The organism is Rhizobium sp. 21-4511-3d (genome assembly GCF_053522545.1).
On record NZ_JBNWCF010000017.1, the window covers coordinates 1 to 55,124 of the forward strand.

General features: G+C 63.1%; 59 protein-coding genes and 1 riboswitch (1 of these 60 running past the window's edge). Of the genes, 28 read left to right on the forward strand and 31 right to left on the reverse strand.

Annotation, left to right across the window (positions count from 1 at the left end; genetic code table 11):
• Positions 1-384 precede the first annotated feature (384 nt).
• From ACQZ5H_RS27820 to ACQZ5H_RS27855, 8 genes are all read right to left on the reverse strand, one after another.
• A complete protein-coding gene (locus tag ACQZ5H_RS27820; protein ID WP_449099601.1) occupies positions 385-594 on the reverse strand; it encodes a hypothetical protein in 210 nt (69 codons plus the stop codon).
• Positions 595-663: 69 nt separating this feature from the next.
• Positions 664-1,155 (reverse strand): sugar phosphate isomerase/epimerase family protein, encoded by a 492-nt coding sequence (locus ACQZ5H_RS27825; protein ID WP_449099602.1) that lies wholly within the window; start codon positions 1,153-1,155, stop codon positions 664-666.
• Positions 1,156-1,275: 120 nt separating this feature from the next.
• Positions 1,276-1,635, reverse strand: a complete 360-nt coding sequence (locus tag ACQZ5H_RS27830; RefSeq protein WP_449099603.1) for a bleomycin resistance protein — start codon at positions 1,633-1,635, stop codon at positions 1,276-1,278.
• A gap of 3 nt (positions 1,636-1,638) precedes the next feature.
• Complete coding sequence (locus tag ACQZ5H_RS27835; protein WP_449099604.1) at positions 1,639-1,953, reverse strand: antibiotic biosynthesis monooxygenase family protein; 315 nt, start codon at positions 1,951-1,953, stop codon at positions 1,639-1,641.
• 9 nt (positions 1,954-1,962) lie between these two features.
• Positions 1,963-2,229 (reverse strand): hypothetical protein, encoded by a 267-nt coding sequence (locus ACQZ5H_RS27840; protein ID WP_449099605.1) that lies wholly within the window; start codon positions 2,227-2,229, stop codon positions 1,963-1,965.
• Positions 2,226-2,633, reverse strand: a complete 408-nt coding sequence (locus ACQZ5H_RS27845; protein ID WP_449099606.1) for a DUF2325 domain-containing protein — start codon at positions 2,631-2,633, stop codon at positions 2,226-2,228. Before ACQZ5H_RS27845 ends, ACQZ5H_RS27840 begins: the two co-directional genes overlap by 4 nt.
• 112 nt (positions 2,634-2,745) lie before the next feature.
• Positions 2,746-4,014, reverse strand: coding sequence for a TonB family protein (locus ACQZ5H_RS27850; RefSeq protein ID WP_449099607.1), 1,269 nt, complete (start codon positions 4,012-4,014; stop codon positions 2,746-2,748).
• Between the two features lie 60 nt (positions 4,015-4,074).
• Complete coding sequence (locus tag ACQZ5H_RS27855; protein ID WP_449099608.1) at positions 4,075-4,533, reverse strand: hypothetical protein; 459 nt, start codon at positions 4,531-4,533, stop codon at positions 4,075-4,077.
• 141 nt (positions 4,534-4,674) lie between these two features.
• On the opposite strand from ACQZ5H_RS27855, the gene hemP reads away from it, so the two are divergent.
• The 7 genes from hemP to ACQZ5H_RS27890 all read left to right on the forward strand — a co-directional run bounded on the left by hemP (position 4,675) and on the right by ACQZ5H_RS27890 (position 9,676).
• On the forward strand, positions 4,675-4,854 hold the full coding sequence (hemP, locus tag ACQZ5H_RS27860; RefSeq protein ID WP_112711378.1) for a hemin uptake protein HemP: 180 nt from the start codon (positions 4,675-4,677) through the stop codon (positions 4,852-4,854).
• 9 nt (positions 4,855-4,863) lie between these two features.
• Entirely contained in the window at positions 4,864-5,913 is a 1,050-nt protein-coding gene (locus tag ACQZ5H_RS27865; RefSeq protein WP_449099609.1) for a hemin-degrading factor, read from the forward strand.
• Positions 5,914-5,924: 11 nt separating this feature from the next.
• Positions 5,925-6,857 carry a heme/hemin ABC transporter substrate-binding protein gene (locus ACQZ5H_RS27870; RefSeq protein WP_449099610.1) on the forward strand — a complete coding sequence of 311 codons (933 nt, stop codon included), beginning with the start codon at positions 5,925-5,927 and terminating at the stop codon, positions 6,855-6,857.
• Between the two features lie 7 nt (positions 6,858-6,864).
• Complete coding sequence (locus tag ACQZ5H_RS27875) at positions 6,865-7,974, forward strand: FecCD family ABC transporter permease (protein ID WP_449099679.1); 1,110 nt, start codon at positions 6,865-6,867, stop codon at positions 7,972-7,974.
• Between the two features lie 10 nt (positions 7,975-7,984).
• The gene (locus ACQZ5H_RS27880) at positions 7,985-8,770 is read left to right on the forward strand and encodes a heme ABC transporter ATP-binding protein (RefSeq protein ID WP_449099611.1); all 786 of its coding nucleotides are present in this window, start codon (positions 7,985-7,987) and stop codon (positions 8,768-8,770) included.
• A 148-nt stretch (positions 8,771-8,918) separates the two neighbouring features.
• The gene (locus ACQZ5H_RS27885) at positions 8,919-9,269 is read left to right on the forward strand and encodes a DUF883 family protein (protein WP_112711383.1); all 351 of its coding nucleotides are present in this window, start codon (positions 8,919-8,921) and stop codon (positions 9,267-9,269) included.
• Between the two features lie 8 nt (positions 9,270-9,277).
• A complete protein-coding gene (locus ACQZ5H_RS27890) occupies positions 9,278-9,676 on the forward strand; it encodes a hypothetical protein (RefSeq protein ID WP_199627598.1) in 399 nt (132 codons plus the stop codon).
• Positions 9,677-9,920: 244 nt separating this feature from the next.
• Here the strand turns inward: ACQZ5H_RS27890 and ACQZ5H_RS27895 are convergent, their stop codons facing one another.
• Positions 9,921-10,475: an RNA polymerase sigma factor gene (locus tag ACQZ5H_RS27895; protein WP_112711385.1), complete on the reverse strand. Its 555-nt coding sequence runs from the start codon at positions 10,473-10,475 to the stop codon at positions 9,921-9,923.
• A gap of 9 nt (positions 10,476-10,484) precedes the next feature.
• Positions 10,485-10,691, reverse strand: a complete 207-nt coding sequence (locus ACQZ5H_RS27900; RefSeq protein WP_112711386.1) for a NepR family anti-sigma factor — start codon at positions 10,689-10,691, stop codon at positions 10,485-10,487.
• 263 nt (positions 10,692-10,954) lie between these two features.
• Here ACQZ5H_RS27900 and ACQZ5H_RS27905 point away from each other — a divergent pair, with 263 nt between their 5' ends.
• From ACQZ5H_RS27905 to ACQZ5H_RS27930, 6 genes are all read left to right on the forward strand, one after another.
• Positions 10,955-11,749, forward strand: coding sequence for a response regulator (locus ACQZ5H_RS27905; RefSeq protein WP_130283921.1), 795 nt, complete (start codon positions 10,955-10,957; stop codon positions 11,747-11,749).
• 185 nt (positions 11,750-11,934) lie between these two features.
• On the forward strand, positions 11,935-12,939 hold the full coding sequence (locus ACQZ5H_RS27910) for a sensor histidine kinase (protein ID WP_165402761.1): 1,005 nt from the start codon (positions 11,935-11,937) through the stop codon (positions 12,937-12,939).
• Between the two features lie 416 nt (positions 12,940-13,355).
• Positions 13,356-14,717, forward strand: a complete 1,362-nt coding sequence (locus ACQZ5H_RS27915) for an NAD(P)-dependent oxidoreductase (protein ID WP_449099612.1) — start codon at positions 13,356-13,358, stop codon at positions 14,715-14,717.
• 15 nt (positions 14,718-14,732) lie between these two features.
• On the forward strand, positions 14,733-16,046 hold the full coding sequence (gene preA, locus ACQZ5H_RS27920) for an NAD-dependent dihydropyrimidine dehydrogenase subunit PreA (protein WP_112711389.1): 1,314 nt from the start codon (positions 14,733-14,735) through the stop codon (positions 16,044-16,046).
• A gap of 231 nt (positions 16,047-16,277) precedes the next feature.
• Positions 16,278-16,364 (forward strand): SEC-C metal-binding domain-containing protein, encoded by an 87-nt coding sequence (locus ACQZ5H_RS27925; protein ID WP_245441737.1) that lies wholly within the window; start codon positions 16,278-16,280, stop codon positions 16,362-16,364.
• A gap of 129 nt (positions 16,365-16,493) precedes the next feature.
• Positions 16,494-16,802 carry a HigA family addiction module antitoxin gene (locus tag ACQZ5H_RS27930; RefSeq protein ID WP_449099613.1) on the forward strand — a complete coding sequence of 103 codons (309 nt, stop codon included), beginning with the start codon at positions 16,494-16,496 and terminating at the stop codon, positions 16,800-16,802.
• Here ACQZ5H_RS27930 and ftrA read toward each other — a convergent pair.
• Positions 16,799-17,791, reverse strand: a complete 993-nt coding sequence (gene ftrA / locus ACQZ5H_RS27935; RefSeq protein WP_449099614.1) for a transcriptional regulator FtrA — start codon at positions 17,789-17,791, stop codon at positions 16,799-16,801. The genes ACQZ5H_RS27930 and ftrA overlap by 4 nt on opposite strands.
• 68 nt (positions 17,792-17,859) lie before the next feature.
• On the opposite strand from ftrA, the gene ACQZ5H_RS27940 reads away from it, so the two are divergent.
• Positions 17,860-18,267 (forward strand): rhodanese-like domain-containing protein, encoded by a 408-nt coding sequence (locus ACQZ5H_RS27940; RefSeq protein WP_449099615.1) that lies wholly within the window; start codon positions 17,860-17,862, stop codon positions 18,265-18,267.
• A 105-nt stretch (positions 18,268-18,372) separates the two neighbouring features.
• On the opposite strand, the gene ACQZ5H_RS27945 is transcribed toward ACQZ5H_RS27940, so the two are convergent.
• Together ACQZ5H_RS27945 and ACQZ5H_RS27950 are read right to left on the reverse strand one after the other, a co-directional pair.
• Positions 18,373-18,954: a hypothetical protein gene (locus ACQZ5H_RS27945; protein WP_112711394.1), complete on the reverse strand. Its 582-nt coding sequence runs from the start codon at positions 18,952-18,954 to the stop codon at positions 18,373-18,375.
• Between the two features lie 221 nt (positions 18,955-19,175).
• A complete protein-coding gene (locus ACQZ5H_RS27950; RefSeq protein WP_449099616.1) occupies positions 19,176-20,189 on the reverse strand; it encodes a zinc-dependent alcohol dehydrogenase family protein in 1,014 nt (337 codons plus the stop codon).
• A gap of 107 nt (positions 20,190-20,296) precedes the next feature.
• Here ACQZ5H_RS27950 and ACQZ5H_RS27955 point away from each other — a divergent pair, with 107 nt between their 5' ends.
• From ACQZ5H_RS27955 to ACQZ5H_RS27965, 3 genes are all read left to right on the forward strand, one after another.
• Positions 20,297-21,196 (forward strand): LysR family transcriptional regulator, encoded by a 900-nt coding sequence (locus ACQZ5H_RS27955; protein WP_449099617.1) that lies wholly within the window; start codon positions 20,297-20,299, stop codon positions 21,194-21,196.
• A 145-nt stretch (positions 21,197-21,341) separates the two neighbouring features.
• Complete coding sequence (locus ACQZ5H_RS27960; protein WP_449099618.1) at positions 21,342-21,878, forward strand: biliverdin-producing heme oxygenase; 537 nt, start codon at positions 21,342-21,344, stop codon at positions 21,876-21,878.
• A complete protein-coding gene (locus ACQZ5H_RS27965; RefSeq protein WP_449099619.1) occupies positions 21,875-24,442 on the forward strand; it encodes an HWE histidine kinase domain-containing protein in 2,568 nt (855 codons plus the stop codon). The genes ACQZ5H_RS27960 and ACQZ5H_RS27965 overlap by 4 nt, the downstream gene beginning before the upstream one ends.
• 4 nt (positions 24,443-24,446) lie before the next feature.
• Here the strand turns inward: ACQZ5H_RS27965 and ACQZ5H_RS27970 are convergent, their stop codons facing one another.
• Positions 24,447-25,091: a TetR/AcrR family transcriptional regulator gene (locus ACQZ5H_RS27970; protein WP_130283934.1), complete on the reverse strand. Its 645-nt coding sequence runs from the start codon at positions 25,089-25,091 to the stop codon at positions 24,447-24,449.
• 282 nt (positions 25,092-25,373) lie between these two features.
• Between ACQZ5H_RS27970 and ACQZ5H_RS27975 the strand changes: the two genes are divergently transcribed.
• Genes ACQZ5H_RS27975 through ACQZ5H_RS27990 form a run of 4 tightly spaced genes read left to right on the forward strand, consistent with a single transcriptional unit; the run spans position 25,374 to position 29,045 of the window.
• On the forward strand, positions 25,374-26,627 hold the full coding sequence (locus ACQZ5H_RS27975; RefSeq protein WP_449099620.1) for a Zn-dependent hydrolase: 1,254 nt from the start codon (positions 25,374-25,376) through the stop codon (positions 26,625-26,627).
• Complete coding sequence (locus ACQZ5H_RS27980) at positions 26,624-27,211, forward strand: endonuclease domain-containing protein (RefSeq protein ID WP_449099621.1); 588 nt, start codon at positions 26,624-26,626, stop codon at positions 27,209-27,211. Before ACQZ5H_RS27975 ends, ACQZ5H_RS27980 begins: the two co-directional genes overlap by 4 nt.
• The gene (hydA, locus tag ACQZ5H_RS27985) at positions 27,208-28,662 is read left to right on the forward strand and encodes a dihydropyrimidinase (protein WP_449099622.1); all 1,455 of its coding nucleotides are present in this window, start codon (positions 27,208-27,210) and stop codon (positions 28,660-28,662) included. The genes ACQZ5H_RS27980 and hydA overlap by 4 nt, the downstream gene beginning before the upstream one ends.
• 5 nt (positions 28,663-28,667) lie before the next feature.
• On the forward strand, positions 28,668-29,045 hold the full coding sequence (locus ACQZ5H_RS27990; protein ID WP_449099623.1) for a hypothetical protein: 378 nt from the start codon (positions 28,668-28,670) through the stop codon (positions 29,043-29,045).
• Between the two features lie 2 nt (positions 29,046-29,047).
• On the opposite strand, the gene ACQZ5H_RS27995 is transcribed toward ACQZ5H_RS27990, so the two are convergent.
• Entirely contained in the window at positions 29,048-29,461 is a 414-nt protein-coding gene (locus ACQZ5H_RS27995) for a cupin domain-containing protein (protein WP_449099624.1), read from the reverse strand.
• Between the two features lie 99 nt (positions 29,462-29,560).
• Here ACQZ5H_RS27995 and ACQZ5H_RS28000 point away from each other — a divergent pair, with 99 nt between their 5' ends.
• From ACQZ5H_RS28000 to ACQZ5H_RS28025, 6 genes are all read left to right on the forward strand, one after another.
• Positions 29,561-30,343, forward strand: coding sequence for an ABC transporter ATP-binding protein (locus tag ACQZ5H_RS28000; RefSeq protein WP_130283941.1), 783 nt, complete (start codon positions 29,561-29,563; stop codon positions 30,341-30,343).
• 174 nt (positions 30,344-30,517) lie between these two features.
• On the forward strand, positions 30,518-31,402 hold the full coding sequence (locus tag ACQZ5H_RS28005) for an ABC transporter permease (RefSeq protein WP_449099625.1): 885 nt from the start codon (positions 30,518-30,520) through the stop codon (positions 31,400-31,402).
• Positions 31,399-32,526: an ABC transporter permease gene (locus ACQZ5H_RS28010; RefSeq protein WP_449099626.1), complete on the forward strand. Its 1,128-nt coding sequence runs from the start codon at positions 31,399-31,401 to the stop codon at positions 32,524-32,526. Before ACQZ5H_RS28005 ends, ACQZ5H_RS28010 begins: the two co-directional genes overlap by 4 nt.
• 57 nt (positions 32,527-32,583) lie before the next feature.
• Positions 32,584-33,555 carry an ABC transporter substrate-binding protein gene (locus ACQZ5H_RS28015; RefSeq protein ID WP_112711408.1) on the forward strand — a complete coding sequence of 324 codons (972 nt, stop codon included), beginning with the start codon at positions 32,584-32,586 and terminating at the stop codon, positions 33,553-33,555.
• A gap of 415 nt (positions 33,556-33,970) precedes the next feature.
• A complete protein-coding gene (locus ACQZ5H_RS28020) occupies positions 33,971-35,164 on the forward strand; it encodes an efflux RND transporter periplasmic adaptor subunit (RefSeq protein ID WP_449099627.1) in 1,194 nt (397 codons plus the stop codon).
• A gap of 13 nt (positions 35,165-35,177) precedes the next feature.
• Positions 35,178-38,483, forward strand: a complete 3,306-nt coding sequence (locus ACQZ5H_RS28025) for an efflux RND transporter permease subunit (protein WP_449099628.1) — start codon at positions 35,178-35,180, stop codon at positions 38,481-38,483.
• A 111-nt stretch (positions 38,484-38,594) separates the two neighbouring features.
• On the opposite strand, the gene crcB is transcribed toward ACQZ5H_RS28025, so the two are convergent.
• From crcB to urtA, 16 genes are all read right to left on the reverse strand, one after another.
• The gene (gene crcB / locus ACQZ5H_RS28030; RefSeq protein WP_449099629.1) at positions 38,595-39,023 is read right to left on the reverse strand and encodes a fluoride efflux transporter CrcB; all 429 of its coding nucleotides are present in this window, start codon (positions 39,021-39,023) and stop codon (positions 38,595-38,597) included.
• A 51-nt stretch (positions 39,024-39,074) separates the two neighbouring features.
• A riboswitch (Fluoride riboswitch) is annotated at positions 39,075-39,136 on the reverse strand.
• Positions 39,137-39,209: 73 nt separating this feature from the next.
• Entirely contained in the window at positions 39,210-39,821 is a 612-nt protein-coding gene (gene ureG, locus ACQZ5H_RS28035; RefSeq protein WP_112711412.1) for an urease accessory protein UreG, read from the reverse strand.
• Positions 39,822-39,897: 76 nt separating this feature from the next.
• Positions 39,898-40,569, reverse strand: coding sequence for an urease accessory protein UreF (locus tag ACQZ5H_RS28040; RefSeq protein ID WP_449099630.1), 672 nt, complete (start codon positions 40,567-40,569; stop codon positions 39,898-39,900).
• Between the two features lie 6 nt (positions 40,570-40,575).
• Positions 40,576-41,142: an urease accessory protein UreE gene (gene ureE / locus ACQZ5H_RS28045; protein WP_449099631.1), complete on the reverse strand. Its 567-nt coding sequence runs from the start codon at positions 41,140-41,142 to the stop codon at positions 40,576-40,578.
• 81 nt (positions 41,143-41,223) lie between these two features.
• Positions 41,224-42,090, reverse strand: a complete 867-nt coding sequence (locus ACQZ5H_RS28050) for a GGDEF domain-containing protein (RefSeq protein ID WP_112711414.1) — start codon at positions 42,088-42,090, stop codon at positions 41,224-41,226.
• Positions 42,091-42,403: 313 nt separating this feature from the next.
• The gene (gene ureC, locus ACQZ5H_RS28055) at positions 42,404-44,116 is read right to left on the reverse strand and encodes an urease subunit alpha (RefSeq protein WP_449099632.1); all 1,713 of its coding nucleotides are present in this window, start codon (positions 44,114-44,116) and stop codon (positions 42,404-42,406) included.
• A gap of 3 nt (positions 44,117-44,119) precedes the next feature.
• Complete coding sequence (locus tag ACQZ5H_RS28060) at positions 44,120-44,743, reverse strand: Urease operon accessory protein (RefSeq protein WP_449099680.1); 624 nt, start codon at positions 44,741-44,743, stop codon at positions 44,120-44,122.
• Positions 44,744-44,759: 16 nt separating this feature from the next.
• Positions 44,760-45,176 carry a lysozyme inhibitor LprI family protein gene (locus tag ACQZ5H_RS28065; protein WP_112711469.1) on the reverse strand — a complete coding sequence of 139 codons (417 nt, stop codon included), beginning with the start codon at positions 45,174-45,176 and terminating at the stop codon, positions 44,760-44,762.
• Positions 45,177-45,210: 34 nt separating this feature from the next.
• A complete protein-coding gene (locus ACQZ5H_RS28070; RefSeq protein WP_130283959.1) occupies positions 45,211-45,516 on the reverse strand; it encodes an urease subunit beta in 306 nt (101 codons plus the stop codon).
• Positions 45,517-45,535: 19 nt separating this feature from the next.
• On the reverse strand, positions 45,536-45,838 hold the full coding sequence (locus ACQZ5H_RS28075; protein ID WP_112711417.1) for an urease subunit gamma: 303 nt from the start codon (positions 45,836-45,838) through the stop codon (positions 45,536-45,538).
• A 21-nt stretch (positions 45,839-45,859) separates the two neighbouring features.
• Positions 45,860-46,681, reverse strand: a complete 822-nt coding sequence (locus ACQZ5H_RS28080; RefSeq protein WP_449099633.1) for an urease accessory protein UreD — start codon at positions 46,679-46,681, stop codon at positions 45,860-45,862.
• Between the two features lie 156 nt (positions 46,682-46,837).
• Positions 46,838-47,533, reverse strand: a complete 696-nt coding sequence (urtE, locus tag ACQZ5H_RS28085) for an urea ABC transporter ATP-binding subunit UrtE (protein ID WP_413710084.1) — start codon at positions 47,531-47,533, stop codon at positions 46,838-46,840.
• Positions 47,534-47,748: 215 nt separating this feature from the next.
• Complete coding sequence (gene urtD / locus ACQZ5H_RS28090) at positions 47,749-48,504, reverse strand: urea ABC transporter ATP-binding protein UrtD (protein ID WP_130283965.1); 756 nt, start codon at positions 48,502-48,504, stop codon at positions 47,749-47,751.
• A gap of 6 nt (positions 48,505-48,510) precedes the next feature.
• The gene (gene urtC, locus ACQZ5H_RS28095) at positions 48,511-49,671 is read right to left on the reverse strand and encodes an urea ABC transporter permease subunit UrtC (RefSeq protein ID WP_449099634.1); all 1,161 of its coding nucleotides are present in this window, start codon (positions 49,669-49,671) and stop codon (positions 48,511-48,513) included.
• Entirely contained in the window at positions 49,668-51,287 is a 1,620-nt protein-coding gene (urtB, locus tag ACQZ5H_RS28100) for an urea ABC transporter permease subunit UrtB (RefSeq protein WP_449099635.1), read from the reverse strand. Before urtB ends, urtC begins: the two co-directional genes overlap by 4 nt.
• A gap of 116 nt (positions 51,288-51,403) precedes the next feature.
• On the reverse strand, positions 51,404-52,696 hold the full coding sequence (gene urtA, locus ACQZ5H_RS28105) for an urea ABC transporter substrate-binding protein (RefSeq protein WP_112711422.1): 1,293 nt from the start codon (positions 52,694-52,696) through the stop codon (positions 51,404-51,406).
• A gap of 217 nt (positions 52,697-52,913) precedes the next feature.
• Here urtA and ACQZ5H_RS28110 point away from each other — a divergent pair, with 217 nt between their 5' ends.
• Positions 52,914-55,124: the 5' portion of a hybrid sensor histidine kinase/response regulator gene (locus ACQZ5H_RS28110; RefSeq protein WP_449099636.1), read on the forward strand. 1,176 nt of this gene lie beyond the right edge of the window; 2,211 of the gene's 3,387 nt are visible here — the first part of the coding sequence; the start codon lies at positions 52,914-52,916; its stop codon lies off the right edge, out of view.

The window sequence follows — 55,124 nt, forward strand, 5'->3', positions numbered from 1 at the left end:
TCCCGCGGGCTTGGTGTCCCAGAGGGGCCTCGGTCTCTCGCTCGCCACCGCGATAGGCATTACAGCCTCGATAGCGGATAAAGGGAAGTTACAAGGGGACGGTCGCGATTGTGACCGCAGTATTGGATCTCTCGCTTGCATCCGGCCGGCACTCATAGCCACGTAGCGAGTTGGGACGGGTCGAAACGAGCGGCCGCCAAACGTCCCTTCTCCCCTCGGGGAGAAGGTGGCGGCAGCCGGATGAGGGGGCTGTTGGCTCTGAAGGCAGAGAGCCCCAAACCCACCCACCTTAGCAGTTTGAACGAAGACCGCCCCACCTCTCCTCCATCATCCCTGTGCTCGTCACAGGGATGATGGAGTTCTGGGCCGCGCCCCACCACCCCCTCACGAATGCGCCATAAACCGGCTGAGATAGGCAAAACTCGTCTGCGCAAATTCAAACGGCCGCTTCGGGCTGTCGTGCTCGACCACCAGCGTCCGCGCCCCGTTCGCCAGCGCCAGCCGCCAGAGTGACGGCCACATCAGCGTGCCGGCGCCGACATCGGCCCAGCCGTCCTCGTCGGCATTGGCGCCTTCGGGCGCGCGATCCTTCACATGGGCGGAGACCAGAACCTTGGCGTAGCGGTGCAGCCAGTCGGCCGGGTTGACGCCGGCGCGCGAGATCTAGGCGATATCGGCCTGCCAGACGAGCGGTGTGCCGCGCGCCGCCTCGAACATCACCTCGAAGCCGTAGCGCGCCGTCGGCAACAGCGCAAAGCCCGCCATCTTGTTGTGATAACCGACCGAAATGCCGTCGGCCGCATAGCGCTCCGCGAGACGGCCGAGTTCGGCGCCGAGGCGCTGCCAGCCGCCCGTCGTCTCCGGCGGCAGGAAAGTGGCCGATTGCGGCACGAAGAGTTCCCTGATGCCGCAGGCGCGGCAGGCATCGGCAACCCGGCCCGGCTCGCTCTGCAGAAATTCGAGGCCGATATGGGCGGTGGGAGAGGTCAGGCCGTGGCGCGCCAGCGCTTCGCTCAGCGCCGCTGCATCCTGCAACTGATGGCCGAGCGGCTCGACGGACTGGAAGCCGGCCTTCGCGGCAGCGGAAAGCTGGGCGTCGAGCGATCCGAGTTCGCGCAGCGAGAAGAGTTGCAGGGATAGAACAGGCTTCGTCATATCATGACGATAGCACGGGCGACGGGCCAAACCATAGCGCGTCCTCGCCGCCGGCAATTGCGGCCAGGGGTCGCAGAAGGACCCCGGGGGTCTCAGTGGGACCCCAGTCTTCGGCAGAACTCAGCGGCCGGGAATGCGCGCGAAGCGCAGCAGGTTGCCGTGCGGATCGTGGATGAAGAACTCTTCCATGTTCCAGGGGCGCAATTCGAGCGCGCTGAGGCGCGGTACCCCCTTGCCGGAATATTCCTGATGCAGCGCGCCGATCCGCCCACCGCGGATATAGACGGAGCTGCGTTCGCAAAGCGAGCGGTCGTCCGTCAGCCGGAAATGCAGCTCCATCTCCTGGCGGCGGACGATCAGATAATCCGCCGTCTCGTAGGTCACGGCAAAGCCCAGCTCATCGCGGTAGAAGGCAAGCGTCTCCGCTATATCGAGAGACGGCAGGATCGGGATGACTTCGACGCGCTGCGGATCTTCCATCGCTCAGATGCCCTCGACCACATTGAAACCCTCGAAGACCGGCGGCCCCTTGTACATCGCCTTGCGGTCGCCCGCATTGCGATGGGCAGCGCGAAAACTCTCGGACTTCGTCCAGTTGAGGAAATCCTCCTCGCTCGCCCACAGCGTATGCGAGGAAAACAGCGTATAGCCCTCTTCCGCATTCGCCTTGCCGCGCAGCAGCCGGAACTCGACGAAACCGGGCACCTGCGAGAGGCTGGAATCGCGGTTGCGCCAGACGTCCTCAAATTCGGCTTCCGAGCCGGTGGAAACCTTGAAGCGGTTCATTGCGATATACATGAGGCGTCCTCAGCGCTTCCGGCTTTTGCGCACCGGCGCGGCGAAGGCAACGATGTTGTTGCCGTTTGCCGCCTCGCGGCCGAGCGGCTTTTCCGGCTCGACACCCGGCATCCTCGTCTCCCAATAGGGAAATTCGGTGACGTTATCCGCCTCTGCCCGGCGCTCGGCATTCCTCATCAGCAGATCGTAGAGTTCGGGCACGAGGCCGTCGCCATTCTGTGCGGCGAGCTTGTGCAGGCCGATCATCATGAAGCCCTCGGGGCGCTGGTCTTTCATCGGGAATTGTCTCGTTCGTTCATCGTGTTCAAGGCCCGCTCGAGGCTGGACTTGCTGCCGCTGCGCAGCGGAATGAAGGCCTTGCCGAATTTCTTGCAGCCGGTCTTCACGCGCACGCAGGCGTCATGGCTGATACAGTCGATCGGGCAGAACACGCAGTCGACGGAGGGAAGAACGGTATCGATGCGGGAGACCGCTTCGCGCAGCCCGCCGTCATGATGGATGAGCTCGGCGCCGAAGCTGCTGGCGATCTCGCGAAGATGTGCCACCTGGCAATCCCGGCCGCCGACATAGAGAAAACTGCGGCCATCCAATTTGGACCGTCCCGACGGCTGCGCCTCGGGTGCCGCATCCGCGCTGACGCGGATTTCCCGGTTGGATCCCTTCTTCGCCTTCCGAGCCATTTACCACCCGTTCGCTCGTTGATCGTCACACGATTCCAGTGTGCAAGCGGGACCTTATTAAACTTGATTTTTAGAGTAAAGTATAAAGTTGACTCTTTTGATCATATTTATTTCAGCGCGAGGAAATCTGCACTTCCTGGGTGAATCCCCAGGTCGACTTCGTATAGTCCGATGGCAGCGGCGGCACGCTGCAGCCGCGCACCAGCGCGAGAACCGCCTGATTGACGGCCGGATTTCCGGAACCGCTCGCCAGCGATGCCGCAGCGACGTCGCCGCCGCGATTGATGCTCAATTGAAGGCGCAGCGAAACCACTTCCGTCTTATATTGACGCGGAAGTCGCTGGACGCAACGGTTGATGCGCGACCGCACCTTACCGGGATAGCTGGCGATCGCCGCGCTATCGGCGCCGGAGCCGCCAGTTGTTCGCGAATTCTGGTTCGACTGCGCATTCTCCTGGCCGTCGGCGGAACCGCGTCTTGCTTCCTGCTTGTTCTCGCCCTGGGAGCCGGCGGCTTTCTTCGCCACCTTCCTGGGCGGTTCCTTCTTTTCAACTGGCGGCTTCTCAGCCGGCTGCACCGCCTTCGGCTTGGGCATCGGCGTCGGGGCATCTTCGGGCTGCACCGGTTCAGGCAAGGCTTCGGCGGTTTCCACCGGCTCGGTGGGCGCTACCTCTTCGGGTTGCTGCGCCGCCATCGGCTGCACCACGGAAGTCTCAGCCGGACTATTGGAGGTCAGCACCTCAGGCTCTGCCGCCGTCACTGTCTCCGGCGAGACGCGCGTCACCTCCTGGGTTGGCTGGACGGGTTGTGCTTCGACCGGCTCAGCCGGTGTTTCAACCGGCTCGGCCTCGGTCGGCTGGATTGTGTCGGGCTTTACGTTCTCTGCCACGACCTCTTCCGGCTGCGGCTCAACCTGTAGGTCGGGATCGCCTGTCGATGCCTGGTCGGCCTCCGAATCGCCGAGAACGACAACACTGATCGCCTCGCCCGCCTCGTCCTCCGCCTCGTGCGGAGCAACGACGAAACCGACGGCAAGCGCGGTGAAGACGATCGCATGAAATGCAAATGAGGTCAGGCAGGCTGCAACGACATTGCGCTTGACGGGCTTGGCCGCCGCATCCTGCTTCTCGATGGCAGACGTATCCATTGCCGGCGCATCGGCGGCATCGGCTTTCGGTCCCTTGGCATGCTCGGGGAAGGAGCCGATCTGGGCGAAGCGGGCATAGTGGACGACGGCCTCGGCGGCGGGCTGGCGCGGCGCGTTGCGCAGCTCCGGCATTTCATGGCCGGGATGCAGGCCGGGCAGGTTGTCGTTCGACCCGCCCTCTTCCTGATCGGCAAAGAACACCTGCCGTGACTGGGATTTCGCTGAAACTACCATGTGCCTGCCCCGGCCAGTTGGAAACTGAAGCCTCGCCGGGGTTCATCCCCGGCGCATTCATTACCCTTCGAAGGGAACCGAAATCTGCGACCGGGTCACCAGACCCTTCATGCATTCGCCGGCAGCCGGTCCATCGCAGACCGGCGTGTCGTTGATCAGGATGCGGGTCACCGCCTCGCACTTGACGTTCGGCATGTCGAACTGGCGCACGCGCTTCTTGCCCTGCGGCAGGTCGCGGAAGTCGAGAACGGTGATCTTGTCGACGGCATTCTTGTCGTTGAAGAAGGCAAGCTCGAAGGAGATCTTGTTGACCGGGGCCGCCAGCTTGTTCAGCGCCACGAAAGTCATCATGCAGCCCTTCTGCGAGGGCGCCAGCGCATTCAGCTCGACCTCAAGAGCATTGGCGGGAGCGGCCGGAGCAGCTGCGGCAGCGGCGTCCTGCGCATAAGCAGGAAAAACGCTTCCCGCCGCGATCAATCCGCCTGCCACAAGCGCTGCAAAACTGCGTGCCGCCATCATCACTTCTCCATGCGATTTCGAAAACTTGAGTTGATAACTCTTCTATTGCGTCTTTAAAAAATGCTGACTATGAAAGTCAAGATAAATGTATCGGAGCCGCGGGAAAACAAGCCGCGGCACAAGCGGAAATTGCCAACCGAAATGATGGTTGAAAAGCCTGACACCTTTAAGCATGCGCCGTTCGTCAAGGACGCGGCGGAAGTGCGCACGATCGAAAGCGGAGACATCTTCCGCGGCGCGAACGAGATCATGATCCGGCATGAGGGCGTGGTCTATCGCATGAAAATTACCCGTCAGGGCAAGCTCATTCTCAATAAGTAAGGGTAGAACATGACCGAGAACACCAGACCGGCACCGGCCGAAATTCGTGCGTTTCGCGCCGAGAATCCGAAGATGCGCGAGCGCGATATCGCTGCTCAGCTGAAGATCTCCGAGGCTGCCCTCGTCGCCGCCGAAGTCGGCATTTCCGCCACCCGCATCGATGCCAGCGCCAACAAGCTTCTGGAGCGCGTCGCCAGCCTCGGCGAAGTCATGGCGCTGTCGCGCAACGAAAGCGCCGTTCACGAAAAGATCGGCGTCTACGAGAACATCACCACCGGCCAGCACAACGCCATCGTTCTCGGCGAGAATATCGACCTGCGCGTCTTCCCGAGCCGCTGGGCGCATGCCTTCGCGGTCACCAAGAAGGACGGCGATACCGAGCGCCTCAGCCTTCAGTATTTCGACAAGACCGGCAATGCGGTCCACAAGGTCCACCTGCGCCCATCGTCCAATGTCGAGGCCTATCATGCGATCGTCGCCGAACTGAAGCTCGAGGACCAGTCGCAGGAATTCGTCGAGCAGGAAGCAAGCTTCGGCGCAGATGAAACCGGCGATGTCAGCCGCGACGAACTGCGCGACAACTGGAGCAAGCTCACCGACACCCACGAATTCTTTGGCATGCTGCGCAAGCTGAAGATCGGCCGCCAGGCGGCCGTGCGCACCGTCGGCGACGATTACGCCTGGAAGCTCGACCCCTCGGCGACGGCGGAGCTGCTGCACGCCTCGGTCAAGTCAGGCCTGCCGATCATGTGCTTCGTCGCCAATAACGGCATCGTCCAGATACATTCCGGCCCGATCTTCAACGTCCAGCCGATGGGTCCCTGGATCAATGTCATGGACCCGACCTTCCACCTGCATCTGCGCCAGGACCACATTGCCGAGGCCTGGGCCGTGCGCAAGCCGACCAAGGACGGCCATGTCACCTCGCTCGAAGCCTACGATGCCAAGGGCGAGATGATCATCCAGTTCTTCGGCAAGCGGAAGGAAGGCACCGACGAGCGCAGCGACTGGCGCGAGATCGTCGAGAACCTGCCGCGCGCCGCAAGCGTCGCCGCATAAGGAGCATGGTGATGAAAATGCCCTCCAGCCTGCGCCGCATCCGCCTCTGGGAACTGGCGCTGACGGCGGCCGTCATGGCCCTGCCGCTGATCCCCTCGCCGGTTGCCACGCCCGGTTACTCCTTCGTCCGGGCGGGCCATGCCGCCGAACCGAAGAAAATCGACACCTCGCGCATCGTCTCCGTCGGCGGCGACGTCACCGAGATCATCTATGCGCTTGGCGAGGAGGACCGCATCATCGCCCGCGACTCGACCAGCATGTATCCCGAAGCGGCGACGAAGCTGCCTGATGTCGGCTATATGCGGGCGCTCTCGCCGGAAGGCATTCTCGCCGTCAACCCGTCGGCGATCATCGCCGTCGAGGGCGCCGGCCCGCCGGAAGCGCTGACCGTTCTGAAAAACGCCAGCGTTCCCTTCGAGACCGTGCCGAACACCTATGACCGCGACGGCATCCTGAAGAAGATCGATCGCGTCGGCACCCTGCTCGGCGTCGAGGACAAGGCGAAGGCCCTGGAAGCCAAGGTTGGTGCCGATCTCGATGCGGCGATCGCCGATGCCGAGAAGCGTCCGGAAGGCGAGCGCAAGCGCGTGCTCTTCATCCTCAGCGCCCAAGGCGGAAAGATCATGGCCTCGGGCACCGGCACGGCCGCCGACGGGATCATCGCGCTCGCAGGCGGCGTCAATGCCGTCGGCACCTTCCCGGGCTACAAGGCGCTGACCGACGAGGCGATCATCGAGGCGAAGCCCGACGTCATCCTGATGATGGACCGCGAAGGCGGCCATGCGGCAGCCAACGACGATCTCTTCAAGCAGCCGGCGATCGCGCTGACGCCCGCCGCCCAGAACAAGGCGGTCATCCGCATGGACGGCCTGCACCTTCTCGGCTTCGGCCCGCGCACGGCAAGCGCGGTGCGCGAACTGAACGCCGCGATCTACGGCGGCTAACATGGCAATGCAGGATGCGATGGCGCGTGAAAGACGCTCCCTCTTCTCGATCACGGCGCTGCGCGAGCGGCAGCAGGCGGGCGATCGCGCCCGCCTCGCGGTCCTGGTCATCGCCCTGCTCGTCGTCGGCTCAGTCTTCTCGCTGCTGTTTTCCGTCACCACCGGCGCATCGGACGCATCGATGTTCGATGTCATCGCCAATCTCGGCGGCCAGGCCGATGCGCTCACCATGCGCGACCGGATCATCATCTTCGATATCCGCATGCCGCGCGCCATTCTCGGCTTCCTGGTCGGCGGCTCGCTCGCCGTCTCTGGCGCGGTGATGCAGGGCCTGTTCCGCAATCCGCTGGCCGATCCGGGCCTAGTCGGCGTCTCCTCCGGCGCGGGCTTCGGCGCCGTCGTCATGATCGTGCTCGGCGGCGGCATCGCCATGCCGCTCTTCAATCTGCTCGGCATCTATGCCCTGCCGCTTGCGGCCTTCGGCGGCGGTCTTGCCACCACGCTGCTGCTCTATAGGGTCGCCACCAGCAACGGCCAGACCTCGATCGGCACCATGCTGCTCGCAGGCATCGCGCTCGGCGCTCTCACAGGCGCCCTGACCGGCCTTCTGACCTACATGGCGAACGATCAGCAGCTGCGCGACCTCACCTTCTGGGGCATGGGCTCGCTCTCCGGCGCCACCTGGATGAAGATCGCGGCAGCAGCGCCGATCATCCTGCTCTCCTTCGTCGTCCTCCCATTCATGGCCCGCGGCCTCAACGCCATCACGCTTGGCGAGGCCGCCGCCTTCCACATGGGCGTTCCCGTTCAGCGGCTGAAGAATATCGCCATCGTCACCGTCGCGGCCGCCACCGGCGCCTCGGTCGCCGTCAGCGGCGGCATCGGTTTCGTCGGGATCGTCGTGCCGCATGTGCTGCGCATGGTGATCGGCCCTGACCATCGCTATCTGCTACCCGCTTCCGCCCTGCTCGGCGGTTCGCTGCTGATCTTTGCCGACGTCTTGGCGCGCACCATCGTCGCCCCGGCCGAACTGCCGATCGGCATCATCACCGCGGCTGTCGGCGGTCCCTTCTTCCTGTGGATCCTGCTGCGCCAGCGCTCCCGGCTTGCTCTCTGAGACCATTTCCATGATCGAGCTTTCCAATGTTTCCGTCGATCTGTCGGGCAAGACCATCGTCCACGGCGTCAGCTTCACGGCGCGTGCCGGCGAGCTGACGGCAATCGCCGGTCCCAACGGCTCCGGCAAGACGACGACGATGAAAGCCGTCTCCGGCGAGCTTGCCGCCAGGGGGTCGGTCAAGATCAACGGCGCCGAAGTGCGCGACATGGCGCCCTGGAAGCTAGCCGCCATCCGCGGCGTCCTCCCGCAGGCAAGCGCCATCTCCTTCCCCTTCACCGTCCGCGAAATCGTCCGCATGGGCCTGACCACGGGCGTCAATCTACATCCGGAAAAAGCCGAAGAGACCGCAACCCGCGCCCTCGGCGCCGTCGACCTGCACGGCTTCGAAGGCCGCTACTATCAGGAACTCTCCGGCGGCGAGCAGCAGCGCGTCCAGCTCGCCCGCGTCCTCTGCCAGATCGCCGAGCCCATCGCCCACGGCAAGCCCTGCTGGTTGCTGCTCGACGAACCGGTCTCCAGCCTCGACATCAGCCATCAGCTGACGATCATGCGGCTGGCCCGGCAGTTCTGTGAAGCCGGCGGCGGCGTCGTCGCCGTCATGCACGACCTCAACCTGACGGCCCTCTTTGCCGACCAGATCGTGCTGATGAAATCCGGGCGGCTGGCAGCGGCCGGCAGCGTCCGAGACGTGCTGACGGACGAGAACATGCACTCCGTGTTCGGCTGCGCGCTGCGCATCAACCAGGTGCCATCAGACGGCACGCCCTTCGTGCTCGCCCACAGCGCGATCTGAGGCTTTTCCGGGAACCTTTCCGGGCCTTTCGCGTTCTCCGTGTCGATGATTTGGGTCATGGCCGGGGCACTCTTCCCAACAGCAATGGTCTTGACCTGCGTTTTAAACAGGCGGCGCATCTGCCCGCCCAAAAGCATGGAGAAAAATCATGGCTTCATCCATCCTCCAGTCCGTTCGCGGCTCCCGCAAGGGCAACGGCACGCTCCACAGCATCGAGAGCACGATCGAAGACCAGATCGAGCATCTGCGCGATGAAATCGAGGCGCTGACCAAGATCGCCGCCAAGAATTCCCGCCGCCAGTCCGACAAGATCCGCTATCAGGCCTCTGCCGGTTACGACGAGCTGGTCGGCCGCAGCGAAGATCTGCTGCGTGACCTGCAGGATGGTTATCTGCGCGGCGCCAGCGAAGTCCGCGACACCGTGCGCAAGCATCCGGTCGCCACGATCGGCGCGGCCGCCGCCTTCGGCCTCGTGCTCGCCCTCCTCGCCCGCCGCTAGGAGGCTCGATGCTCTTCCCGATCCTCAGCATGCTGGTGGGAAACAGCGTTCACCGTACCGTTGCGCGGACCAAGCGCAACGGCATTTTCATTGCGATCGCCGCGCTTTTCCTGCTGACCGCCTATGCGCTGGCGGTGACCGCGGGTGCCATCTGGCTTGCGGGCATCTACGGCCCGGTCGGCGCCGCCCTCTTCCTCGCCGCCTGCGCAGTGCTCATTGCCGTCATCGCCCTCGTGGTCATGGCAATCCTCAATGCGCAGGAGAAGCGCCGCGTTGAAGAGCGCCGCCTGGCGCTTGAATCCGCAGCAGCGGCCGGCATCGGCCTTCTTCGCTCGCAGCCGCTGTTGACCGCGGGCGTACTGGCTGCACTGGTTGCCTCCACCCTGGTTGGCTCCAAGCGGGACTAATATAGCTGACCGTCAGCGCCCGGAGCCCCCTCATCCGGCCCTACCGGGTCACCCTTCTCCCCGCGGAGGAGAAGGGATCGAGGCGGCGCGGCATTGCCCCTTCTCCCCCTCGGGAGAAGGTGGCGGCAGCCGGATGAGGGGGCCCCGCCCACCGCCCCAGGCATCATCCCAAAACTCCCCGACAAACAAAAAAGCCGACGCCCACAAGGGGCAGCCGGCTTTTTCCTCCCAAGTATCCCTTGGTTTAGAAGGCGAAGGCCTTCGATGTCAGCGGGGCGGACGTCGCGTCGGGTCCGAAGTCGGCCTCGCCGGAGATCTGCAGCAGTTCCTGCAGGCGCTGGCGGGCGCGGTTGACGCGGCTCTTGATCGTGCCGACGGCGCATTCGCAGATTTCGGCAGCCTCTTCATAGGAGAAGCCCGAAGCACCGACCAGAATGATCGCTTCACGCTGGTCCGGCGGCAGCTGCTCGAGCGCCTTCTTGAAATCCTGCAGGTCGAGTGCGCCGTATTGCGACGGGTGCATCGCCATGGATTCCGTGAACAGGCCATCGCTGTCCTGGATCTCGCGGCCGCTCTTGCGCATCTGGCTGTAAAGCTCGTTGCGCAGGATCGTGAAGAGCCACGCCTTCATGTTGGTGCCCATCTCGAAGTGGTCCTGCTTGGCCCATGCCTTCATGATGGTGTCTTGTACGAGATCGTCCGCGCGGTCGTGGCGGCCGATCAGCGAGATTGCGAATGCGCGAAGGCTCGGCAGAGCTGCCAGGAGTTCGCGCTTGAAGCTTGGTTGCGCTTGTTCCATAGGCTCACCTTATTCCGCCATCTTGGCCGAAGCCATCATCTCGGCCTGGTCGAGCTTTTCGAGCAGATCGAGAAAACGGTCCGGGATCGCTTCGTCCTGGACGGCAGCGTAAAGCGACCGCAATTTGACGCCGATCTGGTTGTTGGGATCGAGTATGTCGCCCGCCCGCACATCCAGCCGTTGTTGATCTCTCTCTTCGTTCTGCTGTGTTGTCATTAACTCGTCACTTCTCGTCTGTTGTCTCTCTGTTGTGAGGGGCCGCCCGAGGTCTTGGTGCAGACACGGAAAGCACCGACCGTCCCGGGGACAGTTGATGCCGCAACGCTGCAGATGACATTCTTCAAACCGGCATGCCCTTATTCGTCGGCAAGGATAATGCGGGTGCCTGAAAAAAGTTCCGCACTGTCCGGAACTTTTTTAATAGTCTCACGTTTCTGACCCATTAGAGCCAGTTACCGGCCTATAGACGGGAGTTATTAATGACACTTTCAACTCGAATTGCGCCGCACCTTCCTTATCTGCGTCGCTATTCCCGCGCTCTCACCGGCACTCAGACATCTGGCGATGCATATGTTGCCGCGGTGCTTGAAGCGATCATCGCCGACATATCCATTTTCCCGGATACCGCTAACGACCGCGTCGCACTCTACAAACTGTTCACCGAACTTTTTGGTTCCACCGCAGTCCAGATTCCCGAGCCGGCCTCGCCTTATGCATGGGAACAGCGCGCGACAGTGAACCTCGCCAAGGTTTCGCCGGCGGCACGCCAGGCCTTCATCCTCGCATCGGTCGAGAACTTCCGCGTCGGCGAGATCGCCCTGATCCTCGACGTCGAGGAAAAGGAAGTCATGAGCCTGCTCGACACCGCCTCGCAGGAAATCTCCCGCCAAGTCGCGACCGACATCATGATCATCGAAGACGAACCGCTGATCGCCATGGATATCGAGCAGATGGTCGAAAGCCTTGGCCACAAGGTCACCGGCATCGCCCGCACCCACACGGAAGCCGTCGCGCTCTACAACAAGACCAAGCCGAGCATGGTTCTTGCCGACATCCAGCTTGCCGATGGCAGCTCGGGCATCGATGCGGTCAACGACATTCTGAAGACCTCAAGCGTACCGGTGATCTTCATCACCGCCTTCCCCGAACGTCTGCTGACCGGCGAACGTCCGGAACCGACGTTCCTTGTTACGAAGCCCTTCAATCCCGACATGGTCAAGGCATTGATCAGCCAGGCGCTGTTCTTCAATGAATCGACCAAGGTTGCCGCCTGAAAAGGGTTTTCCGGATAACGGAACAAAGCAAAAGCCGAAGCGTTCCAGCCTGACTGGCGCGCTTCGGGAGCTTTAACTGTTTCTGCAACGCTTGGTCATAAACTGACCGGCGGACGGACCGGCTGAATTGGCAACCTCTTTCCAGCTGCACCAGACGGATAAGGAAAAGCGGCTTGGTGACTACGATGAAACCATTAATCGGCAATGCCTCCCATATGGATGGCAAAGCCGTGATGATGGAACGGGCGCTTCGCAGTGCCGGAATTTCGATTCTCTTTCAGGACTCCCAGCTCGCAATCGCTTACGCCGAGAACCTGCCCGCTCATTTCCAGCATCTCTTCCGACCTGGCGCGACCGATGCCGACCTCTTCGGCCTGGCTTACGGCGAATATCTCCACGCCCTGAAGCTTAAGGTTCTCGAAGGCGGCGCGCCGACGACGGCCGAGGTCGAGGTCAATGTCGACGGCGAGATGCGCAGCTACGAGCTCAAGGTCCAGCGCGTCGCCGAAGGCGGCACTTACGGCATTCTCTCGGTCCTCTCCGAGGTCACCGAGACCCGTCACCGCGAAAAGGTGCTGAAGTCGCTGCTTCGCGAGCTCTCGCACCGCTCGAAAAACCTGCTCGCCATCATCCAGGGCATCGCCACGCAGACGGCGCGCAACACGCTGTCGCTCGATGGTTTCCTGGTGAAATTCCGCGGCCGCCTGCAGTCGCTCTCCAATTCGCAGGACCTGATCACCGATTCCAGCTGGCGCGGCGCCTACCTCTTCGAGCTCGCCGAAAAGCAGTTCGCCCCCTACTGGCCGGAGACCGCCGGCACCATGCCGATCTTCGGCATCAACGCCCATATGACACCCAATGCCGCCGTCCATCTCGGGCTGGCGCTGCACGAACTGATCGTCAACTCCGCCTCCTTCGGCGCCATTGCCGGCGGTGCGGCCTCGATCACGCTCAACTGCCGCGAAGCTGAACTCAACGGCAGGAAGGCGATCGAAGTGACCTGGGCGGAGGCCCTACCGAACAGGACGGAAGTTCACGAATTCAGCGAAAACAGCTTCGGCAAGACCGTGCTCGAGCGCGTCGTGCCCTCATCGATGAACGGCAAGGCAGTGCTCAAGCTGACACCCGGCCGCATCGAATATGCATTGCTGATTCCCGAGACCGAATTCGAAATCCTGAAGCGCGCCTGACCGGGAGCTCTACTCCCCAAGACGGCACTGGTGTGGACAAAATAAAACAGCCAGTGCGAGGGCGGCGCACTGGCTGTTTTCACTCACCGGGAGGGGACCGTGAGTAGATCCGGATGATGGGTTGGGGGCGCGCATGTTGGGTCGATGCGATCATCATCAGGATACCCCAATAACGGGCGCGTTAACCTTTGGTTCCACCCGTCCGGAAAAAAAGTGGACTTTTGTGAATCTTTTTTGTCGAGCCGGTGAAACCCCCGCGAAATCCCTGATGCCGCAGCCGAAATCCTGATGAGAATAGGTATGTAAAATCAGTGGCATAACCTCTATAAGCACTCAAAATTTTACCGTTTGATAAATTTTTGGACCTGAGTTACGCTTTCCCTCACTAGCCGTTTACCAATAATGAGGGAACTTCAATGGAACGACTGGAAACTGGGATTCATGCTGGCCGGCTTTCGCCCGCCGAGTATGACGACAACTTTTCCGATCTGCATCCGCGCCTCGACAAGCATGAGGCGCTGGTCGCTTCCGACCGCTGTTATTTCTGCTACGACGCGCCGTGCATGACGGCCTGTCCCACCTCCATCGACATTCCGCTGTTCATCCGCCAGATCTCGACCGGCAATCCGATCGGTTCGGCCAAGACGATCTTCGACCAGAATATCCTGGGCGGCATGTGCGCCCGCGTCTGTCCCACCGAAGAGCTCTGCGAACAGGCCTGCGTGCGCAACACGGCAGAGGAAAAGCCCGTGGAGATCGGCCGCCTGCAGCGCTATGCGACCGATGCCGCGATGAACGCAGGCAAGCAGTTCTATAGCCGCGCCGCTTCGACGGGCAAGAAGATCGCCGTCATCGGCGCCGGTCCTGCCGGGCTCGCCGCCGCCCACCGCCTGGCGGTCAAGGGCCATGACGTCGTCATCTACGACGCCAAGCCGAAATCCGGCGGCCTCAACGAATATGGCATCGCCACCTACAAGTCGGTCGATGACTTCGCCCAGAAGGAAGTCGATTACGTCCTGTCGATCGGCGGCATCGAGGTGAAGAACGGCCAGCTGCTCGGCCGCGATTTCTCGCTGTCGGACCTGCAGGCGCAATATGACGCGGTCTTCCTGGGCATCGGTCTTGCTGGTGTCAACGCCCTGAAGGTCGATGGCGAAAGCCTGCCCGGCGTCGAGGACGCCGTCGATTTCATCGCCAAACTGCGCCAGTCCGGCGACAAGGGTACGGTCGCGATCGGCCGCCGCGTCGTCGTTCTCGGCGGCGGCATGACGGCGATCGACGCTGCCGTCCAGGCCAAGCTGCTCGGCGCCGAAGAGGTGACGATCTGCTACCGCCGCGGCAAAGAGTATATGAACGCCTCCGAGTTCGAACAGGATCTCGCCGCTTCCAAGGGCGTCATCATCCGCCACTGGCTGGCGCCGAAATCGATCGTCGCCAAGAATGGCGCGGTCGCCGGCATCGAGGTCGAATATACCGCGCTCGCCGAAGGACGGCTGGTTACGACGGGAGAGACCGGCGTGATCGCCGCCGACCAGATCTTCAAGGCGATCGGCCAGACCTTCGAGGCCTCAGGCCTCGGCGCGCTGCGCACCGAAGCCGGCCGCATCGCCATCGATGGCGAAGGCCGCACCTCGATCGAGGGCGTCTGGGCGGGCGGAGACTGCGTGCTCGGCGGTGACGACCTCACCGTTTCGGCCGTCGCGCAAGGCCGCGACGCCGCCGAATCCATCAACCGCGTGCTTGCTGCAGGTTTGCAGCCGGCCGTTGCCGTCGCCTGAAGGGGAGCATGAACAATGGCTGATCTCCGCAATAATTTCGTCGGCATCAAATCCCCGAACCCGTTCTGGCTCGCCTCCGCGCCGCCGACCGACAAGGCCTATAACGTCGAGCGCGCCTTCAAGGCGGGCTGGGGCGGCGTGGTCTGGAAGACGCTCGGCGAGGAAGGCCCGCCCGTCGTCAACGTCAACGGCCCGCGCTACGGCGCGATCTGGGGCGCCGACCGCCGCCTGCTCGGTCTTAACAACATCGAGCTGATCACCGACCGCGACCTGCAGACCAACCTGCGGGAAATGAAGCAGGTGAAGATGAACTGGCCGGACCGCGCCCTGATCGCCTCGATCATGGTGCCCTGCGAGGAGGAGAGCTGGAAGGCGATCCTGCCGCTGGTGGAAGAAACCGGCGCCGACGGCATCGAACTGAACTTCGGCTGTCCGCACGGCATGTCCGAGCGCGGCATGGGTGCCGCGGTCGGTCAGGTGCCGGAATATATCGAGATGGTCGTGCGCTGGTGCAAGCAGTACACGCGCATGCCCGTCATCACCAAGCTGACGCCTAATATCACCGACATCCGCCGCCCTGCCCGCGCCGCCAAGCAAGGCGGCACGGACGCGGTGTCGCTGATCAACACGATCAACTCGATCACCTCGGTCAATCTCGACACCTTCTCGCCGGAGCCCTCGATTGACGGGCGCGGCAGCCACGGCGGCTATTGCGGCCCGGCCGTCAAGCCGATCGCCCTCAACATGGTGGCCGAGATCGCCCGCGACCCTGAGACGTCGGGCCTGCCAATCTCCGGCATCGGCGGCGTCACGACATGGCGCGATGCGGCCGAGTTCCTGGTGCTTGGCGCCGGCAACGTGCAGGTCTGCACCGCGGCGATGACCTACGGCTTCAAGATCGTCGACGAGATGATCTCCGGTCTCGCGGCCTGGATGGACGAAAAGGGCCACCGCACCCTCGACGACATCACCGGCCGCGCCGTGCCGAATGTCTCCGACTGGCAGTATCTGAACCTCAACTATATCGCCAAGGCCAAGATCGACCAGGACGCCTGCATCAAGTGCGGCCGCTGTCATATCGCCTGCGAGGACACCTCGCACCAGGCGATCACCAACTTCGTCGACGGCGTCCGCCATTTCGAAGTCATGGAAGACGAGTGCGTCGGCTGCAACCTCTGCGTCAACGTCTGCCCGGTCGAGAACTGCATCACCATGGAAGGCCTGCCGGCAGGCGCGCTGGACGAACGCACCGGCAAGGTCGTCGAAAGCACCTACGCCAACTGGACGACCCATCCGAACAACCCGATGGCGCGACAGGCCGCGGAGTAATAGCTTAGCAAAGCCGCGGCGGATTTCCCGCCACGGCTTTGCCTACCGGCATATCGGTGCTAAGGATGTGCCGCTGCACTATCGCAGCGTCCCACCAAGAGGAGGCAGCCATGGCTCGCAAACACCTCACCGGCCTCAGCTTTTGAGGTCACGTCCAAGCGACGTAAATCCTACCCCTCCGAAACCTGCGTCAAAACTGGGCGTCAGTTCATCCACGGCGATATCGAACTGATCGAGAAGCTCGGCCGCAACGACCCCTGCCCCTGTGGTTCGCGGAGGCGGTTTCAAGAACTGTTGCCTGCAATCTGGCCACTATGACGGCATCCACCGCGACCACTACTTTTAGGGAGCGGGAGTGACGTGGCGAACTTATTTCGCTCTTCCAAGCCGTCTCGCGTTGAGCAACACCTTACGCGGGACGGATCAGACTATCACTAGGAGAGGCCAATGACGGAAGCACTTGGCATTCGCATGAAGAGCCCCGCGCATCCCGGGGACTTTCTCAAACACGAAGTTCTGGAGGAACTGGACCTCTCGGTGACCGATGCGGCGCGCGCCCTTGGCGTCACCCGGCCTGCCCTGTCCACCCTGCTCAATGAACGCGCGTCGCTCTCCCCCGAGATGGCGTTGCGGTTCGAGAAGGCATTCGGCATCTCGATGGATACGCTGATGCGGATGCAGAACAGCTTCGATATCGCCCAAGCACGGCGCCGCGAGCAGGATATCGACGTCCTGCCCTACCGTACCAGGGCCTAAGCCACTCCCGCAAACGTCTTCCGATACGCCCCCGGGCTCGTCCCCAGCCGCTTGCGGAAATGGTGCCGCATCGTCGCGACCGTCCCGAATCCGCTCGCCGCAGCAATATCATCCAGCGATGCCGCGCCCTGCTTTTCCAGCAGTTCCCGCGCATGGCGCAGCCGCTCCTTCAACAGCCATTCGCCGACGCTGAGGCCGGTCGTCTTCTCGAAACGCCGCTGGAAGGTGCGCTGGCTCATGCCGGCTTTATCAGCGAGGAGACCGATCGGCTGCTCCTCGTCGAGGCGCTCGCGCATCCAGTCTATCAGCGGTCCGAGACGGATGCCTTCGCGCGCTTGGGGCACCGGTGCGTGGATGAACTGCGCCTGGCCGCCCTCGCGATGCGGCGGCAGGACAAGGCGGCGGGCAACGCTGTTGGCGGCGTCAGCGCCGAAATCGCCGCGCACCACATGCAGGCAGAGATCGATACCGGCGGCACTGCCCGCCGCCGTGAGGATGCTGCCCTCATCCATGTAGAGAACCCCGGCGTCGAAGGCGATGTCGGGATAGCGTGCGGCAATCGCGCCGACATAGCGCCAGTGCGTCGTCGCCCGGCGGCCGGAAAGCAGGCCCGAAGCGGCGAGCACGGCGACGCCCGAGCAGAGCGACATGATGCGTGCGCCCCGCCGATGGGCGGCGCGAAGGGCAGCGGTGAGATCATCAGGCACCGGCGCATCGATCGACCGCCAGCCGGGCACGACGATCAGGTCGGCCCTCTCCAGCACCTCGAGCCCGTGATCGGCCGCAACCGTCAGCCCGCCCGCCGCGCGCAGCGGCCCGGGCTCGATGCCGCAGACCGAATAGCGGTACCAGCCCTCGCCCATCTCGGGGCGGGGCAAGCCGAAGACTTCGTAGGCGATGCCGAATTCGAAGGTGCAGAGCCCGTCATAGGCAAGCACCGCCACTTCCGGTCCGGCAGGATTTGGCATGATCTTTACGCTCATCGTCATTCTGGCCAATTTCGCCAAGCCATAGCATCGGCGATAACGGGCCGCAACCCGAACGAAAGGAACCGCCCATGCCAAGCTTCGTCAGCGAAACCCCGGCCGCCGCTCCGGAAGCCACCGCCGCCTTTTACGCCCGCAAGCTCGCCTTCGAGACCGACTGCTGGGACGTCAACGCATCGCTTGCCGCGGGCAAGGCCGATTTCGTGCTGCTCGACGTCCGCTCGCCCGCGATGTTCGCGGCCTCCCACATCCCCGGCGCCATCAACCTGCCGCACGGCAAGATGACCGCCCATCGCATGGCCGAATGGCCCGAAGACACGCTCTTCGTCGTCTATTGCGCCGGGCCGCATTGCAACGGCACCGACAAGGCAGCCCTTCGCCTCGCCCGCCTCGGCAAGCAGGTGAAGGTGATGATCGGCGGCATGACCGGCTGGGCCGACGAAGGCTTCAGCTTCCAGAGTGAAGCCGCTGCGGCATGATGGCGGGCCGCTCCCGTATCTGCATGCGGGACGGCAAGGACGAATGAGAAAGGCCCGCGGGACTACCCACGGGCCTAATGCTATGCAGATGTTGAGCCGACAGCGTCAGTTCTGCGGGGCAGCGTCGGTGGGCGCGTAGGTGCCGTCTTCGTCCTGCTTCAAGAGCACGGCCTTGTCGGCATCTTCTTCCTTCTCGTCGACCATGCCGGCCTGCTTCTTCAGCGCTTCGGTGACCTTGTCGTCCTGTTCGGGATCGCGCGCGCTGTTGATCACGTCTTCCAGGGAGACGCCGAGCTTATCGAGGCCGAGATCCTTTTCGATCTTGGCGACAACCTGTTCCCAGCCCTTATGCGCCTTGATGTTGGTGACGACCTTCTTCATCGCCGCGACGAAATCGTCGGTCGAGGCGTAGTCGTCCTTCTTGACGCCGAGTTCCTCGCCGGTGCGCTCGATCAGATCGAGCTTCATCTGCGTGATGGAGCGATTGTTGACGCTGAACAGGGCGTCGGAAATCTTCGATTCTGCCTGCGTCGGCTGGGTGCTGACGCCGACCGTCTGCTTTGAAGGCTGGCCATTGGCTGTCGCCACGAGGTCCGGAGCGGCAGCCGTGGTCTTGTCTGTTGCGGCCGACGACTGGGCCTGAAGAATGAGAAGAGCGGAATTAGGACTGGAAGAAATTGATGTCATTAGTGACCCCCAAGCACACTGTTTCACCGTTCATGGCGGCAGTGGCGTAAGCTGATCGGGCAATCATGCCGTGATAAAAATCAATTGAGACACGTTCTGGATAGACGCGATTTATTGATAGAACATTTATGTGTGATTGCAACATCATGGTCGCTTGCCTGCAGGAGTAGCAAGCCCGCAAGGTAGTGAAAGGCTCCCGCTGATCCGCGGGAGCCGATGTTTCAGAAGGTGACCACGATCTTGCCGAAGGGGCCGCGGTCGAGATGCGCCAGCGCTTCCGGCAGGTCCTCGAAGGCATAGGCCTTGTCGATCACCGGCTTGATGCCCGATATATCGACCGCCCGCACCAGATCCTCCAGCGCCCGGCGATGGCCGACGCTGATGCCCTGTACGGTCGGCGACTTCAAAAGCAGCGGCGCAACCGGCCCGGAGATCTCGAAGCCCTCGAGCACGCCGATGACATGGATATGCCCGCCGACCGCCACGGCCTTCAGCGCCTCGCCGAAATTCGCCCCGCCGGCGATTTCGAGAATCTGGTCGGCGCCGTAGTCGCCGGTCAGGCCATAGAGCGTCTCCACCCAGTTTTCCCGGCCGAGGCCGTGATCGGCGCCGATGGCGCGGGCGCGCTCCAGCTTGTCCGTGCTGCCCGAGGTGACGAAGACCTCGGCGCCATGCGCCTTTGCGATCTGCACGCCGAACAGCGCCACACCGCCCGTCCCCTGGATCAGCACCTTCTGCCCGGCCTTCAGCTTGCCGCGCTCGACCAGCGCGAACCAGGCCGTCAGACCGGCGCAGGGCAAGGTGCTGGCTTCGGCCGCATCGAGCGTATCCGGCGCCTTGGCGAACCAGTCCTCTGAGAACGTGAGATAATCCGAGAGCACGCCGGGATAGATGCCGCCGAGCGTGCGGTAGGGCGGATTGCGCGCATCGCCAAGGTTCTTGCCGTCGATCCAGCCGGGAGAGAAGGTCGAGATCACCCGGTCGCCCGGCTTGAAGCGCGTCACACCGGGGCCGACCGCCTCGACGATACCGGCCATGTCGGAGGCCGGAACGAAGGGAAACTGCAGCGGCAGGCCCATGCCGGTTTCCAGCACCAGCTTGTCGCGATAGTTCAGCGATACCGCTTCCGTGCGTACCAGAACCTGATTGTGCCCAGGGTCCTCCGTCCGCGCCTCCGATATCTTCAGGTTCTTCGGGCCGATCCCGTCGATCGTCCACTGCCTTGCCTTGGTCATCGCATATGCTCCTTTGCCTGTTCAGCGAATGGAGCCATGCTATCGTTGAAATTGGCGCCGCAGTTGCGATATAAATTCCCAAGATCGGTTCCACAGAGGATACAATCATGGAGAAGCTCGGCGGCATCTCCGTCTTCGTCGAAGTCGTGGAAGCCGGCGGCTTCTCGGCCGCGGCAAGCGGGCTCAACCTGACGCGCTCGGCCGTCGGCAAGACCATCGCCCGGCTGGAGGAACGCCTCGGCGTGCGCCTCTTCCACCGCACCACCCGGGCGCAAAGCCTGACCGACGAGGGCCAGTTCTTCTACGAACGCTGCCTGAAGGCGCTGGAGGAAATCCGGATCGGCGAAGCCTTGCTCGAGGCCGGCAAGCGCACGGTGCGCGGCAAGCTGCGCGTCTCCATGCCGGTGATCTTCGGACGCCAATGCATCGCCCCGATTCTCGTCTCGCTGCTCGACGAACATCCGGAGCTGGAGCTCGACCTCTCCTTCAACGACCGCATCGTCGATCTGCTCGACGACGGCTACGATCTGGCGATCCGCAACGGACCGCTGAAGGACGACGAGAACATGATGGCGCGGCTGATCGCCCACCAGCGGCTGACGGTCTGCGCCTCCCCCTCCTATCTCGAAAAACACGGCACGCCGAAAACGCTGGATGATCTCGCCCGCCACACCGGCATCATCTACGGCAAGCAGGACAGCCACCGCACCTGGGTCTTCCCGACCGATGACGATCCCTGGCGGCGGGTACAGCCGCAGTCCCGGCTCCGCATGGATGATCTCGCCACCATCTGCGATCTCGCCGTCGAAGGCGCCGGCCTCGTCTGGCTGCCCTGTTGGATGGTGCGCGAGCATGTGGCAGCCGGCCGCCTGGTCCGCGTCCTCACCGATGTCCGCCCGGTCGTCTTCCAGTCCCATGCCGTCTGGCCGCGCTCGCCGGTCATGCTGCCGAAGGTACGCCTGGCGATCGACACGCTGGTCGAGCGCCTGCCGCGGCTGATGGAGTGAAACCGCGAAATTTACCAAGCCACCGAAGTCCCTGAATTTTTTATCCTATTCACTGGAAATCATGAAAGCCTGCCGTATATCGCTTGAAAGCCGGGCTGCAATGATGCGGCATGCCGGATTATGATCGAACGGAACAGCAGTCATCATGTCACTTCGAAACGCGCTGCGCGTGGGCACCAGCGATTGCCACGCTGACGTCGATGCTCTCTTTGGCCGGTTCGATCTTGGGCGCGAAGCCGATTACCGGGCTTTCCTGTCGGCCCATGCGCGCGCCGTTCCCGCCGTCGAAATCGCCCTTGAGAATTCCGGCATCGAACGGCTGATCCCCGACTGGAAGGAGCGCCGCCGCCGCGATCTGCTGGTGGACGATCTCGCCGCCATGAACGCACCGCTTCCCCCCTCGCTCGCGGCACCCGATACGCCAGATGACGCAGCTCTTCTCGGTGCCGTCTATGTGCTCGAAGGCTCCAAGCTCGGCGGCGCCATGCTGGCCAAAGCCGTCGGCGACGGCCTGCCCGCCGCCTATCTCAGCCCCTTCGGCCCGAAGGGCGGCATGAAGGTCTTCATGGATATGCTGGATGCGTCAGGCGCCGATGAGGCAACGGCCGTCGAAGCCGCCCGCGCCATCTTCGCCCTGTTCCACAAGGCGGCCGCGATGGAACTGGAGATGGCCGCCTCGTGAGCGAAACCTTCGACCGCGTCGACCTCACCAATTGCGACAGAGAACCGATCCACCGCCTCGGCGCCATCCAGCCGTTCGGTTTCCTGCTTGTCTCCTCGCCCGACTGGCTGATTTCCCGCGCCTCCGAAAATCTCGAGCAGTTCCTCGGCGTCAGCCACAGGGATGTGCTGGGTCACCCGCTGTCCCAGGTGATCATGTCGCAGACGCTGCACACGCTGCGCAACCGCCTCGCGGTCATCCGCGGACCAGATATCGTCGAGCGCCTGTTCGGCATCCAGTTTTCCGAAAGCGGCCCGCTCTTCGACGTGGCGCTGCATATCAGCGACGGCCAGGTGGTGATCGAGGCCGAGCCCTCGCAGGATGGCAGCCAGGGCGGCACGACATTGTCGATCCGCAGCATGATGGCCCGTCTCGACCAGGCCGAGACGATGGAGGCCTTCTTCCGCGAAGGCGCCCGCCAGGCCCGGGCGCTCACCGGCTTCGACCGCGTCATGGTGTATCGCTTCGACGAGAAGGGCTCCGGCGAGGTTGTCGCGGAAGCCGCGCGGCCCGGCATCGGCTCTTTCCTCGGCCTGCATTACCCGGCCTCGGATATTCCGGTTCAGGCCCGTGCGCTTTATGTGCGCAATCTCTTCCGTATCATCGCCGATATCGATGCCACGCCGGTTCCGATCCATCCTGACGTCGACGAACACGGCCGCCCGCTCGATCTTTCCATGTCGATCCTGCGTTCGGTCTCGCCGATCCATATCGAATACCTGAAGAACATGGGCGTCGGCGCCTCGCTGTCGATCTCGATCATTGTCGATGGCAAGCTCTGGGGCCTCTTTGCCTGCCACCATTATTCCGCCCGCCTGCCCTCCTTCGAGCGCCGCTCGACATCGGAACTCTTCGGCCAGATGTTCGCCTCGCGTCTCGAAAGCCGCGAGCGGCGCCTGGCGCTGGAATTCGAGACCAAGGCCCGGCGCATCGCCGACCGGTTGCTGACCTCTGTTGCCGACAATGCCAGCCTGCTCGACGATCCGACCTGGCTGATCGATGCGCTCTCCGACGCCATCCCCGCCGACGGCATCGGTGTGTGGATCAACGGCCGCTCGGCGCTGACGGGCCTTGCGCCCTCGCAGGAGCAGTTTGCGGGGCTGGTCAGGGTCCTGAACCGCACCTCTTCCGGCCGCGTCTTCACCACTGATCATCTCGAGGAATTCTTCCCGGATTCCGGCATCGACGGCACCGTCGCCGGGCTGATGGCGATCCCGATCTCGCGCTCGCCGCGCGATTACGTCATCCTGTTCCGCCAGGAGATTGTCCGCACCGTCCGCTGGGCCGGCGATCCGCACAAGCCGGTCGAATATGGCCCGAACGGCCCACGGCTGACACCGCGCAAGAGCTTCGAGAGCTGGTCGGAGCTCGTTCGCGGCCGCTCGCAACCGTTCACGGCAGCCGAAAAGCGGGTGGCCGATACGATCCGCGTGACGCTGATCGAGGTGATCCTGCGTTTGGCCGATGAGGCGAGCGCCGTGCGCCAGCAGGCAAACGAGCGCCAGGAAATCCTGATCGCCGAGCTCAACCACCGCGTCCGCAACATCCTCAGCCTGATCAGCGGCCTGATCCGCCAGTCGCGCACCGGCGATGGCGATATCGGCGAGTTCGTCGGCCAGCTGGAAGGCCGCGTCCAGGCACTGTCGCGCGCCCATGACCAGATCACCCGGGATCATTGGGCACCGGCATCGCTGCGTTCGCTGCTGCAGGCGGAAGCCGCCGCCTATCTCGGCAAGAATGCCGCCCGCGTCATCATGCGCGGCGACGAAGTGTTGCTCGGGCCGCAAGCCTTCTCGACCGCCGCCCTCGTCTTCCACGAACTGGTCACCAACAGCGCCAAATATGGCAGCCTCTGCGACAGCGGCACCGTTGCCGTCTCCTGGAAGAAGGATGCCAAGGGCAATCTGCTGATCGAATGGCGCGAGGCCGACGGCCCCGCCGTCAAGGCGCCGAAACGCCAGGGCTTCGGCACGACCATCATCCGCCACTCGATCCCCTACGATCTCGGCGGCAAGGCGGAAGTCCGATACGCGCCGTCCGGCCTGGAGGCCGATTTCACCATTCCGGCGAAATACGTGACCTTCGCCCAGGGGCCGGTCTCGATCCTGCCGGAGACCCGCGAGGAACCGGTTGCGCGTGCCGCAACGGCGATCTCCGAAAAGCCGCTGCAGGGCTGCAGCATCCTGCTCGTCGAGGACAACCTGATCATCGCCATGGACGGCGAGGACATCTTCCTGCAGCTCGGGGCAAAGGACGTGGCGCTGGCGCCAAGCGTTGCCCAGGCGCTCGATATCGTCGCCACCAGGCATTTCGACCTGGCAGTTCTCGACGTCAATCTTGGGGAAGAGACCAGTTTCCCGGTTGCCGAGAAGCTGGTGAAGGCAGGAACGCCGCTCGTCTTTGCAACGGGTTACGGCGAGGCCGTGACTCGAAACTTCAATGGCGCCAATATCCTGCAGAAGCCCTATACGATCGAAAGCGTCGCAGCCGCCCTCGACAAGATGATGCCGCTGAAGAAGGCCTGAACCGTCAGGCGGGCTGCACCATCAGCCCGCCGACGAAGAGCTGTTCGAGAAAGCGGGCGGCATCTTCGAAACGTCCCGTGCCGGAATGCTCCTGGCCGAGAACGGCCCTGACCTGCACATCGAAGTCGGCATAATGCTGGGTGGTCGACCAGATCGAGAAGATCAGATGATAGGGATCGCATTTGGCGATCTTGCCAGCCTTGGCCCAGGTGCGGATCACCTCGGCCTTCTCGTCGACTAGGCTCTTCAGCGGCCCCTTCAGCTCGTCCTCGATATGCGGCGCGCCCTGCAGCACCTCGTTGGCGAAGAGGCGGCTCTCGCGCGGAAAATCGCGCGCCATCTCGAGCTTGCGGCGAATATAGCTGCGGATCTCCGATTCCGGATTACCTTCGGCATTGAAGGCGCGCAACGGCTCCAGCCAGGTGTAGAGCACCCGGTCGATCAGCGCCCGGTGCATCGCTTCCTTGGTACGGAAATAATAGAGGAGATTGGGCTTCGACATGCCGGCAGCGGCAGCGATCTGGTCGATCGTGGAACCACGGAAGCCGCTGACCGAAAACACGTCGAGCGCCGCTTCGAGAATCTGCTCTTCCTTCTCTTCCTGGATGCGCGTCCGGCGCTGCGTCCTGGCTGCTCTCGGAATGGCCATATGGCTGTCGTTTCCCTCACAAATTCAACTGCTTCAATCAAGTTTTCGGAAGCAGTTCCCCGCCTGCAATTTTGTCGGCATTTTTGCTGTTTTACGTCTTGAGCCCGGCGACGGAAGCTGTAATGTTTACCAATCGGTCAAATTATCCGTCAGATGCAAAATAAAGGCAACGGCGGATTTTCCAGCGCAAAGAAAACAAATAATCGCGCCGGGAATTGACCAAGGGAACAGACCGGACATGCTGATGGCATGACTGATGAAAACAGGCGAGGACTTTCAGATATGGTGGCAGCACCAGGCGAAAACATGCGCGTCAACGGGGACCGTCTGTGGGACAGTCTCATGGACATGGCGAAGATCGGCCCCGGCATTGCGGGCGGCAACAACCGCCAGACGCTGACCGACGCCGATGGCGAGGGCCGCAGCCTCTTCAAGACATGGTGCGATGCCGCGGGCATGACCATGGGCGTCGACAAGATGGGCACGATGTTCGCGACCCGCCCCGGCACCGATCCCGATGCCCTGCCGGTCTATGTCGGCAGCCACCTCGACACCCAGCCGACCGGCGGCAAGTATGACGGCGTGCTCGGCGTGCTCGCCGCCCTCGAGGTCGTGCGCACGATGAACGACCTCGGCATCAAGACCAAGCACCCCATCGTCGTCACCAACTGGGCCAATGAGGAAGGCGCGCGCTTCGCGCCCGCCATGCTGGCATCGGGCGTTTTCGCCGGCGTTCACAGCATGGATTATGCTTATGGCCGCAAGGACCCCGAGGGCAAGACTTACGGCGATGAGCTGAAGCGCATCGGCTGGCTCGGGGACGAGGAAGTCGGCGCCCGCAAGATGCACGCCTATTTCGAATATCACATCGAACAGGGCCCGATCCTCGAAGCCGAAAACAAGCAGATCGGCGTCGTGACGCACTGTCAGGGCCTGTGGTGGCTGGAATTCACCCTTACCGGCCGCGAAGCCCATACCGGCTCGACGCCGATGGCGATGCGCGTCAATGCCGGTCTTGCGATGTCGCGCATCCTGGAAATGGTCCAGGGTGTCGCCATGAGCGAACAGCCCGGCGCCGTCGGCGGTGTCGGCCAGGTGTTCTTCTCGCCGAACTCCCGCAACGTCCTGCCCGGCAAGGTCGTCTTCACCGTCGACATCCGCACGCCCTCCCAGGAAAAGCTCGACCGCATGCGCGCCAGGATCGAGGCCGAAGCGGCAAAGATCTGCGAAGCGCTCCGCGTCGGCTGCTCCGTCGAGGCCGTCGGCCATTTCGACCCCGTCACCTTCGACCCGGTCCTCGTCGGCCGCGTCCGCGACGCCGCCGAAAAGCTCGGCTACTCCCACATGAACATCATTTCCGGCGCCGGCCACGACGCCTGCTGGGCCGCCAAGGTGGCGCCCTCCACCATGGTCATGTGCCCCTGCGTCGGCGGCCTCAGCCACAACGAGGCCGAAGAGATTTCCAAGGAGTGGGCAACCGCGGGCGCGGACGTGCTGTTCCATGCGGTGGTGGAGACGGCGGAGATTGTGGTGTGATGACTGTGGTGCCCGGAGCCCCCTCATCCGACCCTTCGGGCCACCTTCTCCCCGCTGGGGAGAAGGGACGTGCGGATGATGCGTCAACTTCCCCCTTCTCCCCTCGGGGAGAAGGTGCCCGAAGGGCGGATGAGGGGGCTCCGGGCACCACAGTCATCAAGCCGGACATCCGCAAGCATCGCCCCGGCAAAACCACCCAAGCCCGCAACCTCCGCCACAACGAAACCGAAGAGGAATACCACCTCTGGAGCGACCTGCGCTCGCGCCGCCTCAATGGCTACAAGTTCGCCCGCCAGGTCCCCCTCGGCCCCTACATCGTCGACTTCCTCTGTCGCGAACATCGCCTGATCGTCGAAGTCGATGGTTTCCAGCACGCCGACAGCGCCTACGACAGCAAGCGCACCGACTGGCTGAATACCCAGGGCTACGCCGTCCTGCGCTTCTGGAACCAGGATATTTCACGCGAGCGCCGCTCCGTCCTCGAAACGATCCTCGCCGCGCTAAGCCGCCGGCTCGAAGCCGATCCTCAGTCAAACTTCTACTCGCCTGCCAAATCAGCAGAAAAGAATAGGGAACGATCATGAGCACAGTCATCAAGGGTGGAACCATCGTCACGGCTGACCTGACCTATAAGGCGGACGTTAAGATCGAGGGTGGCAAGATCGTCGAGATCGGGCCGAACCTGTCTGGCAACGAAGTGCTGGACGCCTCCGGCTGCTACGTCATGCCCGGCGGTATCGATCCGCATGTGCATCTCGAAATGCCCTTCATGGGCACCTATTCCTCCGATGACTTCGAAAGCGGCACGCGCGCCGCTCTCGCCGGCGGCACGACCATGGTCGTCGATTTCTGCCTGCCCGATCCCGGCCAGTCGCTGCTCGATGCGCTGAAGCGCTGGGACAACAAGTCGACCCGCGCCAATTGCGACTACTCCTTCCACATGTCCGTCACCTGGTGGGGCGAGCAGGTCTTCAACGACATGAAAACCATCGTGCAGGAAAAGGGTATCAACACCTTCAAGCATTTCATGGCCTACAAGGGCGCGCTGATGGTGAACGACGACGAGATGTTCGCCTCGTTCCAACGCTGCGCCGAACTCGGCGCGCTCCCCCTCGTCCATGCCGAAAACGGCGATGTCGTCGCCGCCATGCAGCAGAAGCTGATGGATGAAGGCAATGATGGACCCGAGGGACATGCCTATTCCCGCCCCGCCTCCGTCGAAGGCGAAGCGACCAACCGCGCCATCATCATCGCCGACATGGCGGGCGTGCCGCTCTATGTCGTCCACACCTCATGCGAACAGGCCCATGAAGCGATCCGCCGCGCCCGCCAGAACGGCATGCGTGTCTATGGCGAGCCGCTGATCCAGCACCTGACGCTCGACGAGACCGAATATTTCAACCGCGACTGGGACCACTCCGCCCGCCGCGTCATGTCTCCGCCCTTCCGCAACAAGCAGCATCAGGACTCACTCTGGGCTGGCCTTTCCGCCGGTTCGCTGCAAGTCGTCGCAACCGACCACTGCGCCTTCACCACCGACCAGAAGCGCACCGGCCTCGGCGACTTCCGTAAGATCCCGAACGGCACCGGCGGCCTCGAAGACCGCATGCCGATGCTCTGGACCTATGGCGTCGCTACCGGCCGCATCACCATGAACGAGTTCGTGGCGGTCACCTCCACCAACATCGCCAAGATCCTCAACGTCTATCCGAAGAAGGGCGCCATCCTCGTCGGCGCCGATGCCGATATCGTCGTCTGGGACCCGAAGCGCTCCAAGACCATCTCGGCCAGGAGCCAGCAGTCGGCGATCGATTACAACGTCTTCGAAGGCAAGGAAGTCACCGGCCTGCCGCGCTATACGCTGACCCGCGGCGTCGTCGCCATCGAGGAGTCGACCATCAAGACGCAGGAGGGCCACGGCCAGTTCGTCAAGCGCGAACCCTTCCAGGCCGTCAACAAGGCGCTCTCCACCTGGAAGGAGCTCACCGCTCCCCGCAAGGTGGAACGCACCGGCATCCCGGCGAGCGGGGTGTGACATCGATGCGCGGCCAAGTCATTCTGACGATTGTCTACCTGGCCGCGCTCTCCTCCGCGGCCTACGCCGATACGCTGCCGATCAAGGGCAGCTACGGCAACAAGGATGGCTGCGCCTATGCCAAGTCGGGCGAAAGCACCGGCTCCGACAATTTCTTCCTGCTGACCTCCGAGGCGATCACCACGGCCGCCTCCTATTGCGAGATCAAGAAGCTCGTGAAGACCGAGGGCAAGAATTTCACCGCCACGGTCTCCTGCCAGGCCGAGGGCGAGGAAGGCGAGAGCGAGGATACGGCGAAGATCACCTCCGGCCCCAAGGGCTATACGATCGGCCTCGCCTCGGATGCCGGCATCAAATGGGGGCCGTTGCCGCTATGCAAGTAGGCTCAATCCGGCACGATCCTGTCGAGCTCCGGCAGCAGCACGACGCTCTCCTGCTCGTTGGGATCTGTCCGCGCGATGATCGCGGTGCAGGGCGTGCTGCTGAGATTGGCGGGCAGATGCGGAACGCCGGCCGGAATGTAGAAGAGCTCGCCGGCATGGACGACGACATGATGCTCCAGCTCGTCGCCATACCAGGTATGGGCCTCGCCGGAGAGCATGTAGATCGCCGTTTCATGCGCCTCGTGCAGATGCGCCTTGGCGCGCACGCCGGGCGGAATGGTCAGAAGATGCATGCAGATGCCCTTCGCGCCGACCGTCTCCGCGGCAATGCCCTCGAAATAGCTGAGCCCCTGCTTGCCGTCATAGGCGTGGCTGGGACGAACAATGTGGCAGGTGGGCTTTGACTTCGCGTCCATTCTCATCCTCCATGGACTTTGCCGCGGTCTTCGCAACCGGGCAGCATCATAACATGCAAACCGCGCCGCTGCGGGGAAAACAGGACTGGTAACCTATCGATGCAAGCAGCCTCCGTCGTATCCGCCAAGGATCTCTGTCTCACCTTCCAGACGAATGACGGGCCGGTGCATGCGCTGAGCAATGTCAATCTCGATGTCAACAAGGGCGATTTCGTCTCCTTCATCGGCCCCTCCGGCTGCGGCAAGACGACGTTCCTGCGCGTCATCGCCGACCTGGAGAAGACCACCTCGGGCGAGATAAGCGTCAACGGCATGACGCCGGAAGAGGCCCGCAAGGCGCGCGCCTATGGCTATGTCTTCCAGGCCGCCGCCCTCTATCCCTGGCGCACCATCGAGAAGAACATCGCCCTTCCCCTTGAAATCATGGGCTATTCCAAGGCCGAGCAGAAGAAGCGCATCTCCGAGGCGCTCGAACTCGTCGAGCTCGCCGGCTTCGACAAGAAATTCCCCTGGCAGCTCTCGGGCGGCATGCAGCAGCGCGCCTCGATCGCCCGCGCGCTCGCCTTCGACGCCGATCTGCTCCTGATGGACGAACCCTTCGGCGCCCTTGACGAAATCGTCCGCGACCACCTGAATGCCGCGCTCCTGAAGCTCTGGTCGCGTACCAACAAGACGATCTGCTTCGTCACCCACTCGATCCCCGAGGCCGTCTACCTCTCCACCAAGATCGTCGTCATGTCCCCCCGCCCCGGCCGCGTCACCGATATCATCGACTCGACCCTGCCGAAGGAACGCCCGCTCGATATCCGCGAGACCCCGGAGTTCCTGGAGATCGCCCATCGGGTGCGCGATGGCTTGAGAGCGGGGCATAGTTATGAGTGAGCTGATGTTTCAGTCCGCGGCTGCCCCCCTCTGCCCTGCCGGGCATCTCCCCCACAAGGGGGGAGATCGACTCGTGGCGAGCGGGTGCGCCCAGCTAATCTCCCCACCTGTGGGGGAGATGTCCGGCAGGACAGAGGGGGGTAACCCCACCCTCCCAACAGACCGGGAGGCCGCATGAAACCCGACACCCTCAAGGACAAGATCGGCCCCGTCCTCACCATTCTCGCCGCCCTCGTCGTCATCTGGTATATCGCCGCCGTCTTCATGAACGCGCCGTTCCAGCGCGATATGGACACGCGCAACAACATCACGCCGACGACCTCCGAGTTCATCTCCGCCACGCTCTCCCAGCCGAAGCCGATCCTGCCGGCGCCGCATCAGGTGGCGCAGAATGTCTTCGAGAACACGTTCCTCAGGAAGCTCTCGAGCAACCGCAGCCTCGTCTATCATGCCGGCGTCACGCTCTCCTCCACGGTGCTCGGCTTTGCGCTCGGCACCGTGCTCGGCATCCTGATCGCCGTCGGCATCGTCCATATCAAGGCGCTCGACCGCAGCCTGATGCCATGGATCATCGCCTCGCAGACCGTGCCGATCCTGGCGATCGCGCCGATGGTCATCGTCGTCCTCGGCTCAATCAACATCACCGGGCTGATCCCCAAGGCGCTGATCTCCACCTACCTCTCCTTCTTCCCCGTCGCCGTCGGCATGGTAAAGGGGCTGCGCTCGCCCGAGGTCATGTATCTCGACCTGATGCGCACTTATAATGCCAGCGCTGCGCAAACCTTCTGGAAGCTGCGCGTTCCCGCCTCCGTCCCCTTCCTCTTCACCTCGATGAAGGTGGCGATAGCCGCGAGCCTCGTCGGCGCCATCGTCGGCGAGCTGCCGACCGGTGCCGTCGCGGGTATCGGCTCGAAACTCTTGGCCGGGTCTTACTACAGCCAGACCATCGATATTTGGGCCGCGCTCGTCGCCGGGTCGGTGCTGGCCGCGATGCTGGTGGCGATCGTCGGCCTCGTCGCCAAGATCGTCGATCGCGCCATGGGCGGGAGGCCGGCATGAAATATCTGACCTTCTCCTGGCAAAGCGCGCTGGCGCTGATCCTCTGTGTGGTGGCGCTCTTCTCGCTGCCGCTGCTGACGGAAGCCGCCCCCGCCCCCTTCAGCAGCCAGACGACAACGCTCGTCATCCTGCTGGTCGCCGCCGCCGCGATCCTGTCGCTGACGGCGCTGCCGTTGCTCTATTCGGCAACGGTGCTGCTGCTTGCCTCCTTCGATGCCGCCTGGCTGCTTTTGTCGGGGATCGCAGGCAACGAGGGGCTGGCGACACGCTCCTTCTTCCTGCTGATCGCCGCCTGCTGGCTGCTCGCCTGGCGTTCCGTCAGCCTGCTGTCGGAAGTGCGGCCGGTCTCGAACACCGGCAAATCCTTCCTGCGGCTGCTGATCCCGGCGATCTTCGGCGCCTGGATCCTGATCCTCTGGGAAGCGGCCACCCGCGCCGGCGGCATCCCCTTCGTCATCCTGCCGCCACCGAGCTCCATCGGCCTGCGCATCGTCAACTCGCTGCCGATCCTCGGCGAGGACGTGCGCCAGACGATCTTCAAGGCGGTGCTGTTCGGCTATCTCGTCGGCTGTGCCTCCGGCTTCATCGTCGCGATCCTCGCCGATCGCGTCGCCTTCCTGCGCCGCGGCCTGCTGCCGATCGGCAATATGGTCTCGGCGCTGCCGATCATCGGCGTGGCGCCGATCATGGTCATGTGGTTCGGCTTCGACTGGCCGTCGAAAGCCGCCGTCGTCATCATCATGACCTTCTTCCCGATGCTGGTGAACACGGTGGCCGGCCTTTCCGCCTCCGGCGCCATGGAGCGGGACCTGATGCGCACCTACGCATCCGACTATTGGCAGACGCTCCTGAAGCTCCGGCTTCCGGCCGCAATGCCGTTCATTTTCAACGCACTGAAGATCAACTCGACGCTGGCGCTGATCGGTGCCATCGTTGCGGAATTCTTCGGAACCCCTATCGTCGGCATGGGCTTCCGCATCTCTACCGAGATCGGCCGCATGAATGTCGACATGGTCTGGGCCGAAATCGCCGTCGCGGCGGTGGCTGGCTCGGTTTTCTACGGGGTCGTCGCCCTTGCCGAAAGAGCGGTGACTTTCTGGCATCCGTCTATCCGTGGTGGTTAGGCGTCGCTTTATTCCCGCAAATGGGTCTGGGGCATAACTTCAGAGGGAAAAAAGAAAATGAAGAAGTTGATGGTTGCAATGATGGCGAGCGCCATGTCGCTTGCCGCCGCTCACGCGATGGCGGCCGACAAGGTGACGCTGCAGCTGAAATGGGTGACGCAGAGCCAGTTCGCCGGCTATTACGTCGCCAAGGACAAGGGTTATTACGAAGAAGAAGGCCTCGACGTCGACATCAAGCCGGGCGGCCCCGACATCGCTCCCGAGCAGGTCATTGCCGGCGGCGGCGCCGATGTGATCGTCGACTGGATGGGCGGCGCGCTGGTTGCACGCGAAAAGGGCGTTCCGCTCGTCAACATCGCCCAGCCCTACCAGAAGTCGGGCATGGAAATGATCTGCCGCAAGGACGGCCCGGTGAAGACCGAAGCCGACTTCAAGGGACATACGCTCGGCGTCTGGTTCTTCGGCAACGAATATCCGTTCTTCGCCTGGATGAACAAGCTCGGCCTGAAGACCGATGGCGGCGCCGATGGCGTGACCGTGCTGAAGCAGAGCTTCGACGTGCAGCCGCTCTTGCAGAAGCAGGCCGACTGCATCTCCGTCATGACCTACAATGAATACTGGCAGGCAATCGATGCCGGCCTGAAGCCGGAAGATCTCACCGTCTTCAACTATACGGCCATGGGCAACGACCTCCTGGAAGACGGCCTCTATGCCATGGAAGACAAGCTGAAGGACCCGGCCTTCAAGGAAAAGATGGTCAAGTTCGTCAAGGCTTCGATGAAGGGCTGGAAATACGCCACCGAAAACCCGGATGAAGCAGCCGGAATCGTCGTCGATGCCGGCGGCCAGGACGAAAACCACCAGAAGCGCATGATGGGCGAAGTGGCCAAGCTGATCGGCGACGGCAGCGGCAAGCTCGACACCACGCTCTACGACCGCACGGCCAAGGCTCTTCTCGACCAGAAGATCATCAGCAAGGAGCCGTCGGGCGCCTGGACGCACGACATCACCGACGCTGCAGCCAAGTAAGCGGCCGGTCTGAAATCACGGGGACGCGCGGAGAAATCCGCGCGTTTTCTGCTTTTTAAGCATCAACGGCGATTTTTTCGAGAGGCGATGTCGGATCAGCCCTGCTTCGATCGTCTTTGGCTTATACGCTGCGATCAATCATCGGAATGCAAACATAACCAGCCGGTGATTGATCTATACGTAAACGGTAATTAATGTGCGCCCATGGGGAATTATTTTCTGCCGGTCTTGTACGTTGCGCAAATCGCTACCACGTACATCACCGGATTTGCCGTTCGGGGGACTTCTCTGTAAGAGAGACGGCAAATAATGCGGGAATACCTCTGAGAGCACAGAGACGGGAATGGCCTGTTCGCAAGCTGCAGCATAGCTGCGCGTTTTTGGCCGACCATTTGACATAACTGGATGATGACGCATGGCACGCACGCTTGAAATACTACGCGCCTCCACCCTCCTGATCGCCGGCATTCTTGCCGCGCCCGTTGCGTTTGCGCAGGAAAACCAGCCGCCGAAGGCACAGCAGAACTTGCCCGTCATCGTCGTCACGACCGCTACCAAGCGCGCCCTCGTTGACCGCGTGATCGGCACCGGCACCATCCGCCCGGTCGAAGAAGTTTATATTCAGCCGCAGGTGGAAGGTCTTTCGATCCGCGCGCTGAACGTCGATGTCGGCGACAAGGTTGAAGCCAACAGCACGCTGGCGACCCTGAACGAAGACGCCCTCCTGTTGCAGAAGGCGCAGATGATGGCGACCAAGGCCAAGGGTGAGGCAAGCCTCGCCCAGCTGCGCGCCCAGCTTCTGGAAGCCAAGGCAACCGCCGAGCAGGCCCGCCTGCAGCAGACCCGTTCGTCCGAAATGGGCAAGAAGGGCACCGTTTCCACCGCGCAGGTCGAGCAGGCCGATGCCGCCGCCGCCACCGCCAACGCCCGCGTGAGCTCCGCCGAACAGGCGATCGAAGTTGCCATCGCCGATCTGAAGGTCGCCGACAGCCAGATCGCCGATGCCGATCTGAAGCTGGCGCGCACGGATGTGAAGACCCCGGTTTCCGGTGTCATCTCCGCCAAGAATGCCCGTATCGGCGCCATCGCCGCCGGTACCGGCGATCCGATGTTCACCGTCATTAAGGATAGCGCCATCGAACTGGTCGCCGAGCTCTCCGAAACCGATATCCAGAAGATCGCGGTCGGCCAGCGCGCCATCGTCACGCTGTCGGGCAGCCGCACGAAGATCGAGGGCAAGGTCAGGATCGTCTCTCCGACCGTCGATCAGGCAACCCGCCTCGGCCTCGTGCACATCTCGATCGATGACGAGAGCGCGGCACGCTCCGGCATGTATGCCAGCGCCGAGATCATCGTCGCCGAGAAGAGCGATATCGCCCTGCCGCTGTCGGCCGTCACCACCGGCCGCGATGGTTCGACCGCAAGAAAGGTCGAGGATGGCGTCGTCAAGCAGGTGAAGGTCACCACAGGCATCCAGGACGGCGGCTTCGTCGAGATCGCCGACGGCCTCAAGGAAGGCGACACCGTCGTCGCCAAGGCCGGCGCCTTCGTTCGCGACGGCGACAAGATCACAGCTGTTACCGAAGCCGTATCGGCACAATCGAACTGACCGGGGCTAATCCATGAATTTCTCTGCATGGTCCATCCGAAATCCGATTGCGCCGCTGCTCGCTTTCGCGCTGCTGCTCTTCGTGGGCATCCAGGCGTTCTACAAGCTGCCGATCACCCGCTTTCCGAATATCGACGTTCCCGTCGTTTCGATCACCGTGACCCAGAGCGGTGCCTCGCCGGCCGAACTCGAAATGCAGGTGACCAAGGAGGTCGAGGATGCTGTCGCCTCGATCAGCGGCATCGATGAAATCCAGTCGACGGTGACCGACGGCCAGTCGCAGACCGTCGTCGTCTTCCGCATCGAGAAGCCCACCGCCGAAGCCGTTCAGGACACCAAGGACGCGATCGACAAGATCCGCAGCGACCTGCCCGCCGGCATCGAGGAACCGATCGTCAGCAAGGTCGATGTCGAAGGACAGGCGATCCAGACCTTCGCCGTCTCCTCTCCCAACATGACGCTCGAGGAGCTCTCCTGGTTCGTCGACGACACCGTCAAGCGCGCCCTGCAGGGCCAGCCCGGCATTGGCCGTATCGACCGTTACGGCGGTGCGGACCGTGAAGTACGCGTCTCGCTCGATCCCGGCAAGCTCGACGCCTACGGCATCACTGCGACCGATGTGAACCAGCAGCTGCGCGGCACCAACGTCAACCTCGGCTCCGGCCGCGGCCAGGTCGCCGGCAACGAGCAGACGATCCGCACGCTCGGCGATACGCGCGACGTCTCGCAGCTCAATTCCACCACCATCAGCCTGCCGAACGGCCGCTTCGTGAAGCTCTCGGAGCTCGGCCGCATCGACGACACCTACGAGGAGCAGAAGTCTTTCTCGCGCTTCAACGGCACGCAGACGGTCACCTTCGCGGTCTTCCGCGCCAAGGGCGCCAGCGAAGTCTCGGTCGCCGAGACCGTGGCGGAAAGCCTGACGGAGATCCGCAAGGCCAATCCGAACGTCAAGATCGAGATGGTGGACGACAGCGTCTACTTCACCTACGGCAACTACGAGGCGGCCCTTCATACGCTGATCGAAGGCTCGATCCTCGCCGTCATCGTCGTCTTCCTGTTCCTGCGCAACTGGCGCGCGACGCTGATCGCCGCCGTGGCGCTCCCCCTGTCGGCGATCCCGACCTTCTGGATCATGGATATCATGGGGTTCTCGCTGAACCTCGTGAGCTTCCTGGCGCTGACGCTGGCAACCGGTATTCTCGTCGACGACGCGATCGTCGAGATCGAGAACATCGCCCGCCATATCAAGATGGGCAAGACGCCCTACAGGGCATCGCTTGAAGCCGCTGACGAAATCGGCCTCGCCGTCATCGCCACCAGCTTCACGATCATCGCCGTTTTCGTGCCTGTTTCCTTCATGCCGGGCATTGCCGGCCAGTACTTCATCCAGTTCGGCCTGACGGTCGCCTTCTCGGTCTTCTTCTCGCTCGTCGTGGCGCGTCTCATCACCCCGCTGATGGCCGCCTACCTGATGCGCGCCGAAGACGGCATGGAAGACCATCAGGACAACGACGGCTGGATCATGCGCGGCTATACCCGTCTCGTGACGGGCACGACGCGCAAATGGTACTGGCGCTACACCACGCTGCTCTGCGCCATCGCCTTCCTGATCGGCTCGATGATGCTGCTGAGCCGCGTCCCGGGCAGCTTCATGCCGCCGGACGATTCCTCGCGCGTCGTCCTGTCTGTGGAACTGCCGCCGAACGCCACGCTCGAAGACACTGCCGCCGCCTCCACCAAGGTCTACGATGCCGTGCGCGGGATCGACGGGGTCGAAAGCGTCTTCGTTCTCGGCGGCGCCTCGCCCAAGGGCGATCTGGAGCTGCGCCGCGCAACCGTTCGCGTCATCCTCGGCAATATCGATCATTCGCTGCTGAAGACCCTCGTCAACAAGGGCCTCGGCGGACTGCCAATCATCGGCAACCTCGTGCCGAAGATGGAAGATCACGGCCGCACGCGTCCGCAATGGGATGTCGAGAAGGATATCTTCGCCGCCGTGCGCGATATCCCCGACGTGCGCATCTCCAAGGTCAACGACCGCGCCGAGCGCGACCTCTCCTTCAACTTCCTCTCTTCCAACGAGGATGATCTGAACGAGGCCGTCAGCCTGCTGGAATCGAAGCTGCGCGCCTCGCCGATCCTCGCGAACGTGTCTTCGGAAGGCGCCCTGCCCCGTCCGGAACTGCAGATCCGTCCGCGCATGGCCGAAGCCTCGCGCCTCGGCATCACGCCGCAGCAGATCTCCGAGACGGTCCGCGTCGCCACCATCGGCGATATCGACGCCAACCTCGCCAAGATCTCGCTTGACGACCGGCAGATCCCGATCCGCGTCCAGGCATCGCTCGATGTCCGCCGCGATCTCGCCTCCATCCGCGCCATCAAGATCAAGACGGCGAGCGGCGCCAGCGTTCCGCTCTACAGCGTCGCCGATGTCGACTATTCGGAAGGCCCGAGCTCGATCAAGCGCAACAACCGCAACCGCGTCGTGGCCATCGGCTCCGACGTGCCCTTCGGCACGGCGCTCGATACGGCGAGCGCCGAATTCAAGCGCATCGTCGCTGCGACCGAATTGCCGAAGAGCGTGCATCTGGCCGAAAGCGGTGACGCCAAGGTTCAGGGCGAAATGGTCCAGAGTTTCGGCAATGCCATGCTGATGGGCCTGATGCTGGTTCTGGTCGTGCTGATCCTGCTCTTCAAGGACGTCATCCAGCCCTTCACCATCCTGTTCTCGCTGCCGCTTGCGATCGGCGGCGTGGCGGTGGCGCTGATCATCACGCAGAACGCGCTGTCGATGCCGGTACTGATCGGCATCCTGATGCTGATGGGTATCGTCACCAAGAACGCCATCCTGCTCGTCGATTTCGCGATCGAGATGAAGCGGCACGGCATGGAACGTGTCGAAGCCATGGTCGAAGCCGGCCGCAAGCGCGCCCGCCCGATCATCATGACCTCGATCGCCATGTCGGCTGGCATGCTGCCCTCCGCACTCGGCGTCGGCGAAGGCGGCTCGTTCCGCGCACCGATGGCAATCGCCGTCATCGGCGGCATCATCGTCTCGACGGTCCTGTCGCTCGTCGTCGTGCCCTCGTTCTTCCTGATCATGGACGACCTCTCCCGCCTGCTCGGCTGGATGTTCGGCCGCCTGGTCGGCAAGAAGGACGAAGAGCAGCTCGCCATGTCCCGCGAAGAGCTAACGGATGCCGTCGGCTCGCTCAAGGACCGCGTCACCGCGATCGAGAACCCGGAAGCCAAGCAGAAGAACGCCAACAGCAACGGCAAGAACGTCCTGCGGCTGCCGCCGTTTGCGGCGGAGTAGGCGTCTCGCTGAATTCTAAGCAAAACGGCCGGGTTTTCCCCGGCCGTTTTTGTTTTGCTAAGCCGTTCTGGTTGACGGCATACCAGCGCCGGACCGGCCCTCCAACGGCCCCTACACCTCCTCCACCCGCAACTGCGCCACCTGCTTCTCCCCGCCATTGAAATAAGACGCAATCAGGTGCCCCGCCGAAACGGCGGCCACACACAGGACCACCGAAGCCGCGATATTCACCCCCGCCCGCGCCACCGCGCCCGAGCGCATCAGATCGAGCGTCTGCAGGCTGAAGGACGAGAAGGTGGTGTAGCCGCCGCAAAGGCCGATCATCACGAAGAGCCGCATGTTTTCCGAAACCGGAAAGCGGCCATGCGCCAGCGTCAGCGTGCCGAACAGGCCAATGATGAAGGATCCGGTGATGTTGATGATGATCGTGCCCCAGGGCAGGTTGCCGCTGATCGGCGCCGCCAGGACGGAGATCAGGTAGCGTGCCAGGGTGCCCAGGGCGCCTCCGGCCATGATGATCAAGCAGGTATAGAGTGACATGCACGCCTCATTGTTTCGGCGGGCAGTAGACAGACTCCCACCGTCGATTAAATCGCGGTAGGAGTCATCAGCCATCACGGCGGTTTCGGGGGCACTCCATCCCCATCGCGGTCAAATTAGCCGCAGCACGGACGCAATGCAACGCCCGGCCGCAAGCCGCGTCAATTTGGACGGCAGGAGGCGAGCTCAGAGCCCGCCATGCTCCTTCAGGAAGCTGACGATCGGGCCGATGCCGTCGCCGCGCTTCATGTCGGAGAAGACGAAGGGGCGCGTGGCGCGCATGCGCGTCGCATCGCGGTCCATGACGTCGAGATCGGCGCCGACATAGGGTGCCAGGTCCTTCTTGTTGATGACGAGAAGGTCCGACTTGGTGATCCCCGGGCCGCCCTTTCGCGGGATTTCCTCGCCCTGGCAAACCGAGATCACATAGATGGTGATATCGGCCAGATCGGGCGAGAAGGTTGCGGCCAGATTGTCGCCGCCGGATTCGATGAAGACGACGTCGAGATCGGGAATGCGCTGGTTCAGTCCGGCGATCGCCTGCAGATTGATCGTCGCATCCTCGCGGATGGCGGTATGCGGGCAGCCGCCGGTCTCGACGCCGACGATGCGCTCTGAGGGCAGCGCCTGCATGCGCATCAGCGCCTCGGCATCCTCGGTCGTATAGATGTCGTTGGTGACGACAGCGACCGAATAATCGTCGCGCATCGCCTTGCAGAGCTTCTCCGTCAGCGCCGTCTTGCCGGAGCCGACAGGCCCGCCGATGCCGACGCGGAGAGGTCCGTTTCTCGATTTCATATGTGTCACTCCAATTCGCCCGATGATAGCGCCCGGCTATGACGCCTGCCACCGGCAAATGACGCAGATGCCGGCCTTACGAGCGGAAAAGTCTGGTGCTCTGGGTCTCGTGCCGCAGCGTCGAGATATCGGCCTGGACGGCGGCCGAGCCGAGATCGTCGGTTGTCGCCGCCGACGCCTTCCGGGCGGTCCCGGCAATCAGCGGCTCGAGCTTCGCCAGCGCGCCGACCCCATCCTTCTGGCCGGCAACGCCGAGGCGGATGCCGGCGGACACGGCCTGCGAGACATAGGCATGCAGGAAGGCGGCGAGCGCCTTGTCGAGCGGAACCTGATGGGCGCCCGCGACCGCGCCGACAGCAACCGGATAGGCCGCCTGCTGCGGTAGCCGCTCGAAGACAGGATCAGGCCAGGCCCGCGCCGCGGTGAGGAAGGCATCGCCGAGCAGCATCGTTTCCTGATGCCGTTCCCGCGACCCGGCGAGCGCTTCGGCAAGTGCGGCGAGATCGCCGATCGCAGCGGTATCGCCCTGCCCGCGCCAGGCGGCGGAGAAGATCACGGCATCGTTCCAGACGCTGCCATGCGTCAGCAGCGTCGAGATCCAGGTTTCCAGCCCCGCAGCATCGGTGACGAGGCCATCTTGAACCGCGCGCTCCAGACCGCCCGAATAGGCAAAGGAACCGACCGGGAAGGCCGGCGACAGCCACGCCATCAGGCGTAGCAGCGCCTGGAGATCATCCGCTTCCGTCATCGCCGCTCAGTCGTGAGAGTGATGGTGCCCGTCACCATGCTTGCGGTCGTGATCATGGTGGTCATGATCGTGGTCGTGGCCATGCTCATGCTTGTGGTCATGGCCGTGATCGTGGTGGTCATGAGCGTGATGATCATGTCCATGGCCATGATAGGCGCCGCGCGCCGGCTGGAAGGGCTCGTTGACATCGAGCACCAGGGCGCCGAGGCCCTGCAGCATGGTGCGGATCACATGGTCGCGCAGGATCAGGATGCGGTCTTCCTCGATCTGCGCCGCCAGATGCCGGTTGCCGAGATGCCAGGCAAGCTCGGTCAGATGCACCCGGTCCTTGCCGCGCACTTCGAACAGCTTCTCGTCGGCCGCCAGGATCTCGATCAGCTCGCCGTCATCGCGCACCAGGAGATCGCCATTGGCAAACAGCACCGGGTCCTTGAGGTCGAGCATCACCATGCCGCCGCTTTCCAGATGCAGCAGCTTGCGCCTGAGATGGCGCAGATCGTGCGGCAGCTTCACCTGCTCGATCGGGTGGGAGGACGGCGTACCGGCGGGGAGATAGGATGTAACGCGTTGCATGGGCATGTCCGTTTCAATGGGACTTCGACCATGCAAAATAGCGGAAGGAGGCGCAAGCGCCAATGCGGATCCGCGCAGTGGCTAAATGCCGTAGGCGCGCTGCGGCTCGTCGTGATCGGCGGCATCGCCCTGCACGCCGAGCCCGCTTTCGACGAGGCGGCTGTGCCAGGCATGATGCAGCCCCTCGCTCTCATGGATGACGCGATTGCGGCCGAGCGCCTTTGCCAGATAGAGCGCCTTGTCCGCCGAGGCATAGACGGCCTCCTTGCTGCGCCCCGTCTCCAGATCGGCAATGCCGGCGGAAATGGTGATGGCGATGCTGCAGCCATCGGCGATGATCGGCTGCTGGGCGATCTGCATCTTTACCTGCTCCACCTGTTCCAGCCGGGCCGACAGCGGCGAGCCGGTGACGATGACACCGAACTCCTCGCCGCCGAGACGGGCGACGACAGAGCCGTCATTGAAGGCGGCTGTCAGGATCGCCGAGATGGCGATGATCACCGCATCGCCGCAGGCATGGCCGAAGCGGTCGTTGATCGCCTTGAAACGGTCGACGTCGAAGATGACGAGCGAGGCATCGCCATCCGCATCCGCCAGCGCCGCCGTGAAGGCGCGCCGGTTGAGAAGGCCGGAGAGCATGTCGGTGCGGCTGAGCTTTTCGAACTCGGCCCGCGAGACCGTCAGCTGATGCAGCGCGAAACCTGCGATCAGCGACAGCAGCCCGCAGGCCGCCCCGCCGACGATCCAGGCAAAGACGATGCCGAGGCTCAGCGAATGGGCGAGCGACAGCGGCAACAGGTCGAGATAGGAGAGCGGCGGCAGCACGATCAGCATGATCAGCGCCGAGAGGATGACGGCCGAAAAGCTCATCTTCAGCGCAAAGCTGATGATGGTGGCGCGATGCTGAAAATTGCCCATCTCCGTCTGGAGCGACATCCAATTTTTCATCCGAATCGACCTCCAGCCCGGCACCCCATGGCATTTGATTAGAATGCATTTGCTGCCGGGGTCTTAAGTCGATCGTTAAGATTTGATCGAATTTGCCCGATTTAACAAACTTGCATTTTCGCGTGCAGGCTGCAGCAATGCTCAACTTGAATCGGAACTGATAAAAAACTGATTAAGCGTTTGATGCGACATTTATATCAGTAAATTTTGATGGGTCGGCACCGCCGCAAATCCACCCAAAAAAATCTGCCCGGCTAAATACAACCGGGCAGAGAATCGGCGTTAACGAATTGCTTCCCCGGGACGGCGACGCTCAGAACAGGAAGTAGCGCTGTGCCATCGGGAGAACGGTCGCCGGCTCGCAGGTGAGAAGCTCGCCATCGGCGCGCACTTCATAGGTCTCGGGATCGACCTCGATATGCGGCATCAGATTGTTATGGACCATCGAGGCCTTGGAGATTCCGCCGCGGGTGTTCTTCACCGCGAGCAGATCCTTGGCCACGCCGAGCCTGCCCTTGAGGCCGCCATCGAGTGCCGCCTGGGAGACGAAGGTGACCGACGAGTTCGTCAGGCTCTTGCCGTAGGAGGCGAACATCGGCCGGTAATGCACCGGCTGCGGGGTCGGGATCGAGGCGTTCGGATCGCCCATCGGTGCCGCCGCAATCGAGCCGCCAAGCAGCACCATATCAGGCTTCACGCCGAAGAAGGCCGGGTTCCAGAGCACGAGATCGGCACGCTTGCCGACTTCGACCGAACCGATCTCGTGGCTGAGGCCGTGGGCGATCGCCGGGTTGATCGTGTATTTGGCGATGTAGCGGCGCACACGGAAATTGTCGTTCTCGCCCGTCTCCTCCTTCAGGCGGCCGCGCTGCCGCTTCATCTTGTCGGCCGTCTGCCAGGTGCGGATTGCCACCTCGCCGACACGGCCCATGGCCTGGCTGTCCGACGAGATGATCGAGAAGGCGCCGATATCGTGGAGAATGTCTTCGGCGGCGATCGTCTCCTTGCGGATGCGGCTTTCGGCGAAGGCGATATCCTCGGGGATCGACGGCGACAGATGGTGGCAGACCATCAGCATGTCGAGATGCTCGGCGATGGTATTGACCGTGTAGGGCCGCGTCGGGTTGGTGGACGATGGGATGACGTTCGGCTGCCCGCAAATCTTGATGATGTCAGGCGCATGCCCGCCGCCCGCACCTTCGGTATGGAAGGCATGGATGGTGCGGCCCCTGATGGCGCCGATCGTATCCTCGACGAAGCCGCTCTCGTTCAGCGTATCGGTGTGGATCATCACCTGCACGTCATACTGATCGGCAACCGTCAGGCAGCAGTCGATGGCGCCGGGCGTCGTGCCCCAGTCCTCATGCAGCTTCAGCGACGTGGCGCCAGCGAGCACCATTTCCTCCAGCGCGCCGGGCAGCGAGGCATTGCCCTTGCCGGCAAAAGCGAGGTTCATCGGGAAGGCATCGGCCGCCTCGATCATCCGGGCGATATGCCAGGGTCCCGGCGTGCAGGTCGTCGCCAGAGTGCCATGCGCCGGGCCGGTGCCGCCGCCCAGCATGCAGGTCAGCCCCGACATCAGCGCTTCCTCGATCTGCTGCGGGCAGATGAAATGGATATGGCTGTCCATGCCACCGGCCGTGACGATCTTGCCCTCGCCCGCAATCGCCTCCGTGCCCGGGCCGACGATGATGTTGACGCCCGGCTGCGTATCCGGATTGCCCGCCTTGCCGATCGCGACGATGCGACCGTCCTTCAGCCCGATATCGGCCTTCACGATACCGGTGTGATCGACGATCACCGCATTGGTAATGACGGTATCGACTGCGCCATTGGCGCGCGTCACCTGGCTCTGCCCCATCCCATCCCGGATCACCTTGCCGCCGCCGAACTTCACCTCTTCGCCATAGGTGGTGAAGTCCTTCTCGATCTCGATGAAGAGCTCGGTATCGGCAAGCCGCACCTTGTCGCCAACAGTCGGTCCGAACATGCTGGCATAGACGGCGCGGGAGATCTTGTGGGGCATCTGTCAGGCTCCTTGGGAGGAAGAATGAGACTGGTCGGCGGCATAACGAACGAGCCGCCCTTCGGCGACGTAGCGGTCGACGAGCTGGCGTTCGGCGGCGAAGGGGTGGCCGTCCCAGCCGGCGTGGCCGAAGCCGGCAAGACCGGTCTCGGCGTCGGGGAAGCGGCGGAAGGTTTCGGCGATGGCGATGAGGCCGGTGCTCGGCACGACGTAGGGTGCCGGGTCATAGACCGAGAGCGCCTCGTCGACCGCCTCATGAATCACTTTCTCAACGACCACATGCCGTTTGCCAGCTTCCCTGCAGAAGGCTTTGAACTGACTCGTGTAATCGTCGCAGAAATCGTCGAGCTCGGGATGCGAGACGGCAAGCGGGCCGCGCATTTCGGCAAACTTTTCCGGATCGCGCACGCACCAGATTTCGGACGCTTCGACGACGCCTGGCAACGTCCGCCAGCCGGTATCGCCGGTCATCGCCTTGCCGGGACGGCCGGTATTGCAGACGGCGACGACATCGGTTCGGCCGGGGCTCGAAGCGTAGGAGCGGCATTCGTTGAAACGAATGACGAAGTCGGCGGCGACGATCGCTGCGCGCCCCTCCTCACCCACGTCTCCGTTGCCGACGATCATCACCTTCTTTGCCACCTCAATTGCCGCCCATTGCATCCGCCAGAGCCTTGAGCTCCTTCGTGCGGTTGTCGCTCATATTGGCGAGGCAGCCGGCGACCAGCATCGGCTCCATCGACCCGCCGCGGGCCTGGAAGCCCTCGGCCTCGCATTGCGCATCGCGATAGGAGATCCAGGCGCGCTGTGCCGTCAGCAGCGCCTTCTCGGCACCGCGATCGCTCTCGTCCAAATCCTCGTCGGTCGCAGCCGCGGCAGCCCGCGTTTCCTTCCACTGGGCGTTCAGCGCCTTGTCGGCCTCGCCATATCGATCCTGCTCGCAGCTCGTCATTTCCGCCTGCGTCTCAGGGTTCTTGCAGTCGGTCTCCTCCTGCGCGAACGCACCCGAAGCCATCATCACGCCGCCCGCGAGCGCCAGCAGGCCAATCACCAAACGCATCATTTCCTCCCGTTTTCCGTTATTTTCTTGTGTTTTAAAGCTTGCCCATGACGAGCTGGCGGAAACCGTAGACTTCGCGCTTGCCCGAGAGCGGGATCAGCGTCACCGAGCGGGTCTGGCCCGGCTCGAAACGCACGGCAGTGCCCGCCGGAATGTCGAGGCGCATGCCCTGCGCCTTCTCGCGCTCGAAGGCGAGGCCGCCATTGGTCTCGGCGAAATGATAGTGGCTGCCGACCTGCACCGGCCGGTCGCCGGTATTCGACACATCGATCGTGATGGTCGGAGCGCCGGCGTTGAGTTCGATATCGCCGCTCGCGGCAATGATTTCGCCTGGGATCATGTCTTTCTCCTCACGCAGCTCAGCGGATCGGTTCGTGGACGGTGACGAGCTTGGTGCCATCGGGGAAGGTCGCCTCGACCTGCACGTCGTGGATCATCTCGGCGATGCCCTCCATCACCTGGTGACGACCGATGACGTGGGCACCGGCCTCCATCAGCTCGGCGACCGGGCGGCCGTCGCGCGCGCCTTCGACGACGAAATCGCTGATCAGCGCGATCGCTTCCGGATAGTTGAGCTTGACGCCGCGATCGAGCCGCCGCTGCGCCACCATCGCCGCCATGGAAATCAACAGCTTGTCTTTTTCTCTCGGAGTGAGGTTCATCGTTCTTCCATTTCAGCTGAATTACAGGTTCCAGACTTTCGGCACCGGGGCGCCGTTGCGCAAGGCCGATATGACCGGGATCAGGATTTTTCTGAGCGCGAAGCCATCGGGTGCCGCGGCGCGGATGACGAGCTTGCCGCTCCAGGCGCTGGCGCCCGCCATGTACCCCTCAAGCAGCGGCCGCGCCCTGGCAAGATAGCTCTCGGCGAGCGGCCCGGCATAGAGAAGCGTCGCGAACGCCACCTGCCCGCCGAGCACCGGCTGCTTCGCCGTCAGCGCCGATACCTCGCCCTCGAGCTTCAACTCCTCCGCATGGATCAACCGGCCGGAGCGGCGGATGCGCCAGCGGTCGCGGAAGAGGCCCGTGACCATCGCCTCGCCCATCGCCTTGCGCCCGAGCAGGATCGCCTCGACGGCCAGGAACTCGGCGGTCTCGTCGAGATCGACGTCGAGGCGGCGGAAAAGCGAGGCGCGGTCGAAGAGGATGGTTTCCTGCGGCAGCCAGTCGACGCGGGCGCTCGCACCAGCCTCGATGCGCGTGGTGACTTCGGCAGTGCCCGCCGATGCCTTGTAGATCTTCTCGCAGGCCTGCGTGGTGACGTCGATGCGGGTGCCGGGCCCGGCCGCGACGCTCCAGTTCATCCGGTCGCCGCCCGTCAGCCCGCCCGCGGTGTTGATGATGACGGCCTCCATCGAGGCGTCGAAGGTCTGAGGCAGGCGGATCTTTGCCGCCCCCTCCTGATAGAACTCGCGCAGCCGCGTGCGGCCATCCAGCATGCTCGCCGCCAGATGTCCCCGTCCCTCGGCCCTCTGCGGTCTGGTCGTCGCCGCTGCGCTCGTCATTCAATCCCCTGCAAACAGCCGCCGGTTACCGGCCGCCGCCATTCAATAAGTCCAAACAAATGAAAGCAAGCAATTCTCATGCCGCCCATCCCGCCCGCAACGGCCGGACGGCTAGTCGCTGATGACAGGATTGCCCGCAAAAGCGGCATTTGCCGCTCAGACGGTCAGATGGCGGCGTGCCTCCGGCGTATCCAGCGTCTCGGCCAAGCCCTCATGGACGATCTCGCCGCGGTCCATGATGTAGACGTAATCGGCAAGCTCGCGGCAGAAATCGAGATACTGCTCGACCAGCAGGATCGCCATGCCGGTGGAATCGCGCAGATAACGGATCGCCCGGCCGATATCCTTGATGATCGACGGCTGGATGCCTTCGGTCGGCTCGTCGAGCACCAGGATCTTCGGCCGCGTCACCATGGCCCGGCCGATCGCAAGCTGCTGCTGCTGCCCGCCGGAAAGATCGCCGCCGCGACGTGACAGCATCGACTTCAGCACCGGGAAGAGACTGAAGATGTCATCGGGGATGTTGCGGTCGCGGCGGCCAAGCGGAGCAAAGCCGGTCTCCAGATTTTCCTTCACCGTCAGCAGCGGAAAGATCTCCCGCCCCTGCGGCACATAGCCGATGCCCTGCTTGGCCCGCGCAAAGGGCGGCAGGCCGTTGAGCCTCGTCTCGTTGAACGTGACGCTGCCGGCAGACAGCGGATGCTGGCCGGTGACGGCGCGCAGCAGCGAGCTCTTGCCGACGCCGTTGCGGCCGAGCACGCAGGTGATCTTGCCCATCTCGGCCTTGATCGAGATGCCGCGTAGCGCCTGGGCGGCGCCGTAGTGGAGGTTTGCGTTTTCGACTGTCAGCATAATGCCGTCTCCTGGCGAAGTGCGGATGCATAGACCCCTCCCCAACCCCTCCCCACAAGGGGGAGGGACTGACACGGCGCAGCCGCCTCAGAACATATCACCCCATTGAAGATCGGGAGAGCTTGGCAAGGAGAGGCCGCCTTGGTTAAGCCCCTCCCCCTTGTGGGGAGGGGTTGGGGAGGGGTTTTGGCCGTCGAAGACAATTCGCTCATCCCTCACCGCCCCAGATAGTTCTCGATCACCTTCGGATCGGAACTGACGAAATCGATCGACCCCTCGGCCAGCACCGACCCTTCGGCGAGGCACGTCACCTTGACGCCGAGGTCGCGGATGAAGCCCATGTCGTGTTCGACGACGACCACCGAGCGGGTCTTGGCGATCTCCTTCAGCAGGATCGCAGTTTCCGCCGTTTCGGCATCGGTCATACCCGCGACCGGCTCGTCGACGAGCAGCAGCTTCGGCTCCTGGGCGAGCAGCATGCCGATCTCCAGCCATTGCTTCTGCCCATGCGAGAGATTGGCGGCGAGCTCGTCGCGGCGGTGCGTCAGGCGCACGGTCTCGAGGATTTCCTCGATGCGTGCCTTGTCGTCACCGGAGAGACGGTAGAACAGCGTCGAGAACACGCCGCGGCGGCGGTTGAGCGCCAGCTCCAGATTGTCCCAGACCGTGTGGCTTTCGAACACCGTCGGCTTCTGGAACTTGCGGCCGATGCCGAGCTGGGCGATGTCGGCCTCGTCGAGCTTCGTCAAATCGGTCTGGCCATTGAAGAAGACGGCACCCTCGTCCGGCCGCGTCTTGCCGGTGATGATATCCATCATCGTCGTCTTGCCGGCGCCGTTCGGGCCGATGATGGCGCGGAGCTCACCGGGTTCGATGACGATCGACAGCGAATTCAGCGCCTTGAAGCCATCGAAGGAAACCGACACGCCGTCGAGATAGAGCACGCTGTTGGGTTTGACGTCGGGGATCATCGGCCCTCACTCCGCTGGCTGGATTTTCGCATCGACGCCATCCTCGAGCGAGGGAGGCGTCGCTTCCGTCCGCGGCTTCTTACGGCCGAAATACTGGGCGATGGTGCCGACGATGCCCTTCGGCAGGAACAGCGTGACGAGCACGAAGAGACCGCCGAGCGCAAAGAGCCAGAACTCGGGGAAGAGGCCGGTGAAGATCGTCTTGCCGCCGTTGACGAGGATCGCGCCAAGGATCGGGCCGATCAGCGTTGCCCGGCCGCCGACTGCCGTCCAGATGACGACTTCGATCGAGTTGGCCGGCGCGAATTCGCCGGGATTGATGATGCCAACCTGCGGCACGTAGAGCGCGCCCGCAATGCCCGCCATCATCGCCGAGACGACGAAGGTGAAGAGCTTGAAATGCTCGACGCGGTAGCCGAGGAAGCGCGTGCGGCTTTCCGCATCGCGCACGCCGACCAGCACCTTGCCGAACTTGGAGCGCACGATCGCCGAGGAGATCATCAGCGACAGTGCCAGGAAGATCGCGGTCGCGGCAAACAGGCTGGCGCGTGTTCCGTCGGCCTGAACGTTGAAGCCGAGGATTTCCTTGAAGTCGGTCATGCCATTATTGCCGCCGAAACCCATGTCGTTGCGGAAGAAGGCAAGCAGCAGGGCGTAGGTCATTGCCTGGGTGATGATCGACAGATAGACGCCGTTGACTCTGCTGCGGAAGGCGAACCAGCCGAAGACGAAGGCAAGCAGGCCGGGCACGACGAGAACCATCAGCGCCGCGAACCAGAACTGGTCGAAGCCGTACCAGAACCAGGGCAGCTCCTTCCAGTTCAGGAACACCATGAAATCGGGCAGAACAGGATCGCCATAGACGCCGCGCGAGCCGATCTGGCGCATCAGATACATGCCCATCGCATAGCCGCCGAGCGCGAAGAAGGCGCCGTGACCGAGCGAGAGAATGCCGCAGAAGCCCCAGACGAGATCGAGCGCCAGCGCCAGCAGCGCATAGGTCAGATACTTGCCGAACAGCGCCATGATGTAGGTCGGGATATGCAGCGGGTTCTCGGGGCCGGTCATCAGGTTGAGAACCGGAACGAGGACGGCGACCATGAGCAGGATGGCGATCGCAATAGAGATCTTGCGATCGAGAGACCGGAGAAGGAAGGCCGTAATCATGCTTCCACCGCCCTTCCTTTGAGTGCGAAGAGCCCGCGAGGACGCTTCTGGATGAAGAGGATGATGAGGACGAGCACCAGGATCTTGCCGAGCACGGCGCCGGCGAAGGGTTCCAGGAACTTGTTGACGACGCCGAGCGACAGAGCGCCGACCAGCGTGCCCCAGAGATTACCGACGCCGCCGAACACCACGACCATGAAGCTGTCGATGATGTAGCTCTGGCCGAGGTTAGGCGAGACGTTGTCGATCTGGCTGAGTGCGACGCCCGCCATGCCGGCAATGCCGGAGCCGAGCGCGAAGGTGAAGGCATCGACCCAGCCGGTGCGGATACCCATCGAGGAGGCCATGCGGCGGTTCTGGGTGACGGCGCGCATCTGCAGGCCGAAGGCGGAACGCTTCAAGAGCATCAGCAGGGTCACGAACACGGCCATCGAGAAGACGATGATCCACAGGCGGTTCCAGGTGATCGACAGGCCGCCGAGCTCGAAAGCGCCCGACATCCAGCTCGGATTGCGCACCTCGCGGTTGGTCGGGCCGAAGATCGTGCGCACTGCCTGCTGCAGGATCAGCGACACGCCCCAGGTCGCCAGCAGCGTTTCCAGCGGCCGGCCATAGAGATAGCGGATGACGAGTCGCTCGATGATCAGGCCGACGAAGCCGGTGAAGACGAAGGCGGCGGGCACGGCGAAGGCCAGCGAGTAATTGGCCATCTCGGGGAAGTTGGCAGTGATGTATTCCTGCACGACATAGGTCGTGTAGGCGCCGATCATCACCATCTCGCCATGCGCCATGTTGATGACGCCCATGACGCCGAAGGTGATGGCAAGGCCGATGGCGGCGAGCAGCAGAACGGAGCCGAGCGACAGCCCGTACCAGACGTTCTGCACCACATCCCAGACCGCCAGGTTGCGCTTGATGCCATCGATATCCGACTGGATGGCGGGCTTCAGATCATCCGGTGCGGTTTCCATCGCCGTCGTCAGGATCGTCAGCGCGTTGCGGTCGCCGCGGGCGGCGATCGTGTCGATGGCGGCCTTCTTGTCCTCGGCGCTGACATCGCTTTTCAGCATCATCACGGCGCGGGCGGCTTCCATCGTGTTCTTGACCTCGGGATCCTTCTCGCCCGCAAGCGCGGAGTTCAGAAGCTCGAGATTGGAGGGATCTGCATCCCGCAGCAGCCCTTGAGCGGCTGCAAGCCGCGCGGAACGATCCGGGCTCAGCAGCGTCAGTGTGCTCATGGCGCTGGCGATCGCGCCGCGCAGGGAATTGTTGATCTTCACCTTGGACATGTAGTCGGGGTCGATACCCTCGGCGGCTTCGCCGGTGAGAGGATCGGCATAGGTCGGCTCGTCCTCGGTGCCGCCCTGGAGCAGCACCGGGCCGCCCTCTTCGGAATTCACATAAAGCTGGCCGTCGCTGAGCTGCTGCAGGATCTGGCCGACATGCGGATCCTTGGAGGCAACGAGCGCCTTGATGGCTTCGGCGCGCTGGTCGAAATCGCCTTCGCCGAGCGCGTTGACCAGGGCATGAATGTCTTCCTGGGCCTTCAGCGGCGATGCAAGCATCGGAGCCGCGAGGCAGAGGGTAAGAAGGATAAGCTTGAGGGCGCGATACATCGGCTTTCTCGCCTGGACTATCGTTGGCCTTTTGGGCAGCAACCGTTTGGGACGGAGCTTCCGCCCGGAGATGGGGTCCGGACGGAAGTCATCAGGCAGGTATCGGATCGGCTAACTCAAGACCCCTTGCCGCCGCACTTGCCGGTCGCAACGTTGAAGTTGCCGCAGTTCATCGGCTTGCGCCAATCGGAGATCAGGTCCTTGGAGTCAGGCAGGTAGTCGGACCATTCGTCACCGACGACGGCAGGCGTCTGCTGCACGATTTCAAACTGGCCGTCGGCCTGGATTTCGCCGATCAGGACAGGCTTGGTGATGTGGTGGTTCGGCATTACGGTTGCGGTGCCGCCCGAAAGGTTCGGAACGGAGACGCCGATGATGGTGTCGAGAACCTTGTCGGTGTCGGTCGTGCCAGCGGCCTGAACGGCCTTAACCCAGGCGTTGAAGCCGATATAGGCAGCTTCCATCGGGTCGTTGGTCACGCGCTTGTCGTTCTTCGTGAAGGCGTGCCATTCCTTGATGAACTTCTTGTTCGCCGGGCTTTCGACCGACTCGAAGTAGTTCCAGGCAGCGAGGTGGCCGACGAGCGGCTTGGTGTCGAGACCGGCAAGCTCTTCTTCGCCGACAGAGAAGGCGACGACGGGGATATCGGTTGCCTTGACGCCCTGGTTGCCGAGTTCCTTGTAGAACGGAACGTTGGCGTCACCATTGATCGTCGAGACGACGGCGGTCTTCTTGCCGGCGGCGCCGAATTCCTTGATCTTGGAGACTTCCGTCTGCCAGTCGGAGAAGCCGAACGGCGTGTAGTTGACGATGATGTCTTCCTTCGGAATGCCCTTCGAGATGAGGTAGGCTTCCAGGATCTTGTTGGTGGTGCGCGGATAGACGTAGTCGGTGCCTTCGAGAACGAAGCGCTTCACGCCTTCCTTCTCCATCAGGTAGTCGACGGCCGGGATTGCCTGCTGGTTCGGAGCGGCACCCGTGTAGAAGATGTTGCGCGAGGATTCTTCACCCTCGTACTGGACCGGGTAGAACAGGATCGAGTTCAGCTCTTCGAAAACCGGCAGAACCGACTTGCGCGACGAGGAGGTCCAGCAACCGAAGACGGCCGCGACCTTGTCCTTTTCGATCAGCTCGCGTGCCTTTTCGGCAAACAGCGGCCAGTCGGAAGCCGGGTCGACGACGACGGCTTCGAGCTTCTTGCCGAGAAGGCCGCCCTTCTTGTTCTGCTCGTCGATGAGCATCAGCATGGCGTCCTTGAGCGTCGTCTCGGAGATGGCCATGGTGCCGGAAAGCGAGTGCAGAACGCCGACCTTGATCGTGTCGTCGGCAGCGACTGCCCCGTGGAATGCGGCCGTGGCCGACATGACGGCGCCGAGAACGGCACCTGAAACATATGATCGCAGATTCATCTTGTGATCCCCTCTTCTTGTTCGACAACAGGCCGGAAGGCAAAAATTAACTGTTGCTTAGGGGACTATCCGGTGCTGCACTGCGAAAACACATACGTAATATGACGTAGGCACCGGGGCTAAATCTGCACGCGAATGCTGCGCTGCACTCTTAAGCGCTCCGGCCATCCATGTTACGGAAGTATGACAAGGGGAACGAAGGGACCGGCAGAGCAGCATGGCAGCGCGGCAACGCATCATTCCGGTCAGGCGCGAGTATAACCGCTGGGTCGCGAACCAGACGCTCGAGGACTATGCGCTGCGCTTCACCGCAAAGAGCGCAAGACAGTTTTCCTCGCAGCGCATCTCGCAGACGGCGATCGGCGCCATCTCCTTCCTGGCGCTGGAGGCGATCGGCGGGGCGATCACCCTTTCCTACGGCACGACCAACGCCTTCTTCGCCATCATCGTCGCCTCGATTGCCATGCTCATGATTGGCTTGCCGATCAGCCGCTACGCGATCCGCCACGGCGTCGATATCGACCTTCTGACGCGTGGCGCCAGCTTCGGCTATATCGGCTCGACCATCACCTCGCTGATCTATGCCAGCTTCACCTTCATGCTGTTTGCGATCGAGGCCTCGATCATGTCCGGCGCGCTGGAGCTGACGCTCGGCATTCCGCTCTGGATCGGCTACATCATCAGCGCCGTGATGGTGATCCCGCTGGTGACGCACGGCGTCAAGCTGATCAGCCGCTTCCAGCTCGTCACCCAACCGTTCTGGATCATCCTCAACGTTCTGCCTTTCATCTTTATCGCCTTTCTCGACTGGGAGAAGTTCGATGTCTGGCGCGCCTTCGCCGGCATCCGCCACGCCTCCGGACCGCCCGGCACGGTGGCCGATTTCAACCTCGTGGAATTCGGCGCCGCCTCTGCCGTCATCCTGGCGCTGATGTCGCAGATCGGCGAACAGGCCGACTTCCTGCGCTTCCTGCCGCCGGATGGGCAGCGCAAGTGGCGCCACCGCCTCGCCGTCTTCCTCGCCGGTCCCGGCTGGGTGATCATCGGCGCGCCGAAGCTGCTGGCCGGTTCCTTCCTCGTCGTGCTGACCTTTACGGCCGGCGTGCCAGTCGACCGCGCCGCCGATCCGGCGCAGATGTATCTGACCGCTTTCGGCTACATGATCCCCTGGCACAACGCCGCCCTGCTCCTGATGGCCGCCTTCGTCGTCGTCTCGCAGCTGAAGATCAACGTCATGAACGCCTATGCGGGCTCGCTCGCCTGGTCGAACTTCTTCTCGCGCCTGACCCACAGCCATCCCGGCCGCGTCATCTGGCTGATCTTCAACGTGGCGATCGCGCTGTTGCTGATGGAGCTCGGCATCTACCGGCTGCTGGAGGAGACGCTCGGCATCTTCTCGATCATCGCCATGGCCTGGCTCTGCACCATCTCCGCCGATCTCTTCATCAACAAGCCGCTTGGCCTCGCCCCTCCCGGTATCGAGTTCAAGCGCGCCCATCTCTATGACATCAACCCGGTCGGCCTCGGCGCCATGACGCTCTCGGCCGGCATTTCGCTGATCGCCCATTTCGGCGCCTTCGGCCCGATCGCCGCCTCGCTCGCGCCCTATATCACCCTCGTCATAGCGCTGACCGCCTCGCCGCTGATCGCCTGGGCGACCAAGGGCAAGTTCTACCTCGCCCGCAAGCCGCGCCACAGCTGGAAGACCCTGACAAGCATCACCTGCTCGGTCTGCGAACACCCGTTCGAGCCCGAGGACATGGCCTGGTGCCCGGCCTATGCCGCGCCGATCTGCTCGCTCTGCTGTTCGCTCGACAGCCGCTGCCACGACATGTGCAAGCCGAAGGCACGGCTGAACGCCCAGGTCGGCACCGTCGCCAAGGCCGTACTGCCGGAAACCGTGGTGCAGAAACTGACGACCCGCCTCGGCCGCTACGGCATCGCCGTCGTGCTGGCGCTGACCGCGGTCGGCGCGATCCTGGCGATGATCGCCCATCAGGTGGCCTCCGCCTCGCCGGAGACCGCCGAAGTCGTCAACCGCACCATCCTAATCGTCTTCTTCGTCTTCGCCGTCATCGCCGGTGTCGTCTGCTGGTTCTATGTGCTCGCCCATGACAGCCGCGTCGTCGCCGAGGAGGAATCCTCACGCCAGAACACGCTGCTCCTGAAGGAAATCGCCGCCCACAAGAAGACCGACGCCGCGCTGCAGAACGCCAAGGAAACCGCCGAAGCCGCCAACCGCGCCAAGAGCCGCTATGTCGTCGGCCTCAGCCACGAATTGCGCACGCCGCTCAATGCCGTGCTCGGCTATGCCCAGATCCTCGAGCGCGACGAGACGATCCCGCCGCCGCGCCAATCCTCGATCAAGGTGATCCGCCGCTCGGCCGAGCATCTTTCCGGTCTGATCGACGGGCTGCTGGATATCTCC

Bases quoted from the DNA above. Each gene is read 5' to 3' on its own strand.
- ACQZ5H_RS27825 (WP_449099602.1), bottom strand. From the start codon at position 1,155: ATGACGAAGCCTGTTCTATCCCTGCAACTCTTCTCGCTGCGCGAACTC.
- ACQZ5H_RS27830 (WP_449099603.1), bottom strand. From the start codon at position 1,635: ATGGAAGATCCGCAGCGCGTCGAAGTCATCCCGATCCTGCCGTCTCTC.
- ACQZ5H_RS27835 (WP_449099604.1), bottom strand. From the start codon at position 1,953: ATGTATATCGCAATGAACCGCTTCAAGGTTTCCACCGGCTCGGAAGCC.
- ACQZ5H_RS27840 (WP_449099605.1), bottom strand. From the start codon at position 2,229: ATGAAAGACCAGCGCCCCGAGGGCTTCATGATGATCGGCCTGCACAAG.
- ACQZ5H_RS27845 (WP_449099606.1), bottom strand. From the start codon at position 2,633: ATGGCTCGGAAGGCGAAGAAGGGATCCAACCGGGAAATCCGCGTCAGC.
- ACQZ5H_RS27850 (WP_449099607.1), bottom strand. From the start codon at position 4,014: ATGGTAGTTTCAGCGAAATCCCAGTCACGGCAGGTGTTCTTTGCCGAT.
- ACQZ5H_RS27855 (WP_449099608.1), bottom strand. From the start codon at position 4,533: ATGATGGCGGCACGCAGTTTTGCAGCGCTTGTGGCAGGCGGATTGATC.
- hemP (WP_112711378.1), top strand. From the start codon at position 4,675: ATGATGGTTGAAAAGCCTGACACCTTTAAGCATGCGCCGTTCGTCAAG.
- ACQZ5H_RS27865 (WP_449099609.1), top strand. From the start codon at position 4,864: ATGACCGAGAACACCAGACCGGCACCGGCCGAAATTCGTGCGTTTCGC.
- ACQZ5H_RS27870 (WP_449099610.1), top strand. From the start codon at position 5,925: ATGAAAATGCCCTCCAGCCTGCGCCGCATCCGCCTCTGGGAACTGGCG.
- ACQZ5H_RS27875 (WP_449099679.1), top strand. From the start codon at position 6,865: ATGCAGGATGCGATGGCGCGTGAAAGACGCTCCCTCTTCTCGATCACG.
- ACQZ5H_RS27880 (WP_449099611.1), top strand. From the start codon at position 7,985: ATGATCGAGCTTTCCAATGTTTCCGTCGATCTGTCGGGCAAGACCATC.
- ACQZ5H_RS27885 (WP_112711383.1), top strand. From the start codon at position 8,919: ATGGCTTCATCCATCCTCCAGTCCGTTCGCGGCTCCCGCAAGGGCAAC.
- ACQZ5H_RS27890 (WP_199627598.1), top strand. From the start codon at position 9,278: ATGCTCTTCCCGATCCTCAGCATGCTGGTGGGAAACAGCGTTCACCGT.
- ACQZ5H_RS27895 (WP_112711385.1), bottom strand. From the start codon at position 10,475: ATGGAACAAGCGCAACCAAGCTTCAAGCGCGAACTCCTGGCAGCTCTG.
- ACQZ5H_RS27900 (WP_112711386.1), bottom strand. From the start codon at position 10,691: ATGACAACACAGCAGAACGAAGAGAGAGATCAACAACGGCTGGATGTG.
- ACQZ5H_RS27905 (WP_130283921.1), top strand. From the start codon at position 10,955: ATGACACTTTCAACTCGAATTGCGCCGCACCTTCCTTATCTGCGTCGC.
- ACQZ5H_RS27910 (WP_165402761.1), top strand. From the start codon at position 11,935: ATGAAACCATTAATCGGCAATGCCTCCCATATGGATGGCAAAGCCGTG.
- ACQZ5H_RS27915 (WP_449099612.1), top strand. From the start codon at position 13,356: ATGGAACGACTGGAAACTGGGATTCATGCTGGCCGGCTTTCGCCCGCC.
- preA (WP_112711389.1), top strand. From the start codon at position 14,733: ATGGCTGATCTCCGCAATAATTTCGTCGGCATCAAATCCCCGAACCCG.
- ACQZ5H_RS27930 (WP_449099613.1), top strand. From the start codon at position 16,494: ATGACGGAAGCACTTGGCATTCGCATGAAGAGCCCCGCGCATCCCGGG.
- ftrA (WP_449099614.1), bottom strand. From the start codon at position 17,791: ATGACGATGAGCGTAAAGATCATGCCAAATCCTGCCGGACCGGAAGTG.
- ACQZ5H_RS27940 (WP_449099615.1), top strand. From the start codon at position 17,860: ATGCCAAGCTTCGTCAGCGAAACCCCGGCCGCCGCTCCGGAAGCCACC.
- ACQZ5H_RS27945 (WP_112711394.1), bottom strand. From the start codon at position 18,954: ATGACATCAATTTCTTCCAGTCCTAATTCCGCTCTTCTCATTCTTCAG.
- ACQZ5H_RS27950 (WP_449099616.1), bottom strand. From the start codon at position 20,189: ATGACCAAGGCAAGGCAGTGGACGATCGACGGGATCGGCCCGAAGAAC.
- ACQZ5H_RS27955 (WP_449099617.1), top strand. From the start codon at position 20,297: ATGGAGAAGCTCGGCGGCATCTCCGTCTTCGTCGAAGTCGTGGAAGCC.
- ACQZ5H_RS27960 (WP_449099618.1), top strand. From the start codon at position 21,342: ATGTCACTTCGAAACGCGCTGCGCGTGGGCACCAGCGATTGCCACGCT.
- ACQZ5H_RS27970 (WP_130283934.1), bottom strand. From the start codon at position 25,091: ATGGCCATTCCGAGAGCAGCCAGGACGCAGCGCCGGACGCGCATCCAG.
- ACQZ5H_RS27975 (WP_449099620.1), top strand. From the start codon at position 25,374: ATGGTGGCAGCACCAGGCGAAAACATGCGCGTCAACGGGGACCGTCTG.
- hydA (WP_449099622.1), top strand. From the start codon at position 27,208: ATGAGCACAGTCATCAAGGGTGGAACCATCGTCACGGCTGACCTGACC.
- ACQZ5H_RS27990 (WP_449099623.1), top strand. From the start codon at position 28,668: ATGCGCGGCCAAGTCATTCTGACGATTGTCTACCTGGCCGCGCTCTCC.
- ACQZ5H_RS27995 (WP_449099624.1), bottom strand. From the start codon at position 29,461: ATGGACGCGAAGTCAAAGCCCACCTGCCACATTGTTCGTCCCAGCCAC.
- ACQZ5H_RS28000 (WP_130283941.1), top strand. From the start codon at position 29,561: ATGCAAGCAGCCTCCGTCGTATCCGCCAAGGATCTCTGTCTCACCTTC.
- ACQZ5H_RS28005 (WP_449099625.1), top strand. From the start codon at position 30,518: ATGAAACCCGACACCCTCAAGGACAAGATCGGCCCCGTCCTCACCATT.
- ACQZ5H_RS28010 (WP_449099626.1), top strand. From the start codon at position 31,399: ATGAAATATCTGACCTTCTCCTGGCAAAGCGCGCTGGCGCTGATCCTC.
- ACQZ5H_RS28015 (WP_112711408.1), top strand. From the start codon at position 32,584: ATGAAGAAGTTGATGGTTGCAATGATGGCGAGCGCCATGTCGCTTGCC.
- ACQZ5H_RS28020 (WP_449099627.1), top strand. From the start codon at position 33,971: ATGGCACGCACGCTTGAAATACTACGCGCCTCCACCCTCCTGATCGCC.
- ACQZ5H_RS28025 (WP_449099628.1), top strand. From the start codon at position 35,178: ATGAATTTCTCTGCATGGTCCATCCGAAATCCGATTGCGCCGCTGCTC.
- crcB (WP_449099629.1), bottom strand. From the start codon at position 39,023: ATGTCACTCTATACCTGCTTGATCATCATGGCCGGAGGCGCCCTGGGC.
- ureG (WP_112711412.1), bottom strand. From the start codon at position 39,821: ATGAAATCGAGAAACGGACCTCTCCGCGTCGGCATCGGCGGGCCTGTC.
- ACQZ5H_RS28040 (WP_449099630.1), bottom strand. From the start codon at position 40,569: ATGACGGAAGCGGATGATCTCCAGGCGCTGCTACGCCTGATGGCGTGG.
- ureE (WP_449099631.1), bottom strand. From the start codon at position 41,142: ATGCAACGCGTTACATCCTATCTCCCCGCCGGTACGCCGTCCTCCCAC.
- ACQZ5H_RS28050 (WP_112711414.1), bottom strand. From the start codon at position 42,090: ATGAAAAATTGGATGTCGCTCCAGACGGAGATGGGCAATTTTCAGCAT.
- ureC (WP_449099632.1), bottom strand. From the start codon at position 44,116: ATGCCCCACAAGATCTCCCGCGCCGTCTATGCCAGCATGTTCGGACCG.
- ACQZ5H_RS28060 (WP_449099680.1), bottom strand. From the start codon at position 44,743: ATGATCGTCGGCAACGGAGACGTGGGTGAGGAGGGGCGCGCAGCGATC.
- ACQZ5H_RS28065 (WP_112711469.1), bottom strand. From the start codon at position 45,176: ATGCGTTTGGTGATTGGCCTGCTGGCGCTCGCGGGCGGCGTGATGATG.
- ACQZ5H_RS28070 (WP_130283959.1), bottom strand. From the start codon at position 45,516: ATGATCCCAGGCGAAATCATTGCCGCGAGCGGCGATATCGAACTCAAC.
- ACQZ5H_RS28075 (WP_112711417.1), bottom strand. From the start codon at position 45,838: ATGAACCTCACTCCGAGAGAAAAAGACAAGCTGTTGATTTCCATGGCG.
- ACQZ5H_RS28080 (WP_449099633.1), bottom strand. From the start codon at position 46,681: ATGACGAGCGCAGCGGCGACGACCAGACCGCAGAGGGCCGAGGGACGG.
- urtE (WP_413710084.1), bottom strand. From the start codon at position 47,533: ATGCTGACAGTCGAAAACGCAAACCTCCACTACGGCGCCGCCCAGGCG.
- urtD (WP_130283965.1), bottom strand. From the start codon at position 48,504: ATGATCCCCGACGTCAAACCCAACAGCGTGCTCTATCTCGACGGCGTG.
- urtC (WP_449099634.1), bottom strand. From the start codon at position 49,671: ATGATTACGGCCTTCCTTCTCCGGTCTCTCGATCGCAAGATCTCTATT.
- urtB (WP_449099635.1), bottom strand. From the start codon at position 51,287: ATGTATCGCGCCCTCAAGCTTATCCTTCTTACCCTCTGCCTCGCGGCT.
- urtA (WP_112711422.1), bottom strand. From the start codon at position 52,696: ATGAATCTGCGATCATATGTTTCAGGTGCCGTTCTCGGCGCCGTCATG.